This is a genomic window from Aeromonas sp. R9-2 (assembly GCF_040908025.1).
Taxonomy (GTDB): Bacteria; Pseudomonadota; Gammaproteobacteria; order Enterobacterales; family Aeromonadaceae; genus Aeromonas; species Aeromonas veronii.
This window is the reverse complement of record NZ_JBFOCX010000030.1, coordinates 1-55,678: the sequence shown is the minus strand read 5'-3', so window position 1 is coordinate 55,678 and position 55,678 is coordinate 1. Positions and strand designations below refer to the sequence as shown.

General features: G+C 58.9%; 54 protein-coding genes and 4 tRNA genes (1 of these 58 cut by a window edge). 38 read left to right on the top strand and 20 right to left on the bottom strand.

Annotated features, from left to right (window positions below):
* The 6 genes from arcB to AB5Y71_RS16945 all read left to right on the top strand — a co-directional run.
* On the top strand, window positions 1–24 hold the end of the coding sequence (gene arcB / locus AB5Y71_RS16970) for an aerobic respiration two-component sensor histidine kinase ArcB (RefSeq protein WP_005339096.1). 2,289 nt of this gene lie to the left of the window's left edge; only the last 24 of its 2,313 coding nucleotides appear in the window; the start codon falls outside the window, past its left edge; it ends in the stop codon at window positions 22–24.
* A gap of 51 nt (window positions 25–75) precedes the next feature.
* Window positions 76–1,440: a dGTPase gene (gene dgt, locus AB5Y71_RS16965; protein WP_167565965.1), complete on the top strand. Its 1,365-nt coding sequence runs from the start codon at window positions 76–78 to the stop codon at window positions 1,438–1,440.
* A 315-nt stretch (window positions 1,441–1,755) separates the two neighbouring features.
* Window positions 1,756–1,959: a hypothetical protein gene (locus AB5Y71_RS16960; RefSeq protein WP_005349248.1), complete on the top strand. Its 204-nt coding sequence runs from the start codon at window positions 1,756–1,758 to the stop codon at window positions 1,957–1,959.
* A 223-nt stretch (window positions 1,960–2,182) separates the two neighbouring features.
* Complete coding sequence (locus tag AB5Y71_RS16955; RefSeq protein WP_368172057.1) at window positions 2,183–6,424, top strand: transporter substrate-binding domain-containing protein; 4,242 nt, start codon at window positions 2,183–2,185, stop codon at window positions 6,422–6,424.
* Window positions 6,405–7,616, top strand: a complete 1,212-nt coding sequence (locus AB5Y71_RS16950; protein ID WP_368172056.1) for an EAL domain-containing protein — start codon at window positions 6,405–6,407, stop codon at window positions 7,614–7,616. The genes AB5Y71_RS16955 and AB5Y71_RS16950 overlap by 20 nt, the downstream gene beginning before the upstream one ends.
* Before the next feature lie 39 nt (window positions 7,617–7,655).
* Window positions 7,656–9,632 (top strand): methyl-accepting chemotaxis protein, encoded by a 1,977-nt coding sequence (locus AB5Y71_RS16945; RefSeq protein WP_368172055.1) that lies wholly within the window; start codon window positions 7,656–7,658, stop codon window positions 9,630–9,632.
* A 59-nt stretch (window positions 9,633–9,691) separates the two neighbouring features.
* On the opposite strand, the gene rfaH is transcribed toward AB5Y71_RS16945, so the two are convergent.
* The 4 genes from rfaH to metN form a co-directional block, all read right to left on the bottom strand.
* A complete protein-coding gene (gene rfaH / locus AB5Y71_RS16940; protein WP_005339074.1) occupies window positions 9,692–10,192 on the bottom strand; it encodes a transcription/translation regulatory transformer protein RfaH in 501 nt (166 codons plus the stop codon).
* Between the two features lie 96 nt (window positions 10,193–10,288).
* Entirely contained in the window at window positions 10,289–11,089 is an 801-nt protein-coding gene (gene metQ, locus AB5Y71_RS16935; RefSeq protein ID WP_005339072.1) for a methionine ABC transporter substrate-binding lipoprotein MetQ, read from the bottom strand.
* A gap of 25 nt (window positions 11,090–11,114) precedes the next feature.
* On the bottom strand, window positions 11,115–11,768 hold the full coding sequence (locus AB5Y71_RS16930; RefSeq protein ID WP_005339070.1) for a methionine ABC transporter permease: 654 nt from the start codon (window positions 11,766–11,768) through the stop codon (window positions 11,115–11,117).
* Entirely contained in the window at window positions 11,749–12,792 is a 1,044-nt protein-coding gene (gene metN / locus AB5Y71_RS16925) for a methionine ABC transporter ATP-binding protein MetN (protein ID WP_005341087.1), read from the bottom strand. Before metN ends, AB5Y71_RS16930 begins: the two co-directional genes overlap by 20 nt.
* Window positions 12,793–13,297: 505 nt before the next feature.
* On the opposite strand from metN, the gene AB5Y71_RS16920 reads away from it, so the two are divergent.
* Window positions 13,298–13,753 carry a hypothetical protein gene (locus AB5Y71_RS16920; protein WP_139747899.1) on the top strand — a complete coding sequence of 152 codons (456 nt, stop codon included), beginning with the start codon at window positions 13,298–13,300 and terminating at the stop codon, window positions 13,751–13,753.
* A gap of 104 nt (window positions 13,754–13,857) precedes the next feature.
* Here the strand turns inward: AB5Y71_RS16920 and ppgK are convergent, their stop codons facing one another.
* Both ppgK and queG read right to left on the bottom strand, forming a co-directional pair.
* Complete coding sequence (ppgK, locus tag AB5Y71_RS16915; protein ID WP_005339062.1) at window positions 13,858–14,598, bottom strand: polyphosphate--glucose phosphotransferase; 741 nt, start codon at window positions 14,596–14,598, stop codon at window positions 13,858–13,860.
* Window positions 14,599–14,709: 111 nt separating this feature from the next.
* On the bottom strand, window positions 14,710–15,864 hold the full coding sequence (gene queG / locus AB5Y71_RS16910; RefSeq protein ID WP_368172054.1) for a tRNA epoxyqueuosine(34) reductase QueG: 1,155 nt from the start codon (window positions 15,862–15,864) through the stop codon (window positions 14,710–14,712).
* A gap of 60 nt (window positions 15,865–15,924) precedes the next feature.
* Here queG and AB5Y71_RS16905 point away from each other — a divergent pair, with 60 nt between their 5' ends.
* The 11 genes from AB5Y71_RS16905 (at window position 15,925) to AB5Y71_RS16855 (ending at window position 26,733) form a co-directional block, all read left to right on the top strand.
* Complete coding sequence (locus AB5Y71_RS16905; protein ID WP_368172053.1) at window positions 15,925–17,436, top strand: NAD(P)H-hydrate dehydratase; 1,512 nt, start codon at window positions 15,925–15,927, stop codon at window positions 17,434–17,436.
* Window positions 17,437–17,446: 10 nt separating this feature from the next.
* Window positions 17,447–17,920, top strand: coding sequence for a tRNA (adenosine(37)-N6)-threonylcarbamoyltransferase complex ATPase subunit type 1 TsaE (tsaE, locus tag AB5Y71_RS16900; protein WP_005339056.1), 474 nt, complete (start codon window positions 17,447–17,449; stop codon window positions 17,918–17,920).
* 23 nt (window positions 17,921–17,943) lie between these two features.
* Entirely contained in the window at window positions 17,944–19,632 is a 1,689-nt protein-coding gene (locus AB5Y71_RS16895) for an N-acetylmuramoyl-L-alanine amidase (protein WP_236397065.1), read from the top strand.
* Window positions 19,633–19,648: 16 nt separating this feature from the next.
* The gene (locus AB5Y71_RS16890) at window positions 19,649–19,828 is read left to right on the top strand and encodes a hypothetical protein (RefSeq protein WP_115571730.1); all 180 of its coding nucleotides are present in this window, start codon (window positions 19,649–19,651) and stop codon (window positions 19,826–19,828) included.
* 3 nt (window positions 19,829–19,831) lie between these two features.
* On the top strand, window positions 19,832–21,703 hold the full coding sequence (gene mutL, locus AB5Y71_RS16885) for a DNA mismatch repair endonuclease MutL (RefSeq protein WP_005358304.1): 1,872 nt from the start codon (window positions 19,832–19,834) through the stop codon (window positions 21,701–21,703).
* The gene (gene miaA / locus AB5Y71_RS16880; RefSeq protein WP_167570505.1) at window positions 21,693–22,622 is read left to right on the top strand and encodes a tRNA (adenosine(37)-N6)-dimethylallyltransferase MiaA; all 930 of its coding nucleotides are present in this window, start codon (window positions 21,693–21,695) and stop codon (window positions 22,620–22,622) included. The genes mutL and miaA overlap by 11 nt, the downstream gene beginning before the upstream one ends.
* 72 nt (window positions 22,623–22,694) lie before the next feature.
* A complete protein-coding gene (gene hfq, locus AB5Y71_RS16875; RefSeq protein ID WP_005339045.1) occupies window positions 22,695–22,958 on the top strand; it encodes an RNA chaperone Hfq in 264 nt (87 codons plus the stop codon).
* Window positions 22,959–23,021: 63 nt separating this feature from the next.
* Window positions 23,022–24,308 (top strand): ribosome rescue GTPase HflX, encoded by a 1,287-nt coding sequence (gene hflX / locus AB5Y71_RS16870; protein ID WP_005339043.1) that lies wholly within the window; start codon window positions 23,022–23,024, stop codon window positions 24,306–24,308.
* Between the two features lie 91 nt (window positions 24,309–24,399).
* Window positions 24,400–25,551 (top strand): FtsH protease activity modulator HflK, encoded by a 1,152-nt coding sequence (gene hflK / locus AB5Y71_RS16865; RefSeq protein WP_005339041.1) that lies wholly within the window; start codon window positions 24,400–24,402, stop codon window positions 25,549–25,551.
* Between the two features lie 3 nt (window positions 25,552–25,554).
* Complete coding sequence (gene hflC, locus AB5Y71_RS16860) at window positions 25,555–26,439, top strand: protease modulator HflC (protein ID WP_368172052.1); 885 nt, start codon at window positions 25,555–25,557, stop codon at window positions 26,437–26,439.
* 105 nt (window positions 26,440–26,544) lie between these two features.
* Window positions 26,545–26,733, top strand: a complete 189-nt coding sequence (locus AB5Y71_RS16855) for a DUF2065 family protein (RefSeq protein ID WP_127007877.1) — start codon at window positions 26,545–26,547, stop codon at window positions 26,731–26,733.
* Window positions 26,734–26,813: 80 nt separating this feature from the next.
* Here AB5Y71_RS16855 and ispB read toward each other — a convergent pair whose 3' ends face one another.
* Window positions 26,814–27,785 carry an octaprenyl diphosphate synthase gene (ispB, locus tag AB5Y71_RS16850; protein ID WP_058059475.1) on the bottom strand — a complete coding sequence of 324 codons (972 nt, stop codon included), beginning with the start codon at window positions 27,783–27,785 and terminating at the stop codon, window positions 26,814–26,816.
* A gap of 242 nt (window positions 27,786–28,027) precedes the next feature.
* Here ispB and rplU point away from each other — a divergent pair, with 242 nt between their 5' ends.
* From rplU to AB5Y71_RS16830, 4 genes are all read left to right on the top strand, one after another.
* Window positions 28,028–28,339, top strand: coding sequence for a 50S ribosomal protein L21 (rplU, locus tag AB5Y71_RS16845; RefSeq protein ID WP_005304210.1), 312 nt, complete (start codon window positions 28,028–28,030; stop codon window positions 28,337–28,339).
* 17 nt (window positions 28,340–28,356) lie between these two features.
* Complete coding sequence (rpmA, locus tag AB5Y71_RS16840; protein WP_005339028.1) at window positions 28,357–28,614, top strand: 50S ribosomal protein L27; 258 nt, start codon at window positions 28,357–28,359, stop codon at window positions 28,612–28,614.
* 200 nt (window positions 28,615–28,814) lie between these two features.
* Complete coding sequence (gene cgtA, locus AB5Y71_RS16835; protein ID WP_368172051.1) at window positions 28,815–30,017, top strand: Obg family GTPase CgtA; 1,203 nt, start codon at window positions 28,815–28,817, stop codon at window positions 30,015–30,017.
* Between the two features lie 366 nt (window positions 30,018–30,383).
* Complete coding sequence (locus AB5Y71_RS16830; protein ID WP_368172050.1) at window positions 30,384–31,754, top strand: YjiH family protein; 1,371 nt, start codon at window positions 30,384–30,386, stop codon at window positions 31,752–31,754.
* 84 nt (window positions 31,755–31,838) lie between these two features.
* On the opposite strand, the gene AB5Y71_RS16825 is transcribed toward AB5Y71_RS16830, so the two are convergent.
* Window positions 31,839–32,177: a hypothetical protein gene (locus AB5Y71_RS16825; protein WP_100646709.1), complete on the bottom strand. Its 339-nt coding sequence runs from the start codon at window positions 32,175–32,177 to the stop codon at window positions 31,839–31,841.
* Window positions 32,178–32,482: 305 nt separating this feature from the next.
* On the opposite strand from AB5Y71_RS16825, the gene AB5Y71_RS16820 reads away from it, so the two are divergent.
* From AB5Y71_RS16820 to AB5Y71_RS16810, 3 genes are all read left to right on the top strand, one after another.
* Window positions 32,483–33,472, top strand: a complete 990-nt coding sequence (locus AB5Y71_RS16820) for a luciferase-like monooxygenase (protein ID WP_227273084.1) — start codon at window positions 32,483–32,485, stop codon at window positions 33,470–33,472.
* A 3-nt stretch (window positions 33,473–33,475) separates the two neighbouring features.
* The gene (locus tag AB5Y71_RS16815; protein WP_193557492.1) at window positions 33,476–33,922 is read left to right on the top strand and encodes a VOC family protein; all 447 of its coding nucleotides are present in this window, start codon (window positions 33,476–33,478) and stop codon (window positions 33,920–33,922) included.
* A 123-nt stretch (window positions 33,923–34,045) separates the two neighbouring features.
* Window positions 34,046–34,546 (top strand): 2TM domain-containing protein, encoded by a 501-nt coding sequence (locus tag AB5Y71_RS16810; protein ID WP_021231934.1) that lies wholly within the window; start codon window positions 34,046–34,048, stop codon window positions 34,544–34,546.
* A 119-nt stretch (window positions 34,547–34,665) separates the two neighbouring features.
* Here AB5Y71_RS16810 and AB5Y71_RS16805 read toward each other — a convergent pair whose 3' ends face one another.
* From AB5Y71_RS16805 to lptD, 6 genes are read right to left on the bottom strand one after another with little or no spacing between them, the layout of a single operon-like run.
* Complete coding sequence (locus tag AB5Y71_RS16805; protein WP_368172049.1) at window positions 34,666–35,487, bottom strand: symmetrical bis(5'-nucleosyl)-tetraphosphatase; 822 nt, start codon at window positions 35,485–35,487, stop codon at window positions 34,666–34,668.
* Between the two features lie 6 nt (window positions 35,488–35,493).
* Window positions 35,494–35,856 (bottom strand): Co2+/Mg2+ efflux protein ApaG, encoded by a 363-nt coding sequence (apaG, locus tag AB5Y71_RS16800; RefSeq protein ID WP_031227971.1) that lies wholly within the window; start codon window positions 35,854–35,856, stop codon window positions 35,494–35,496.
* Window positions 35,857–35,860: 4 nt separating this feature from the next.
* Window positions 35,861–36,673 (bottom strand): 16S rRNA (adenine(1518)-N(6)/adenine(1519)-N(6))-dimethyltransferase RsmA, encoded by an 813-nt coding sequence (gene rsmA / locus AB5Y71_RS16795; protein ID WP_005339016.1) that lies wholly within the window; start codon window positions 36,671–36,673, stop codon window positions 35,861–35,863.
* Window positions 36,663–37,658, bottom strand: a complete 996-nt coding sequence (pdxA, locus tag AB5Y71_RS16790; RefSeq protein WP_368172048.1) for a 4-hydroxythreonine-4-phosphate dehydrogenase PdxA — start codon at window positions 37,656–37,658, stop codon at window positions 36,663–36,665. Before pdxA ends, rsmA begins: the two co-directional genes overlap by 11 nt.
* The gene (gene surA, locus AB5Y71_RS16785) at window positions 37,658–38,956 is read right to left on the bottom strand and encodes a peptidylprolyl isomerase SurA (RefSeq protein WP_005349338.1); all 1,299 of its coding nucleotides are present in this window, start codon (window positions 38,954–38,956) and stop codon (window positions 37,658–37,660) included. Before surA ends, pdxA begins: the two co-directional genes overlap by 1 nt.
* 26 nt (window positions 38,957–38,982) lie before the next feature.
* Complete coding sequence (gene lptD, locus AB5Y71_RS16780; RefSeq protein ID WP_120414849.1) at window positions 38,983–41,427, bottom strand: LPS assembly protein LptD; 2,445 nt, start codon at window positions 41,425–41,427, stop codon at window positions 38,983–38,985.
* Window positions 41,428–41,601: 174 nt separating this feature from the next.
* On the opposite strand from lptD, the gene AB5Y71_RS16775 reads away from it, so the two are divergent.
* Genes AB5Y71_RS16775 through djlA form a run of 3 tightly spaced genes read left to right on the top strand, consistent with a single transcriptional unit; the run spans window position 41,602 to window position 44,130 of the window.
* Window positions 41,602–42,612, top strand: a complete 1,011-nt coding sequence (locus AB5Y71_RS16775) for an aminoglycoside phosphotransferase family protein (protein ID WP_368172047.1) — start codon at window positions 41,602–41,604, stop codon at window positions 42,610–42,612.
* Window positions 42,609–43,277 carry an N-acetylmuramate alpha-1-phosphate uridylyltransferase MurU gene (murU, locus tag AB5Y71_RS16770; protein WP_368172046.1) on the top strand — a complete coding sequence of 223 codons (669 nt, stop codon included), beginning with the start codon at window positions 42,609–42,611 and terminating at the stop codon, window positions 43,275–43,277. Before AB5Y71_RS16775 ends, murU begins: the two co-directional genes overlap by 4 nt.
* Before the next feature lie 19 nt (window positions 43,278–43,296).
* The gene (djlA, locus tag AB5Y71_RS16765; RefSeq protein WP_201911586.1) at window positions 43,297–44,130 is read left to right on the top strand and encodes a co-chaperone DjlA; all 834 of its coding nucleotides are present in this window, start codon (window positions 43,297–43,299) and stop codon (window positions 44,128–44,130) included.
* Window positions 44,131–44,211: 81 nt separating this feature from the next.
* On the opposite strand, the gene AB5Y71_RS16760 is transcribed toward djlA, so the two are convergent.
* Window positions 44,212–45,663 (bottom strand): aminoacyl-histidine dipeptidase, encoded by a 1,452-nt coding sequence (locus AB5Y71_RS16760; protein ID WP_368172045.1) that lies wholly within the window; start codon window positions 45,661–45,663, stop codon window positions 44,212–44,214.
* A 947-nt stretch (window positions 45,664–46,610) separates the two neighbouring features.
* On the opposite strand from AB5Y71_RS16760, the gene gpt reads away from it, so the two are divergent.
* From gpt to AB5Y71_RS16735, 5 genes are all read left to right on the top strand, one after another.
* The gene (gene gpt / locus AB5Y71_RS16755; RefSeq protein WP_005339007.1) at window positions 46,611–47,078 is read left to right on the top strand and encodes a xanthine phosphoribosyltransferase; all 468 of its coding nucleotides are present in this window, start codon (window positions 46,611–46,613) and stop codon (window positions 47,076–47,078) included.
* A 172-nt stretch (window positions 47,079–47,250) separates the two neighbouring features.
* The gene (gene frsA / locus AB5Y71_RS16750) at window positions 47,251–48,519 is read left to right on the top strand and encodes an esterase FrsA (protein ID WP_005349360.1); all 1,269 of its coding nucleotides are present in this window, start codon (window positions 47,251–47,253) and stop codon (window positions 48,517–48,519) included.
* A gap of 62 nt (window positions 48,520–48,581) precedes the next feature.
* On the top strand, window positions 48,582–48,974 hold the full coding sequence (gene crl / locus AB5Y71_RS16745) for a sigma factor-binding protein Crl (RefSeq protein WP_005339003.1): 393 nt from the start codon (window positions 48,582–48,584) through the stop codon (window positions 48,972–48,974).
* A gap of 179 nt (window positions 48,975–49,153) precedes the next feature.
* A complete protein-coding gene (proB, locus tag AB5Y71_RS16740; protein ID WP_005358365.1) occupies window positions 49,154–50,257 on the top strand; it encodes a glutamate 5-kinase in 1,104 nt (367 codons plus the stop codon).
* 34 nt (window positions 50,258–50,291) lie between these two features.
* A complete protein-coding gene (locus AB5Y71_RS16735; protein ID WP_368172044.1) occupies window positions 50,292–51,545 on the top strand; it encodes a glutamate-5-semialdehyde dehydrogenase in 1,254 nt (417 codons plus the stop codon).
* Between the two features lie 85 nt (window positions 51,546–51,630).
* On the opposite strand, the gene AB5Y71_RS16730 is transcribed toward AB5Y71_RS16735, so the two are convergent.
* Genes AB5Y71_RS16730 through rsgA form a run of 5 tightly spaced genes read right to left on the bottom strand, consistent with a single transcriptional unit; the run spans window position 51,631 to window position 54,465 of the window.
* A complete protein-coding gene (locus AB5Y71_RS16730; protein ID WP_368172043.1) occupies window positions 51,631–52,020 on the bottom strand; it encodes a hypothetical protein in 390 nt (129 codons plus the stop codon).
* 2 nt (window positions 52,021–52,022) lie between these two features.
* Entirely contained in the window at window positions 52,023–52,274 is a 252-nt protein-coding gene (locus tag AB5Y71_RS16725; protein ID WP_005338984.1) for a DUF2960 domain-containing protein, read from the bottom strand.
* Complete coding sequence (locus AB5Y71_RS16720) at window positions 52,264–52,533, bottom strand: VF530 family DNA-binding protein (protein WP_005338981.1); 270 nt, start codon at window positions 52,531–52,533, stop codon at window positions 52,264–52,266. The genes AB5Y71_RS16725 and AB5Y71_RS16720 overlap by 11 nt, the downstream gene beginning before the upstream one ends.
* On the bottom strand, window positions 52,530–53,402 hold the full coding sequence (gene asd / locus AB5Y71_RS16715; RefSeq protein ID WP_026034874.1) for an archaetidylserine decarboxylase: 873 nt from the start codon (window positions 53,400–53,402) through the stop codon (window positions 52,530–52,532). The genes AB5Y71_RS16720 and asd overlap by 4 nt, the downstream gene beginning before the upstream one ends.
* Before the next feature lie 28 nt (window positions 53,403–53,430).
* Window positions 53,431–54,465, bottom strand: coding sequence for a small ribosomal subunit biogenesis GTPase RsgA (gene rsgA, locus AB5Y71_RS16710; protein ID WP_368172042.1), 1,035 nt, complete (start codon window positions 54,463–54,465; stop codon window positions 53,431–53,433).
* 91 nt (window positions 54,466–54,556) lie between these two features.
* On the opposite strand from rsgA, the gene orn reads away from it, so the two are divergent.
* From orn to AB5Y71_RS16685, 5 genes are all read left to right on the top strand, one after another.
* Window positions 54,557–55,102 (top strand): oligoribonuclease, encoded by a 546-nt coding sequence (gene orn, locus AB5Y71_RS16705; RefSeq protein ID WP_042080584.1) that lies wholly within the window; start codon window positions 54,557–54,559, stop codon window positions 55,100–55,102.
* A 176-nt stretch (window positions 55,103–55,278) separates the two neighbouring features.
* Window positions 55,279–55,354: transfer RNA gene (locus AB5Y71_RS16700), tRNA-Gly, on the top strand.
* A 37-nt stretch (window positions 55,355–55,391) separates the two neighbouring features.
* Window positions 55,392–55,467: transfer RNA gene (locus AB5Y71_RS16695), tRNA-Gly, on the top strand.
* 33 nt (window positions 55,468–55,500) lie between these two features.
* Window positions 55,501–55,576 (top strand) — tRNA-Gly (locus tag AB5Y71_RS16690).
* Between the two features lie 25 nt (window positions 55,577–55,601).
* A tRNA-Gly gene (locus AB5Y71_RS16685) sits at window positions 55,602–55,677 on the top strand.
* Window position 55,678 lies beyond the last annotated feature (1 nt).

The window sequence follows — 55,678 nt, the reverse complement described above, 5'->3', positions numbered from 1 at the left end:
CTGCGGCGCTGGTTGCTGTCTTGAGGCTGGAGGTTGTCTTGAGTCTGATGGAAGTTGCTGGCAAGGAGCTGCGAGATGTATAGCCGTTTGATTACCCCCGCGCGCATCCACTCCTGGGGGGATGAGGAGCTGCTGGAGGCGACCGAGCAGGATCGCGCCCGTATCGTGCAGGCCGCGCCGGTGCGCCGGTTGCAGCAGAAGACCCAGGTCTTTCCGCTCGATGTGAAGGCCTCGGTGCGCAGTCGCCTCACCCACTCGCTGGAGGTGCAGGAGACCGGTCGCCAGATCAGCCGTCGTATTCTGGCCGCCTTGCCAGCCGGGATGGTCTGCGAAGGGGCCTTTATCAATCTGGTGGAGATGTCCTGCCTGCTTCATGACGTGGGCAACCCGCCGTTTGGCCACTTTGGCGAGCAGGTGATGAGCCAGTGGCTCGGCGAGATGCTCGATCCCCTCTATCAGCAGGCGCTGGCGCAGCCACCTTCGGCCCAGTGGGCTGAATTGCGTCAGGATCTGCAACTGTTTGATGGCAACGCCCAGAGTCTGCGGCTGGTGCACAGCCTGCACGAGCTCAACCTGACACTTGGACAACTGGCAGCGCTCTGTAAATATCCGCAGCAGCCGCAACCCGGCGTGAGCTATGGTCAGCATCATGGCTGGAGCAGCAAGCGGGGCATCTTCTTTAGCGAGCAGCCGCTCTACCGGGCCCTCGGTCAGAGCCTGGGATTGGCCCCCGGCTGCCGTCATCCGCTGGTTTACATCATGGAGGCGGCCGATGACATCTCCTACTGCATCGCCGATCTGGAAGATGCGGTAGACCGGCGGATCCTGACTCAGGGTGAACTGCTGGCGGCGCTGCGAGCTGCTGACCAGAGTGACTACATGGGCACCTTGCTGGATGAGGCGCTGGCCTCTGGTCGGGGCTTTTTCCCCCATTTTCGCCAGCTGTTGACCCGGGATCTGGTGGCGTTGGCGGCGCAGAGCTATGTCAGCGAACATCAGGCCATTTTGCAGGGATCCTATCCGCAAGCGCTGCTGCACGGTCAGGCGCCGGCGGCGCGGGTGCTCGATATCCTCAAGCAGGTGGCCCGCGAGCTGGTCTTTATGCGTCCCGAGGTGGAAGCGCTTGAGCTGGAGGGGTATGCGGCGCTGCGCGGGGTGCTCACCAGTTATGCCTGCCTGTTGGCGCTGCCAGCGCCACAGTTTGCCCGTCTGCTGGCCGGGGAGGGGAGTCAGGCGCTTTTCTTTGCGCGCCGCCTCTATCACCGCCTCTCGGCTCGTCACCTCAAGGCCTATCGATTGGCGATCGCCACCCCGGATCCACGTTTTGCCTGTAAGCATGAGCAAGAGTGGTATTACCGGGTGCGGTTGCTGCTCGATTATGTCAGCGGCATGACGGATACCTACGTGCTGGAGGAGTACCGGCTACTCTCGGGGATCTGATGTCCCAAGCTCCCTGTCGGGCAGCATAAAATGCCGTAAAAACGTTTAAAAAGGAGTCGCAAGAGGCTTGTTTTAAATTCGGATATTTTTTAGACTTCTGCAACCTGTTCAACTTTTATCCGGTAAGGAGACGAATATGCAACATCTGATGCTCAATATTGCATTCTCTCGCGGCACTGCGTGCGGCGTGAAATCTCGTGCTCTTTTACCGCGTGGCGTAAACAGGTAACCCCTGTCTTTTTATCACCCGCGGTTCGTCCCGCAGGGTGATATCCACTTTCTCCGGGAGAACCGCATGTTCAACTGGAGAATGTCATGTCTATCGAACTGGTTTTACTGCGCAGTGTTGAATCCCTGGTCCAGAGAAGGATTGCCCGGGTCGAGCGTCGTCTCGTGCAGGTCAATTTGTCACCCGCCCTGCTCAGGGATATCGGGCTGGAAGGATATCAGGGTCAAATCGCCCTCGTTCGCGAGCGGGAGTATCAAACCGGCTTCCGCCTCGGGAATCGAATAACCTGATCGCGAAGGGGAGAATAAGATCCCCCTCGCTAGTGAAATGGCAGGCTGCATGCCTGCCATTTTTCCATCTTGCGGTTGATTCCAGGTTCACATGTTGGTGACTCAGTATTATCCTCTCCGCCCTCTTTGTAACAGCTGCGATTGTTTTCTCGCCTTGCGTCGTCAGGATCTGCAAGATTAGAGGTGGCAGCCCTATCTGTTTTACTCATCAGGACAAGACCTTATGCCACTCCTTCGTCAGCTTTTTCTTCCCATTTTGCTGTTGTTTTCGGGCATGTTGGCTGTTGCGGCTCCCCAACCGCAAGATGAGAGCACAAGTAACGAAATCTCCGCACAAAAGGAGCTGCTGGTCGGGGTTCCCCGTGGTGGTTATCCCCCTTTCATCTATCAACTCCCCAACCAGCGTTATGCCGGTCCGCTCAAGGAGTTGGCCTCGCGCATTGCAGCCGAAATGGGCGTGTCCCTGCGCTATATATCCTACAACTCCTACGTAGATGCCCAGATTGCTCTCCAAGGCGGCCAGATCGATGCATTAATCGGGGTCGAACGTAATGCTCTTGAATTGAAGGGGATAAACCCTATTGGCAGTATCGGTTCTTATGCTCGCTCCATTTTAATGCATACCCCGGATCAGCAATTGACCCTGGAGCAGGCGCGCAAGTTACGCTGGGTCTGTATTCGTGGTTTTGGCAGTTGTAATGAATTGGCTCGTTTGGGGATCTCTGATGTAACTGAGCTGGAGAGCCGTACTGAGGCGACCTATATGGTCAAGCTGGGCGCTGTCGATGCATATCTTGATTTGGAACCCATTGTTTCCCTCAAGATGGAGAGAATGCCTGCATCAATGGGGGTTGTCGCTCCTGGGTGGCTTTCTGGCAGCACGCTGACGATGGCGACCAGCTCCCGCCAGCCAGAGCTGAGCGAGAAGCTTTGGCATGCATATCAACGGATACCCGTTGCAGACTCACGATTACGGTTGCATCAGAAAGATGAACGCGCCAACGCTGGTCTGTTGCTGGAACCTGATGAGGCTAGTTGGCTGAAGCAGAGAAACAAGGTGATCAAGTTCGCCGTTGCCCCCGGATTTGCCGGCATCAGCGAAATCGATGACGAAGGTGAATTGCATGGCTATACGGCAGACCTGATGAAGTTATTGAGTCTGCGCTCCGGGATCCGCTTTGAGCTGGCGTCGACAAATACCTGGCAGGAGTCACTAAAACTGCTGAAAGAGCACAAAGTGGACCTTATTCCCTTGATGACACCGCTCAAGGATCGTCAGTCCTTTGCCTCTTTTACCTCCTCCTATCTGAAGTTCGACAGCTATGTCGTAGCCAGACACGGTGCTCGCCCGCTGAAGTCGTTGGTCGAGCTGAAAGGGCGTCTGATTGGTGGTGTGACGGGCTCTTACGAAGCCTCTCTCATTCACGCGCTGGGCGCCAATATTATCGAAGTAGGCAAAGATGCCGATTTACTGACCTTGCTTGATACTGGGCGAGCCGAATATGTGCTGTTGACCATGACCAATCTGGGACAGCAGGCGATGAAGGGTTTCAATGATAAGTATCAGGTAGTGCTGAGCTCCCCCGAATTTTCCGTACCTATCAGTATGGCCGTCGATAATGCTCAGCCCGAGTTGCTCCGCATCATGGACAAGTTGCTGCTGACCATCACGGATGAGGAGTGGCAACTGCTGGAACGACGCTGGCTCAATGTGTCGGTCAATATCGAGTCTGATTACACCCTGATTTACAAATGGTTGGCCATAGGGGGGGGCGCCTTGCTCGTCAGCGGTTTGCTGGTGATGTTCTGGGCTCGCAGTTTGCGTCGCCAGATTGCGCAGCGCAAAATCGCAGAGGACAAGCTGAACGAACAGTTGCTGTTTGTGCAGACCTTGCTCAACTCACTGCCAACCATGGTGGCGCTACGTGATAGCGAGCAGCGGATCACTTTGTGCAATCAGGCCTACCGCGATGCTTTCCTTGGTGCTGGCAGTAGCAGTGAGGAGCTGCAAAACATGCCAGAGACTCTCAAAAACAGTGTGTTGGAAGAAGAGCGTTTGGTGTGGCAGACCGGACAGGATCTGGAGGGGGCAGGCAGTAACCTGCGAGCTGATGGTACGCCCTGCCATGTTATCTATGCCAAACGCCCTTATCGCGATCCCGATGGCAATATGCTGGGGGTGTTGACAGTATTGACCGATGTCAGCCGGATCAAGGAGGCGGAGGAGCGCGCCCGTCAGGCTGAAAATCGCCTTACCCAGATTACCGACAGCATGCCTGGGGTGGTCTATCAGTATTTGTGGCAAGGACCCGGCAAGGGGCGGTTTTTGTATGCCTCTCAGGGTGCCAGCGAGATCCTCGGGGCTTCCCGGCAGGATCTGTTCAATGCCGAATCGGGTGGTGAGGTGTTCGGCTTTACCGAAGAGGCGCTGCAGGATTTTGTCAGCAAGGTGGCCAATCATGCCGAGACTCTGGCGCCCCTCGATCTGGAGGTCAAGGTAGAGCGACCTGATGGAGATCGCTATCTGCAAGTGCGTGGCAACTTTGTCAGACAGGAGCAGCAGGCACTGATCCTTAACGGGGTAATTCAGGACATTACGGCCCTCAAGCAACAGGAATACGAGCTGCGCGAAGCTCGCGCCTATGCCGAGCAGGCGATGCAGGCTCGCAGCCGCTTTTTGGCAACCATGAGCCATGAACTACGAACACCCATTTCAGGCATGCATGGCATGCTCGAATTGCTGCAAATGAGCGAGCTCAACGACGACCAGCGTTTTATGGTGCGCAATGTGGTTACCTCGACCAACAACCTGCTCTATCTGGTCAATGACATCCTCGATTTCTCCAAGATAGAAGCGGGTCAGTTGCAGTTGAATTACCAGAGCAGCCGGTTGCAAACGGTGATCTGCGATGCCATTCGTGGCCACGCGGCACTGGCTCATAACAAGGGGCTCAACGTGCTGCTGGAGTGGGAGCATCATGTGCCGGATTGGGCTGACATCGATGGGGTGCGTATCGGTCAGGTCATCTCCAACCTGCTCAATAATGCGGTGAAGTTTACCGAACAAGGGGGGATTACTATCCAGGTCAGCTACCTGAGCGAGCAACTGACCATCAGTGTCAGTGACACCGGTATCGGGATCGCCGAAGAGAAGCAGGCGCTGCTGTTCACGCCTTTTGAGCAGGTGGAGTCAGATATCAACCGTCGTTTTGGTGGCACCGGCCTGGGGTTGGCAATCTGTGAGCAGCTGGTGTGCAAAATGGGGGGAGCACTGACACTGACCAGCAAGGCAGGAGAGGGCTCCAGCTTCCGCTTTACCGTACCGCTTACCAATCCGCAGTGGGATCCCCCAGCTCTGGCTGACACAGAATGGTGGTTTTTCAGCGATGACACCAACCTCGAAGCGGCCATGGTACGGCAGGGGGCCAAGCTCAGGTACTTGGGGGCCAATGAGCTCAGTCGTTCACTGGAAGGGTTGCTGTTGGCCGATCAACGGTGGCTTGAGCAAGCGCTTGGGGGGGAATGGCAAAGCTGGCTGCAACACTCTGCGCTGAAGGGGATCATAGCATCACCCGATGAGGCGTTACGGGGTCGGATTGGTGAACAGAAATGGTGGCGCCTGGGTCTATCTCCTCTCTATCCGGATCTTCTGCTGGAGAGCTGCCACGAATTGCTACAGGAGCGGGTCACACCAATCCTCCCTGCGCTTGCAGAGAAGCTGGGTGGCAAAGTATTGGTGGCCGATGATCATCCGGTCAATCGTGCCTTGCTGGCACGGCAGTTGGCCATTCTTGGTATCGAGGCTCAGGTTGTGGAAGATGGCGAGAAGGCTCTGCGGGCCTGGCAGGGACAGCAATTCTCTCTGCTGCTGACTGATTGCCATATGCCGGTGATGGATGGTTATGCCCTGACCAAGGCGCTGCGGGCTGCGGGAGTGACGGCCCCCATCATAGGGGTAACGGCAGATACGTCGGAAGAGGCGAGTGCTCGTATGGTAGAGGCAGGCATGAGTGACATGTTACTGAAGCCCTACCCGCTGGATATCTTGCGCCAGATGCTGGCCCATTGGCTGGCAGAGAAGACGCCAACCAGAAGCGCGGTTGCGCCCGTTGATGGGGCTACAGGCATGCAGGCTGAACGCTGGTTGGCGTTGTTTGGTGACGAGCTGACCGCGCGAGCCATGGCGGTGGAGTATCTCGATTCCAACCGGCAGGATGGCGAGGCCATGATGGCAGCACTGATTTGTCATGATGCCAGCGCTTTGGCAGAGAGCGCCCACCGGATCAAGGGGGCTGCCCGAATGGTCGGGTTGGAGGAGCTTGCCAGCCAGGCCGCCATGCTGGAATCGGCGGCGCGATTGAAGCGGCTCGACGAGCTCGACGATCTGGTCAGCACAGTGCAGAGGTTGATGACGGCGATTGCCCACGACATTGGATTATGGCTCGATGAAAAAAGCACAACATGAGTTGGTCATCATGGTCGTGGAAGACCATGGATTTCAGCGCAAGGCGCTGCTGCACCAGATCCGCAGCCTGGGTTACCAGAATCTGCTGGAAGCGGTTGATGGTATCGAGGCGTTGGCGCTTAGCCAGCAACACAACGTCGATATCCTGTTTTGCGATCTGCGAATGCCCGGAATGGATGGCATGGCGCTGTTGCGCCGCCTGTCGCTGGGTGGTTTTCAGGGCGGCATTATCCTCTCCAGCGCGCTTGAGGGGGATGTGGTCGAAGCCGTATTGCGTATGAGTACCGCTTATGGCCTGCAGGTGCTCGGTCGCATAGAGAAACCCTCAACGCCGCAGCAGCTCCAGCGGCTTATCCAGGCTTGGTCACCCCGGCAGGAACCCCTCAGGGAGGAAGAGGGGCACAGAATAGGACTCGATGAGTTGCGTCGGGCGATCGAACAAGATCAACTGCTGCCCTGGTATCAGCCCAAGGTGAGTTTTGCATCCGGCGAGTGGGTCGGGATGGAGGCGTTGGCCCGCTGGCAACACCCCGAGTTTGGCCTGATCCCGCCCGGGCGTTTTATTTCACTGGCGGAGCACAACGGGCTTATCGATCCGTTGACCGAGGTGATCATCAGCAAATCTCTGAGTGATGGCCATTTATGGGAGGAAACCGGGTTGTCACTCAATCTGTCGATGAACCTCTCCACCACCTCACTCATTGAAGGGGACCTCTGCAACTTATTGATTGATCAGTGCAAGCGCTGGGGTATCAATCCTGAGCTCATCACCCTCGAGGTGACCGAGAGCGCATTCGTGCAGGATCTGGGCAAGTCTCTGGAGGTGCTGACCCGGCTAAGGATGCATGGCTTTGGCCTCTCCATCGATGATTTTGGTACCGGCTACTCCTCGATGCAGCAGCTGGCACTGTTGCCGTTCACCGAACTCAAACTGGATCGCTCTTTCGTCGATCGCTGCCATGCCGATCCGTCACGTTTGGCTATCATCGAGTCCAGTATTGAGTTGGCCCGCAAGCTGGGGCTGAAGTCGGTGGCGGAAGGGGTAGAGGATGAGGCGACCTGGCGAGTGCTGGCTCAGCTCGGTTGTGACCTCTGTCAGGGATTTTTCTCTGCCCGCCCGATGCCGCGCAGTGAATTGGCTAATTGGCACCGGACTTGGCAAGATAGATTGCCTACACTGATATCTATCTGATTCTGTTGGCTGGATCCCTCCGTTTGAACAAGGATGTTCATGAAAATCTCAAGCAAGTTGCTGCTCAGCTTCGGTTTTATCAACCTGCTGATCCTGCTCTCCTCCACGCTGGTCTATTACCGGCTGACCCAGATCAATCAGGCCCAACACACCCTGCTGGAGCAGGCGCTGCCCGCCCTGCAGCGGGATGAGGCGAGCCAGAAGGCACTGGTTGCCACCGTTTCTGCCCTGCGTGGCTATCTGATCCTCGGCAAGGATCCGGCTCAGGCTTCCCGCCTCAAGCAGGAGTGGGAGTCGGCCTGGCAGGCCATCGCCCATCAGGCGTTCAGCCCGGCGCTCGCCAAGTCTCTCGAGACCTTCAAAAGCCATCAGGAGAAGGTGTGGACCATCGCCCAGAGCGAAGAGAATCTGCCCGCTCACACCCTGATGTTGCAGGAGGCGGGGCCGTTGGCGGAGGCGGCGCTCGATCAGTTGCAATCCTTTGCCAATGAAGAAGTTGGCACTCCGCAGGATCAACTCTCCGGCGATCGCCGCATGCTGCTCAAACAGGTGGGAGATGCCTATAACAGCCTCGCCAACGCCCTCTCTGCCCTGAGGGATTTTCTTATCTCAGGCGATCCCGAATACCGCAGCAAATATCAGGATTACTACCAGTTTCATCAGCAGCGGGTGGCTGAGGTTAAACAGCAAGCCGCGCTCTTTACCGACACCCAGCAGAGCCTCTGGCAGCTGTTTGAAGAGATGGCGACCCCCTTCTCCGAGCTGGTGGGACAGGTGATCGAGAAGCGCCAGGCACCGGATTGGGATCAGGCAAACTACCTGATGGCCACCGACATCGAGCCGATGCAGTCCAGCCTCAGCGAGCAGCTGGTCCAGCAGGTGGGGAAAACCCGTGCCGAGGTGGATCAGATTTCGGCGCAGATGACCGGAGCCGGGAGGGCCATCAACCAGACACTGCTGTTGGCTACCGGCAGCGCCATCGTGCTTGGCATGCTGGTCGCATGGCTCTTTAGTCGCCGTCTGACCCGTGACATTGCCTGTCTGGTGAGCCGGGCGGGGCAGGTTGCGGATGGCCGGCTGGCGGCCGAGCCCTTGCCAATCACAGGGCAGGATGAGTTGGGAGAATTGACCGGTTCCATCAACAGGATGTCTGCCCAGTTACATCATCTGGTCGGGGAGTTGCAGGGCGCTGTGGGGCAGGTCGAGGTGGCCTGTCTCGATGTGGGCAGCACCACCAGAGCCATAGTGGCGGATCTGACGGAGCAGGATCAGCGGGTCGATGCGGTGGCGGCGGCTATCGACCAGATGTCAGTGAGTGCCCGTGATGTGGCTGGCAACATTGCCGGTGTGGCGGATGGAGCCCATCAGGTGCGGCAGCAGACCCGTCAGGGAGAGGCCGCGCTGGCACGAATGAGCGATACCATGCAGCAGATTGCCGCCATGATTGGACAGGCCAACGAAGCCATGGGGCTGCTGGAGCATCAGAGTGAACAGGTGGGGCAGATCACCGAGGTGATCGCCACCATTGCGGAGCAGACCAACCTGCTGGCCCTCAATGCGGCGATCGAGGCGGCACGGGCAGGTGAGCAGGGGCGCGGTTTTGCGGTGGTGGCCGATGAGGTACGCCAGCTGGCGACCCGCACTCATCAATCAACCGCCGAGATCAGCCAGACTATTGCGGCCATCTCCCAGCAGACTCGCCAGACGGTGAGTACCGTCAGCAGCGGAACCCGGTTGGTAGAGCAAGGGCGGGATGCAGTCGGATTGGTGACCGATACCCTGAGTGCCATGAACGAGCTGGTACAGTCGCTGTCGGGACAGCTGGAGGCCATTTCGGTGGCAACCGAGCAGCAGTCGCGGGTGGCCGCCGAGGTATCCGGGACGGTCGACGACATTGCCGCGCTCAGTCGGCAATCCTGTCTGCGTAGTCAGCAGGGGGAGGAGATCGTAGCCAGACTGGCTGGCGATACCGGCAAGCTGAAGGCGGTCATCGCCCGCTTTGATCTTGATGCGTGAGATGGCGGGAGCATCCCGCCATTGCTATTGCCATTCACTGGGCCGTCTGGCCCGTGGGCTTAGTCCAGACGTCTGAAGGTGTGGTTGTCGAAGCTGCTGGTAGTCTCCCGGTTGAGCAGGCTGACCAGCAAAATCGCCCGTTTCTCTCCATCCGGCTCCATATAGATGGCTTCGAAGCCGGCAAGCGGCCCCTCTTCAATCAGCACCTTGTCGCCCGAGCAGGGCAGGCTGGCGTAGCTGGCTCTCGCCTCGTCGCTGTCATCGCGGCTCATCAGCTGATAGACCAGCTTGCTGCTGATGGGGGTCCATTCACTGCCAAAGTGGATGATTCTGCTGATGCCGCGGGTCGATTTCAGGGTGACCGGTGTCACCTCTTCCAGATCGACAAAGATAAACAGATAGTTGGGGAACATGGGTTCCCGTACCGGAACTCGTTTGCCCCGGCGCAGCTTCTCGATCTCCACCATGGGGTAATAGGATTCGATACCCTGGGCATCGAGGTGGGCGCGGGCGCGGGCCTCTTCTTTTGGCTTGCAGTAGGCCAGATACCATTTTTTCATGTTATGAGTATGTTCGTGTTGCCGTGCTCGCGGATATGATAGCGGCGCCAATAAAAAAGGCCACGCATTGCGTGGCCTTTTTTGCCGAGTGAGCAATTACCAACCTTTTACCAGGCCGCCTTTGAACAGCTCGAGACCTTTCTTGTAGACATCATCGGTCTGGAAAGCTTGTACGAACTGTTTGACCTTCTCGTCATCCTTGTTGTTGTCGCGGGCGACGATCAGGTTGACGTACGGGGACTCTTTGTCTTCAACAAACAGGCCGTTCTCGGTTGGGGTCAGACCAATCTGGCCGGCGAAGGTGTTGTTGATGATGGCCAAGTCCACGTCTTCCAGCGAGCGCGGCAGTTGGGCTGCTTCCAGCTCGACAATCTTGAAGTTGCGCGGGTTGCTGGCGATATCCAGCACGGTGGCTTCCAGTCCGGCGCCATCCTTCAGGGTGATCAGGCCCTGTTTGGCCAGCAGGATCAGGGAGCGACCCAGGTTGGTCGGATCGTTCGGTACCGCGATCTGAGCGCCATCTTGCAGCTCGCTCAGCGCCTTGATCTTCTTGGAGTAACCGGCAATCGGGTAGACGAAGGTGTTGCCAACCGGCACCAGCTTGAAGCCGCGATCACGTACTTGCGCATCCAGATAGGGTTTGTGCTGGAAAGCGTTGACGTCGATGCTGCCATCGTTCAGCGCCACGTTCGGGGTGACGTAGTCGGAGAAGTTGACCACCTCGACTGTCAGACCGTATTTCTCTTTGGCTACCTTGGCAGCCACTTCAACCAGTTCGGTCTCCGGGCCGGCAATAGCGCCCACTTTCAGAACCTTGCTCTCTTCTTTTTGACCGCAACCGGCCAGAACCAGACCAGCCAGCAGGGCAGCCGCAACGGATTTGATGCCAAATTTCATAAAACCTCCTGTCAGAAATCGACGATTAACGATGATCACATTTGTTGACCAGGCGCTCACCCGCGCTCTGGATAAGTTGAACCAGTACTACCAGGATAACCACGGTCACCAGCATGACGGTCGGGTCAAAGCGCTGATAACCATAACGAATACCCACATCCCCCAGACCACCGCCACCGATGGCCCCGGCCATGGCCGAGTAGTTCACCAGAGTGACGAGGGTAATGGTGACACTGTTGAGGATGCCGGGCAGGGCCTCGGGCAGCAGCACCTTGGTGATGATTTGCAACGGCTTGGCGCCCATTGCCTTGGCCGCTTCCAGCAGGCCGTCCGGCACTTCCATCAGGGCCCCTTCCACCAGACGGGCAATGAAAGGGATGCAACCGACAGTCAGCGGCACGATGGCAGCGATGGTGCCGATACTGGTGCCGACAATCAGCCGGGTCAGCGGAATGATGGCGACCAGCAGGATGATAAAGGGCACCGAGCGACCCACGTTGACCACCATACCCAGAGTACGGTTGAGCAAGGGGTTGGCCAGGATCTGGCCCGCCTTGGTCACATGCAGTGCCACGCCGAGCGGCAGACCCAGCAGGCAGCCAAACAGGGCGGAGGCAAACACCATGATCAGGGTGTCGCCCAGGGCCGTGATGAGCAGATTAATCATGGCTTCGGACATAACCCATTACCTCCAGCTGAATGTGGTTGTCGATAAGGAACTGCTGGGTCGCCTCGCACTGGGCTTCATCCCCGAACAGCTCGGCCAGCAGGAAACCGAATTTGACGCCACCGGCGTACTCGATGTCTGCGCTCAGAATGCTGATGTCGATATTGAAACGGCGGCTCGCCTCGGAGATCAGCGGCGTATCGACCGTGCTGCCGGTAAAGCCGAGCTTCACCAGCGGGTAGCTGCCCGGCACCCGTTCCGCACTCATCCGATCCTGATACTCCTGCGGTACCTCCAGATGGATGGTGGAGTGGATGAAGTCACGCGCCAGCTGGGTTTTGGCGTTGCTGAAGAACCAGGCCACTTCGCCCTGTTCGATCAGACGGCCGTCGCTGATGATGGCCACTTCGTCACAGATCCCCTTCACCACATCCATCTCGTGGGTGATGAGCAGGATGGTGAGCCCCAGCTTGACGTTAATCTCCTTGAGCAGGGTCAGGATCGAGCGGGTGGTCTGCGGGTCGAGGGCCGAGGTGGCCTCGTCACAGAGCAGTACCTTGGGGGCGGGTGCCAGTGCGCGGGCAATGGCGACGCGCTGTTTCTGACCGCCGGAAAGCTCGGATGGATAGGCCTGGGCACGGGCTTCCAGCCCGACCAGCGCCAGCAGCTCGGCAACCCGTTGCTGGATCTTCTCTTTGCTCCAGCCTGCCAGCTCCAGCGGAAAGGCTATGTTGGCAAACACAGTGCGGGAGGCAAGCAGGTTGAAGTGCTGGAAAATCATCCCGATCTGGCGGCGAGCCTGGGTCAGATCCCGTTCGCTCAGGGCGACCAGATCCTGGCCATCAACGATGACTTGACCCTCTGTCGGGCGCTCCAGCAGGTTGACACAACGAATGAGGGTACTCTTGCCGGCACCGGAGGCACCGATCACCCCGAAAATTTTGCCTTGGGGTACATGCAGACTCACATCACGCAGGGCGTGCACGGCGTCACTGCCTGTACCGTAGACTTTGTTGAGACCGATCAACTTAATCATGGATTCTTCCGTGCTAACAGCCTTAAAGCACAGGGCGCTACAGGCGGGGAAATTGGGCAGAGGTTCCACTGGGTTACTCTGTCATCATGGAGGATGATGCTAAGATGTCTGGATGGCCATGTCAACGCATGTTTTTACGTCTAGACGTCTAAAAAAGTGATAAGGATTTCTGTCAGGCGGATAACAATCAGGATGGTATTGTTGCTCTGCCAGATCCTGTTTCGTCCCTACGGGATATGACCGAATTAAAGATGGTTTATACACGGTAAATGCTGGTTTTATTAGTGTGTCAGCCCGTTTCTGTTCACATCTGCTGTCGAGCTTAATGCTCCTCCATCGTTGCACAAATTGCTGCACAAATCGTTCCCTATTCGTGACAGGCTCACCTGGCGGCCACTTTGTCGGCGTCAACCTTGATGCAGCGCAAGGGGGGCTCGGATAGGGATTGGGTCGGTGGCGCCGTTTTTTTATACTGATGTTGTCGACAAGCATGGAGGGCAGTGCGATGAGATTCCAACAGATCAAAGAGTTGCTGCACTATCTTGAGCAGGTTCATCACCAGCTCGGACTCTGTTACGGGCGTTTGTCCAGTCAGGTGGACAGCGAACGCAGCCGGATGTTGCTGGTCTATCTGCAAGGGCGTGAGGATGCGGCCAGTGCCCATTTGCACGAATATGCCGCTCAGCTGGGAGAGGCGGTCAGGGAGACTTGGCTGAACCAGAGTTTCAGCGAGGATATGCTGCCTGCCATTACCCGCTTCGAGCTGTCGGCATCAGTCCAGACCCAGGATATCGTCACTCAGGTATGCCGCTGGGAAGAGCAGCTGGTGGGTGAGCTGAGCCATCTGGCCCGGGAGTGCCCGACACCGGCCACCACCGCTTTGCTCGAGAATCTGGCCGGGCTGGAGCAGACCCGCCTGACTCGACTGGTGCACGGAGTGCACCGACTCGACGACATGTAACGGGTGATAAGCACCAAACACGCAAGATGACCGCAAAACAAAAGGGCCCGGCAGCAGTGCCGGGCCCTTTCCATTGGTATCTGCTGACTTGCAGTGAGCGTCGGTCAGCCCTGCTGCTCGGCCGCGTAGAGCGCGGCCCCGATAATGCCCGCCTGATTGAGGCTGGCCGCCGGAATAAGCGGCGCCCGGGTCTCGATGCGATCGACAAACTTATCCAGCTTGGCTGCGCTGCCGCCCCCCAGAATGAAGAGGTCGGGGGAGAAGAGAAACTCGAGGCGCGCCAGATATTTGTTGAAGCGTTTGCCCCAGCGGTTCCAGGAGAGATCTTCCCGTTTGCGCGCCGCATCGGAGCAGTAGTGCTCGGCGACCATTCCTTCCAGCATCAGATGGCCCAGCTCGGTGTTGGGCAGCAGATGGCCGTTGACGAAGATGGCGGTGCCGATGCCGGTGCCGACCGTGATGAGGATGATGACCCCCTTGCGATCCTTGCCGGCCCCAAAGCGCATCTCGGCCAGACCGGCGGCATCGGCATCATTCAGCACATAGCAGGGCTTGCCGGTGACATCGGCAAACAGATGCTCGGCATCGGTTTCGATCCAGCTCTTGTCGATGTTGGCGGCACTCTTGGCAACCCCGTTGTGGATAGTGGCGGGAAAGCCGCAGCCCACCGGTCCTTTCCAGTCGAAGTGTTCGACCAGCGCCTTGAGGGTATGGGCGATGGCGGCCGGGGTGGCCGGTTGCGGTGTGGCAATGCGATGGCGCTCGCCAATCAATTCGCCGGTTTTGGTATCGACCAGACAGCCCTTGATCCCTGAGCCTCCAATATCCACTCCCAACATATGCATCTGTGTTGTCCTTGTTGTGTGCCGACCAGTTTGCAGTGACCACGCTGTTATGGGCACTGCAGGTCGGCAGAGCATGAAAAAAGTGCTGCAATCCGGCAAGGGGCAGATCACTTATGCGTGATCCGACAGACCTTTTTCGATGCAGCGGATCAGCAAACGGGTCTTCTTGTTCTCTTCATCCTGACGCCTGGCAAGGGTGGCCAGCGCCCATTCGATATGTTCGGCCACCATGGGATCGGCGGTGGTCAGCCCCAGTTGCAGGGCCGCGAGCACCTCGGGAGTCGCCGGGCCATTGCCAAGGGCGACTGCCAGATTGCGGCGCCAGCGTTGATAGCCGATGCGGCGGATCGGGCTCCCTTCGGTTTGTTTGAGGAAATCGCTCTCGCTCCAGCACCACAGCGCCAGCAGGGGCGGGCGGTGCAGGCTGGGGCGGGGGCTGAAGTCGGGTTCCGGGCTGGCATCGGCATAGCGATTCCAGGGACAGATAAGCTGGCAGTCGTCGCAGCCGTAGATGCGGTTGCCCATCAAGGGCCTGAACTCTTCCGGAATAGGGCCGTCATTCTCGATGGTGAGATAGGAGATGCAGCGGCGGCCATCCACCACATAGGGGGCGACAATGGCGCCGGTCGGGCAGATGTTGATGCAGGCGACGCACTTGCCGCACTGCTCCTTCTCCACTGGCTGGTCGAGCGGCAACGGCAGGTTGAGCAACAGCTCGCCGAGAAAGAAGAAGGAGCCGGCCGATTCGTTGAGCAGCAGTGAGTGTTTGCCAACCCAGCCGAGGCCTGCCTTGGCTGCCAGTGGCCGCTCGAGGATGGGGGCGGAGTCAACGAAGGGGCGCCACTCACCCAAGGCCTCTTCAGTGCCTTGAAACAGCTCGGCGCAGCGCGCTTCGATGCGATCACCCAGCTGTTTGAGACGGTTGCGCAGCACCTTGTGGTAGTCGCGACCGAGAGCATAGCGGCTGATATAGCCCAGAGTCGGATCGCGCAGGGTAGCGGCGAAGCCCGCCTCGAACGGCAGGTAGTTCATCCGCACCGACAACACCCGCACCGTGCCCGGCAGCAGCTCGTGGGCGCGCGCGCGCATCATGCCGTGGCGTGCCATGTAATCCATGCTGCCGTGATAGCCCGCATCCAGCCAGGCCTGCAATCTCGGCTCTTCGATACGCAGATCGGTGTCGGTGATGCCCGCCTGGTCAAATCCTAGCTCCCGTGCCCAGAGCTTGATATCGTGGGCCAGCTGGTGGAAGTCAGGTGCGCTCATGCGGCTTGGCCTGGCCGGAGTTTGCTGGCGTGGGTCGATTGATAAGAGGCGGGAGCCGTCATGGTAGAGATCATCAGGGGCGCGTTGGGCACAAAAGAGGGGGGCAGTTTACCACAGGGGCTGTGGCAGACTGAACAGATCCGCGCACTGGAGCGCAACTGGGCCGCGCGTGAGGGGCAACCTCTCTATGCCCTGATGGAGCGAGCCGGTGCCGCGCTGCGTACTTATGCCACCCTGCATTGGCCCGACAGTCGCTGCTGGTGGATTTTCGTCGGCCCCGGTAATAACGGCGGTGATGGCTATGTGCTGGCCCGCCTTGCCCGCCAGATTGGCATCGAGGTGGTGGTGATTGCCGCCAGAGCACCCGACCAGCTGAAGGGGGATGCCAGACGGGCCGCCGATGAGTGGCTGGCGGCCGGTGGCCGGGTCTGGCTGGCCGAGCAGTTTGATGGGGACCAGCACTCCGCCCCGGATCTGGTGGTCGATGCCCTGCTTGGCACCGGCGTCAACACGCCCCTCTCGCCACTACTGACAAAGATCGTCGCAACAATCAATGGCTTGGCTGTGCCCGTGCTGGCGGTGGATCTCCCCTCCGGCCTCAACGGCGATACCGGCCGTGCCATGGGGGCCGTGGTGCAGGCCACTCGCACCCTCACCTTTATCGGTATCAAGCAGGGGATGCTCACCGGCGACGGGGTGGATTGTGTCGGCCAGCTCGACTGTGATCCCCTTGGCGTCACGCCTGATGACACTATGCTGCCCGCCGCCTGGCGTATCGATTATCCACTGCTCTGCACGCAGCTGACCCCGCGCCCGCGCGCTTCCCACAAGGGCTCTTATGGCAAGGTACTGCTGGTGGGGGGCAATCGCGGCATGCAGGGAGCCATCGTGCTAGCTGCCCGCGCCTGCCTGCGGGCGGGGGCCGGGCTGGTGCGGGTATGTCAGCATCCAGAACATCCGCCGGTCAGCCTCTATCCACCCGAACTGATGAGTCTCACTAACGCAGATGACGAGGGGTGGGCGTCGGTGCGGGTCATTGGCCCCGGGCTCGGTCAGGATGAATGGGGAAGAGCGCAAATCGCTCGTAATCTCACCGATCGGCTGCCACTGGTTTTGGACGCCGATGGATTGAATTGGCTGGCGCAATCTCCCCGCCATCAGGATAATTGGGTGCTCACGCCCCATCCCGGCGAAGCGGCGCGCCTGCTGGGATGCTCCATTGCCGAGATTGAAACCGACCGGTTTGCCGCCGTGCAGGCGCTGCAGCGGCGCTATGGCGGTGTGGTGTTGTTAAAAGGGGCGGGAACACTTATTTATGACGGCGAGCGGGTCGCTCTCTGTTGTGAAGGCAATCCCGGCATGGCAAGTGGCGGGATGGGCGATCTGTTATCTGGTATAATCGCCGCCCTTTTGGCCCAGGGCTGGTCTGCCACCATGGCAAGCTGGCTGGGCGCCGTGATCCACGGCGAGGCTGCAGATCAGGCCGCCGCTGACGGCGAGCGGGGCATGCTGGCGTCAGATCTGCTGCCGCTGATCCGCAAACTGGTTAATCCCGACACCATTACAAGTTAAAAAGAAGAACATGGCAAAACAGTTGATGATGACACTGCCGGACGAGGCAGCAACCGTGGCACTGGGTGGCCGTCTGGCACAGGCTTGCCAGCAGGCGACCACAGTGTTTTTGCATGGCACGCTTGGCGCCGGTAAAACCACCCTGACCCGCGGCTGGGTGCAGGGCCTTGGCCATCAGGGCAAGGTAAAAAGCCCGACTTACACCCTGGTCGAGCCCTATGAGCTCGATGGCTGGCAGGTCTACCATTTCGATCTCTATCGCCTGGCTGATCCGGAAGAGCTGGAATTCATGGGCATTCGGGACTATTTTGCCGCCAACACTCTCTGTCTGGTGGAGTGGTCCGAGAAGGGCGAGGGCTGGTTACCGGCTCCCGACCTGGAAATTACCCTCACTTATGTAGGCGAGCAGCGCGAGGTTCTGATAGAGGCTCGCACTGCTATTGGCGAAGCCATTCTGGAACGGTTGTCATCTACGTGCGCTTGATCCTTGTTATTGCTCTCTCTTTGATGGCGTTACCCTCCTGGGCGAATCAGCTCAAGAGCGTACGAATCTGGCCATCACCTGATAACACCCGGGTGGTGCTCGATATGAGCAGCGCTCCCAATTACAACTACTTCACCCTCACCGGCCCGGATCGGCTGGTGATCGATCTGAAAGGGGCGAGCAACGCCGCCAATCTGGCCCGGATCGAGAACAACAGTGAACTGGTGCGCAAGATCCGCCAGAGCACTCCGCTGGAGAAGGGGGGTCTGCGGCTGGTGATGGATCTCAGCTCCGCCATCAAACCGGTGGTCTTTCCGCTGGCGCCTGCCGGGCCTTATGGCCACCGTCTGGTCATCGATCTGCCTTATGAAGAGAAGCGCTCGGCGGCAGCGGTGCAATCTACGCCTGTCGGTGGCAAGGGCAAGGGAGTGGTGATTGCCATCGACCCGGGCCACGGCGGGGAAGACCCGGGCTCCATCGGCCCGCGCCGTACCTACGAGAAGCGGGTGACGCTGGCGGTCTCCCAGAAGCTGGCGGCACTGATCGACCGCGAGCCGGGGATGCGTGCCGTGATGACCCGTCGTGGCGACTATTTCGTCGACCTCAACAAGCGCTCCGAGATTGCCCGCAAGGCGAAGGCGGATCTGCTGGTCTCTATCCATGCAGACAGTTTTCATAACTCGACCCCGCGCGGTGCCTCGGTCTGGGTCTTGTCGACCAACCGTGCCAACCGCGAGATGGGCAGCTGGCTGGAGAAGCAGGAGAAGCAGGGCGAGCTGCTGGGCGGTGTCGGCAAGGTGTTGGCGGAATCCGATCCCAACCCCTATCTGGCACAGACCTTCCTCGACCTCTCCATGGACAAGTCCCGTGCCGAAGGATATGACGTCAGCCGCCAGATCCTGCGCTCCATGGGCAAGGTTGCCCGACTGCACAAGAAGGCGCCGGAGCATGCCAGTCTGGCGGTGCTGAAGGCGCCGGATATTCCCTCGGTGCTGGTGGAGACCGGTTTTATCTCCAACCATGCGGAAGAGAAGCTGCTGGCCACCGCCAGCTATCAGGACCAGCTCGCCCGCGCCATCTTCGAGGGGATCCGTAACTACTACCGCGCTCACCCGACCAAGGGGGCCATGCTGACCGGCAAGGGGCAGGTGAGCCAACCTGCCGCTACTCGCCCTGCACCGGTAGCCCGGCAGCCGGTGAGCCAGCCCAGGCAGACACAGTCGCAGCCGGTAGTGACCAACAAGATGCCCGCTACTGCCCGCGACAGCGGCACGGCGAGCGGCTCCGGCGCCGGGGTGATCAAGCCATACTCGGCGGCAGCGCAGGAGAGCGGTGCACCGGTCAGCAGTGTGGGGGACTATGACAAATCGCGGATGCTCCGCCATGTGGTCAAACGGGGCGAGAGCCTCTCTCGCCTTGCCGAGAAGCATGGAGTGAGTCAGTCCACTCTGGTGGAGATCAACCAGCTGCGCAGCCGGGATATTCAGATTGGTCAGACTATCTATATCCCTCAGCAGGGGCAGAGCCGCGCTGCTGCCCCCGTTCGCAGTGACGACAAGTCGCAGATGATCCGCCATGTGGTCAAGCGGGGCGAGAGCCTCTCCCGCCTTGCCGAGAAACATGGGGTGAGTCAGGCACGGCTGGTAGAGATCAACAAGCTCAAATCGCGGAATATTCAGGTAGGGCAGGTGCTCTACATTCCGCAAAACTGACGCGCGGGATTGGGCGATGCCGCTCCCGCTGTTAGCGAATGCCATCAGCAAGATTGAAATTCAGGAGCAAGTGATGCCGATCCGTATATTGCCCCCTATCCTGGCCAACCAGATTCCGGTTGGTGGAGAGGTGGTGGAGCGGCCCTCCTGGAGCCTTAAGAGACTGACCATCCGCAAGATAGAAATTCAGGAGTAAATGATGCCGATCCGTATTTTGCCACCCATTCTGGCCAACCAGATTGCAGCCGGAGAGGTGGTGGAGCGGCCCTCTTCTGTGGTGAAAGAGCTGGTGGAGAACAGCCTGGATGCGGGGGCCGACCGGGTCGAGATCGACATCGACAAGGGGGGCGCCAAGCTGATCCGCATCCGTGACAACGGCTGCGGTGTCGCCAAAGATGAGCTGGTACTGGCGCTGTCGCGTCATGCAACCTCCAAGGTTGCCACGCTGGACGATCTGGAAGGGATCAACAGCCTCGGTTTTCGCGGTGAAGCGCTCGCCTCCATCAGCTCGGTTTCCCGTCTCACCTTCACCTCCCGTACCGCCGAGCAGTCCGAAGCCTGGCAAGCCCAGGCGGAAGGGCGGGAGATGAGCGTCACCATCAAGCCGGCGGCCCATCCGGTAGGCACCACGGTGGAGGTGGTGGATCTCTTCTTCAATACCCCCGCGCGGCGCAAGTTCATGCGCAGCGAAAAGACCGAGTTTGCCCATATCGATGAGCTGGTGCGCCGCATCGCGCTCTCCCGCTTCGATGCCACCCTGATCCTGCGCCACAATGGCAAGGTGGTGCGCCAGTACAAGGCCGCCAATACCGTGCCGGAGCAGGAGCGTCGCCTCGCCGCCGTTTGCGGCACCCCCTTCATGCACCATGCGCTGGCGGTGGAGAGCGAACACAGCGACGTGCGGCTGTGGGGCTGGTTGGCGACTCCGGAGGGGGCAAGACCGCAAAACGATCTGCAATACACCTATGTCAACGGCCGGATGATGCGCGACAAGCTCATCAATCACGCCATTCGTCAGGCCTATGACGAGCTATTGCCTCCCGATCGTTTCGCCGCCTATGTGCTCTATATTGAGCTGGATCCCCGTCAGGTAGATGTCAACGTCCACCCGGCCAAGCATGAGGTGCGCTTCCATCAGGCGCGGCTGATCCACGACTTTATCTTTCAGGCGCTGTTTACCGCGCTGCGCCGCGAAGGGGTGAGCACCGCTCATCAGGACACTCCGCTGGCCGAAACTCTGGTCGAGTTGCCGGTCAGTCCGCAGATTGAATATCCCGGTCAGGCGCCACGTCCCGAATGGTACGGTGCCGAGCACAGCTACCGGGCACCTGCACAGGTGCGGGAGGGGGGCAGTGGGGCTAGCCGAGCCAGCAATTATCAACCGCCCGAGCCCCCAAGCCGGGAGGCGATGCACGGCATGGGCGCTCTGCTCACTACGCTGCCTATCGCAACTGCGACTGAGGCTGCTCCCGCACAGTCCACCGACACGGTGCCGTCACCCAAACAGGGGGGATGTCGCGCCCTGACACTGGTGGAGCAGGCCTACCTGTTGATTGAGCGGGATAATCAGCTGGCCCTGCTCTCGCTGGTACGCGCCGAGCGGGTGCTGCTACGCCACTGGTTGCTGGAGACCTGGGGTCAGGGGCTGGCGGCCCAGCCACTGTTGCTGCCGGTCTCCTTCAAATTGCCGAAGAATTTGATCGCGCTGGTGACCGAGCAGGAGCGTTTGCTGAAACGGATGGGACTGGAGTTGAAAAGCGGGGGGCGCGACACCATGATCCTGACTCGGGTACCGGCTCTGCTGCGCCAGACCGATCTGGTGCGTCTGTTACCCGAATTGCTGCAAATTATCGAGGGCGGATCTGACAGTGATGCTGGTCAGCAGGCTGAAGTATTATGCCAATGGCTGGTGGAGCAGGGGATAAGCCGCGAGAAGATATACGATTTTTCAACTGCCAGTCGTCTGCTGACGGAACTTGTGACTGATTTCAGTGACCAACTGGCAGACATTCGCATGGTACGCCCGCTTTCGCTGGCGACCGTGCTGGAGGAGTTTGAACATGGCGAGTGACTTGCCGACCGCAATTTTTCTGATGGGGCCGACGGCCTCCGGCAAGACGGATCTCGCCATTGAACTGTGCCAGGCATTGCCTTGCGACATCATCAGCGTCGATTCTGCGCTGATCTATCGCGGCATGGATATAGGTACGGCCAAGCCCACCGCTGATGAACTGGCGCGGGCTCCGCACCGGCTGATAGACATTCTTGATCCCGCTGTGAGCTATTCGGCAGCCGATTTTTGCAAGGATGCCCTGCGGGAGATGAAAGAGATCGCCGACCGTGGCCGCATTCCGCTGCTGGTGGGCGGTACCATGCTCTATTTCAAGGCGTTGCTGGAGGGATTGTCCCCGCTGCCCTCCGCCGATCCCGCCATTCGTGCCGGGATTGAGGAAGAGGCTGCCCGCCTCGGTTGGCAGGCGCTGCACGACGAGCTGGTGCGCATTGACCCGGTGGCCGGGGCGCGAATTCACCCCAATGACCCGCAGCGACTCTCCCGGGCGCTGGAGGTCTACCGCATCAGCGGCAAGACACTTACCGAGCTGACGCAGGTGCAGGGGGAGGGCTTGCCCTATCGGGTGCTGCAGTTTGCCATCGCCCCGAGCGATCGCGCCGTGCTGCATCAGCGGATCGAACTGCGCTTTGACAAGATGCTGCAAGGCGGCTTTGAACAGGAGGTTCGTGCGCTGATGGCGCGCGGCGATCTGCACCCGGATCTTCCCTCCATTCGCTGTGTGGGTTATCGCCAAATGTGGGACTACCTGTGCGGTGAAGTGGGGTATGATGAGATGCGTTATCGTGGCATTGTTGCCACACGCCAATTGGCAAAACGACAGATGACTTGGTTGCGCGGCTGGCCCGACGTGACCTGGTTGGAATCTGGTGAGTCTGGCAATCTCGACCGCGTGCTTGCTCGCGCTGGTGCGGCTTGACACTCCCTGTATAATCAGGTTGTTATATTGATATTCGGTGTTTAAAAACAACAAACTATAAGGAAAAGAAAAATGGCTAAGGGGCAATCTCTCCAAGACCCGTTTTTGAATGCGCTGCGCCGTGAGCGGATTCCTGTTTCTATCTATTTGGTGAACGGCATCAAACTGCAAGGTCAGATCGAGTCTTTTGACCAGTTTGTTATCCTGCTGAAAAACACCGTGAGCCAGATGGTTTACAAGCACGCCATCTCGACTGTCGTACCGGCCCGTGCCGTCAATCATCACCAGCCCACTCCGGGTGGCGCGGCTGATGAACAGGGTGATGCCGAGGCGTGATATCCCTGGGCGAGTCAACTCGCCAACTCAGATTCATCATGATTCCTGTTAAGGAGCAAGCGCTTGTTTGACCGTTATGAAGCTGGCGAACAGGCCGTTCTGGTGCATGTCAACTTCAGTGATGAGGGTGAGCGGGAGGATCTGGAAGAACTCAAGATGTTGGTGAGCTCGGCCGGAGTCAATGCGCTGGGGGTAATTACCACCAGTCGCAGTGCGCCCAGTGCCAAATTTTTTGTCGGCAGTGGCAAGGCTGAAGAGATCGCGTCCCAAGTCCAGATGCTGGATGCCGACGTCGTCATCTTCAACCATGCCCTGACCCCCGCCCAGGAGCGCAACCTGGAGCGTCTGTTCCAGTGCCGGGTGGTGGACCGAACCGGCCTGATCCTCGATATCTTTGCCCAGCGCGCCCGTACCCACGAAGGTAAACTGCAGGTCGAACTGGCCCAGTTGCGCCATCTTTCCACTCGTCTGGTGCGAGGCTGGACCCACCTTGAGCGTCAAAAGGGCGGGATCGGTCTGCGTGGCCCGGGTGAAACCCAGCTTGAAACTGACCGACGTCTGCTGCGGGAACGCATCAAGGCGATTTTGCGTCGGCTCGACAAGGTGGCCAAGCAGCGGGAGCAGGGACGCCGCGCCCGCAACCGCAACGAAGTGCCGACGGTGTCACTGGTTGGTTATACCAACGCCGGAAAGTCCACTTTGTTCAACCAACTTACAGCTGCCAGCGTGTATGCTGCCGACCAATTGTTCGCAACTCTGGATCCCACCCTGCGTAAACTGGTGATCCGGGATGTGGGTGATGTGATTTTGGCGGATACAGTTGGATTTATTCGACACTTGCCCCATGATCTGGTCGCGGCCTTCAAGGCGACCCTGCAGGAGACCCGTGAAGCGGACCTGCTGCTGCATGTGGTGGACTGTGCCGATGAGCAGATGCAGGAGAATATCGACTCCGTGCAGCAGGTGCTCGCCGAGATCGAAGCCGATGACAGGCCCCAGCTGATGATCTGCAACAAGATCGACAAGCTGGCGGATCGTCCGGCAGGTCTGGAGCGAGATGACGAGGGGCGCCCGTTGCGCGTCTGGTTGTCGGCCCAGACTGGTGAAGGTTGTGAGCATCTGTTTACGGCGCTGACCGAATTGCTGGCTGGCTCCATGGTGCATCACACCCTGCAGTTGCCTCCTTCTGCCGCGAGATTGCGCAGTGCGCTCTATCAGCTGAAAGGGATTGAGCAGGAAGGTTTTAGCGAGGAGGGTGATTTCGTGCTGGAAGTCCGCTTGCAAGTGGCCGACTGGAACCGCCTCGTGAAACAGGAAGGTGAGAGTTTACAACGCTTTATCAGGCATTGATTCGTTGATGAAGGTGAACCCTTAGGGGCTTCTCAACGTATGATGGCCCGATAGAGATGATATCCATCCGCATGTATTAATGGAGACGCTGATGGCTTGGAATGAGCCTGGTAACAACGGCAAAGACCGTGACCCTTGGGGGAATAACGGCAAGAATCAGGGACCCCCTGATCTGGATGAAATGCTGCGCAAAGTGAGTCGCCGTTTCGGTGGCTTGTTTGGTGGCGGCAAATCTGGCGGCGATGTAGGTCGCTTTGGTATCTCCATCGCGCTGGTTGTCGCTGTGGTGGTGTGGGTCGTCAGCGGCTTCTACACCATCCGCGAAGCGGAGCGTGGTGCCGTGCTGCGGTTTGGCAAGTTTTCCCATATTGTCGAGCCGGGCCTGCGCTGGAAGCCGACCTTTATCGATCAGGTGATCCCGGTGGACGTCGAGTCCGTGCGCTCCCTGCCTGCCTCCGGTTTCATGCTGACTCAGGATGAGAACGTGGTACGGGTCGAGATGGACGTGCAGTACCGTGTCGTCAATCCCGAGCAGTATCTGTTCAGCGTGACCAATGCCGACGAGAGTCTGGGTCAGGCCACCGATAGCGCCCTGCGCTACGTGGTGGGTCATACCCGGATGGATGACGTGCTGACCACCGGTCGTGAGAAGGTGCGTCAGGAGACCTGGCAGGTGATCGATGGCATCATCGAGCCCTACCAGATGGGTCTGCAGATCGTCGACGTCAACTTCCTGCCGGCGCGTCCGCCGGAAGAGGTGAAAGACGCGTTTGATGACGCCATCTCCGCTCAGGAAGATGAACAGCGCTTCATTCGTGAAGCAGAAGCCTATGCCCGTGAAGTGGAGCCGAAGGCCCGTGGCCAGGTGAAGCGTCTGGAGCAGGAAGCGGAAGCTTACAAGTCCCAGATCGTGTTGAAAGCCCAGGGTGAAGTTGCTCGCTTCAACGAGCTGCTGCCCCAGTATCTGGCTGCCCCCGAGCTGACCCGTGAGCGTATCTATCTGGAAACGATGGAAGAGCTCTATCAGCAGGCCAACAAGGTGGTGGTCGACATGCCGGCTGGCAACAACAGCATGATCTACCTGCCGCTCGACAAGCTGTCTGGCAAGCCGAAGGCTGCCCAGTCTGATCGTGCCACTGTCGCCCCGGTCACAGAGCAGGTTCCCGTTTCCAACGAGGGTGCCAACTCTACGCCGACAATGCCGCTGCGTAGCGGTGACCGCTTCAGCTCAGGGAGAAACTGATAGATGAAAAAGCTAGCTATTGGTGCAATCGCTGTCGCGGCCATGGTCTGCTTCTCCTCTGTCTTTATCGTTGATGAAGGTCAGAAGGGGATTGTGGTGCAGTTTGGCAAGGTGAAGCGGGTTGACTCCGGTGAGCCCCGCCTCTATGAGCCGGGCCTGCACTTCAAGGTGCCGCTCATCGACCAGGTTCGCAAGATGGATGCCCGCATCCAGACCATTGACAGCCAGGCCGACCGTTTTGTCACCTCCGAGAAGAAAGACCTGATCATCGACTCCTACGTGAAGTGGAAGATCGAGGACTTCTCCAAGTACTACCTGGCAACCGGTGGTGGCAACAAGCTGCAGGCTGAAGATCTGCTCAAACGCAAGATCAATAACGGTCTGCGTTCCGAGATCGGTAACCGCACCATCAAGGACATCGTCTCCGGTGAGCGCAGTACCGTGATGGAAGATGCCCTGAAGAAGATGGCGCGCTCCTCCGAGCTCGGTATCAAGGTGGTGGATGTACGGATCAAGCAGATCAACCTGCCGGTGGAAGTCTCCAACTCCATCTACCAGCGGATGCGCGCCGAGCGTACCGCAGTTGCCCGTGAGCACCGCTCTCAGGGTCGCGAGAAGGCTGAAATCCTGCGTGCCGATATCGACCGCAAGGTGACCGTCATGATCGCCGACGCCGAGAGTAACGCTCGCCAGCTGCGCGGTGAAGGGGATGCGGAAGCCGCCAAGATCTATGCCGACAGCTACAAGAAAGACCCCGAGTTTTTCAGCTTCGTGCGTAGCATGGAGGCCTATCGCAAGAGCTTTGCCGGTGGCAACGACCTGATGGTATTGAAGCCGGACAGCGAGTTCTTCCGTTACCTCAAGTCTCCTGACGGCACCAAGCAGTAATCGCCACGAGGTCACATTCAAAGGGTCTGCATTGTCAGACCCTTTTGTTTTTGGTGCCAACGCCAGCCGTAAACCCAGGGGGCTGGTTGCATTCAAGGAGGTCGGATGCTGACATCCATGCTGATGGGGTTGGGATTGTTGCTGTTGTTCGAGGGGCTCTGCCCGCTGTTGATGCCCAGGGCATGGCAGCAGATGTTACGGCTGCTGAGCGATCAGCCACCGGAGCAGTTGCGCCGTATCGGCGGCTCGCTAGTGGTTGCGGGTAGCGTGATCCTCTGGATGCTGAGTCGCTGAGTCTGGCGCAATGCACTGTCCAGCAGATAGCAGACAATAAAAAAGAGGCCGAAGGCCTCTTTTTATTGCATCCCGTTTACTCAGGCACTGCGCTGCACGGCCATGTGGGCCAGTGTTTCCAGCGCGTGCTTGTGTTGGGAGTCCGGCAGGATGGCGAGGGCGGCAATGGCCTTGTCGGCCTCTTCCCTGGCACGCATGCGGGAGTACTCCAGCGCGCCGGTACGGTCGAGAATCCCGAGGATCTGCTCAAGATGTTCCATACCGTTGCGGTGCTCGATGGCATCGCGCACCAGCTGGCGCTCTTCCGGCGTGCCCACTTCCATGGCGCGCAGCAGCGGCAGGGTCGGTTTGCCTTCGGCCAGATCGTCGCCGACGTTCTTGCCCATCTCTTCGCTCTGGGAGCAGTAGTCCATCACGTCATCGATGATCTGGAACGCGGTGCCCAGATACTTGCCGTAATCGGTCATGGCCTGCTCGACGGGCTCGGGCTGATGAGTCAGCACGGCTGCAAGGCGAGTGGCGGCCTCGAACAGCTTGGCGGTCTTGCAGTAGATGACCGTCATGTAGCTCTCTTCGGTGGTATCCGGGTCGTTGCAGTTCATCAGCTGCAACACTTCCCCTTCGGCGATGGTGTTGGTGGCATCCGAGAGGATCTCCATCACCCGCAGGTTGGAGAGTTCGGCCATCATCTGGAAGGAGCGGCTATAGAGGTAGTCACCGACCAGCACGCTGGCGGCATTGCCAAACATGGCGTTGGCGGTCTCCCTGCCACGGCGCAGGTCGGATTCGTCGACTACGTCGTCATGCAGCAGGGTAGAGGTGTGAATGAATTCGATGATGGCGGCCAGTTTCAGGTGATCCTCACCCTCATAGCCCAGCGCACGCGCAGCCATCACGGTCAGCATGGGGCGCATCCGTTTCCCGCCGGCGCTGACAATGTAGAAACCCAGCTGATTAATCAGACTAACGTCGGACTGGAGTCGGGCCAGGATCAGTTCATTGACCGCCGTCATGTCGGCGGCACAGAGCGCACGGATAGTCTGTTGGTCCATAAGTCTCGTAACGTGACAGCAGCAATAACTGCGATTTTAGTAATGGCAGGGATTCTACACGATTTCACAATGGGTTACAGTTAGGCGTTTATCCACGGTGGCAGATATGCGCACAAAATAAACTTTTTGCTAAATTGGCCTTGCCTGAGCAGATCGATTTGCGTAGAATGCCCGCCCATTGTTATAGGTTTTTGCGCATGTCTAGCCTTGAGCAAAAGACATGCCTTTACGGAGTTAATCAAATGTACGCGGTATTCCAAAGCGGCGGAAAACAACACCGTGTGGCCGAAGGTCAAATCGTTCGTCTGGAAAAGCTGAACGTTGAGACTGGCGCTACCATCGACTTCAACGAAGTTCTGATGGTTGCTGCAGGCGACACTTTTAAAGTAGGTGCTCCTTTCGTTGAAGGTGGCAAGGTTGTAGCTGAAGTTGTGGCTCACGGCCGTGGCGAGAAAGTGACTATCGTCAAGTTCCGTCGTCGTAAGCACCATCGTAAGCAAGCGGGCCACCGTCAGTGGTTCACTGAAGTCAAAATCACTGGCATCAGCGCTTAATTAGAGGAGTCCGATAAATGGCACACAAAAAAGCTGGCGGTTCATCCCGCAACGGTCGCGATTCTGAAGCTAAACGCCTGGGCGTGAAGCGTTTCGGCGGCGAAACAGTTCTGGCTGGCAGCATCATCGTTCGTCAACGTGGTACCAAGTTCCACGCTGGTACCAACGTTGGTCTGGGCAAGGATCACACCCTGTTCGCTACCGCGACTGGTAAAATCCTGTTCGAAGTTAAAGGTCCGCTGAATCGTAAGTACGTTAGCATCGTTGCTGAGTAATTACGGACCGCAAGGATCCGAAGCCCCGCCAACAGGCGGGGCTTTTGTTTTTCTGACGTCTTTCTGATGTCGTTGACGAAAAAACGGAACGCAGCTGACTTTGGCTCTGACGGGCATGATTGGCAAGATGCGTATCGCCCGCAGGGGTCTGTACCACTATAATTGCGTATCGGTTTTTCGAATTAAGGTGACGGTTACCTATGAAGTTTGTTGATGAAGTCCAGATTCGAGTCGATGCCGGTGACGGTGGTAACGGTTGTGTAAGCTTTCGCCGTGAAAAATATATTCCCAACGGTGGTCCGGACGGCGGTGACGGCGGCGACGGTGGCGACGTATATCTGATCGCCGACGAGAACCTCAATACCCTGATCGACTACCGTTTCGAGCGTTTCCATGCTGCCGAGCGCGGTGAGAATGGCCAGAGCGCCAACTGTACCGGTCGCCGCGGCAAGGACAAGATCCTGCGTGTGCCGGTCGGTACCCGTGCGACCGATGAAGATACCGGTGAACTGCTAGGGGATCTGACCCACCACGAGCAGAAGCTGCTGGTTGCCAAAGGTGGTTTCCATGGTCTGGGCAACACCCGCTTCAAGAGCTCCGTCAACCGTGCTCCCCGCCAGAAGAGCAACGGTACTCCGGGTGAAGTGCGTACTCTGAAGCTGGAACTGCTGCTGCTGGCTGATGTCGGCATGCTGGGTCTGCCCAACGCAGGCAAGTCTACCTTTATTCGCGCCGTTTCTGCGGCTCGCCCGAAAGTGGCTGATTACCCCTTCACTACCCTGGTACCGAACCTGGGTGTGGTGCGTGGCGAGAACTCCCGCTCCTTCGTGATCGCCGATATCCCGGGTCTGATCGAAGGCGCTGCCGAAGGCGCAGGCCTGGGTATCCGCTTCCTGAAACACCTCGAGCGTTGCCGCGTGCTGATCCACCTGGTGGATATCTGCCCGGTTGATGGCTCCGATCCTGCTGAAAATGCCGTGACCATCGTCAAGGAGCTGGAGAAGTACAGCCCGGAACTGGTTGGCAAGCCGCGCTGGTTGGTGTTCAACAAGATGGACCTGATCTTGGAAGAAGAAGCCCAGGAGGTGATGGAGCGCGTCAAGGCGGCCCTGAACCATGAAGGTCCGGTCTATGCCATCACTGCCATCAGCAAGGAAGGTACCAAGAAGGTCTGCTACGACATTCTGGATCTGCTGGATACCATGCCCCGTCAGCTGGCGGAAGATGCCAAAGACGCCATCGAGAAGGTGGAGTTCAAGTGGGACGACTACCACAAGAACCAGTTGGCCAAGGCTGAAGCGGAAGCACTGGCTGCCTCTCTTGCCTTCGATGAAGGGCTTGATGATGACGATTGGGATGACGACGAAGATGATGGCGTTGAAGTCATCTACGTCCGTGACTGATCCCCGTCACTCTCATTGAAAACCGGAGCCTGAACAGGCTCCGGTTTTTTTATGTCTATCGAGCAGCAACTCATTAGGTATATTTGTGATGTCACTTATTGCCTGCTACTGATAACCGATTATACTGCCCACCAAAATTAACAATAACGAAACAATAATCTGGCGATGTCGATTGAATCGATATGCACCTCTGTATCTTATTGTTTTAATGGAAGGTTTGCCTGTGGAAATATTTATGCGTAGATTTATGCCTTAAGGGCTTGTTTGTGCATTTTTTTAGAGTATTCTTGCGCCCGTTTTGCCGGTTAATGCATGAATACGCAGGTTGGCCGGGCTAGGGAAAAGTAACATTAGGGCAGTCATATCATGTTGGAAAAGAGTCTCGAAGCACCTGCGGTCAATACTCGCCGTAACTTGTTGATGTTTCTGGTTCCGTCACTTATCGGGATCCTGTTGTTCATGACGCCGGTCGTCTATGACGGTAACGTCACCATCCCGGTGGCCGTGCTGGCCAAGCTGGTGCAGCGTGTTTTTGCCGATTATCTGGTCGCCATGGTCAGTGCGGTGATCACCACCACCATGCTGATGACGGTGATTGCATGGCTGTTCAAGCCGGCGATTCTGGTGCGTCGTCCTTTCCTCAACAGCTTGTTCAATGTCTCCCCTTTCTGGGCCTGCGTGCGGGTATTGGGCGGTATCTTCGTGCTGCTGACCTTCTTCCAGGTGGGGCCAGAGGTGCTTTACTCCGGCGCAACCGGTGGACTGGTGCTTAACGATCTGCTGCCGGTGCTGTTTTCAGTCTTCATTTTTGCCGGCCTGCTGCTGCCGTTGCTGCTCGATTTCGGGCTGCTGGAATTTGTCGGCACCATGATGACCCGCATCATGCGTCCGGTGTTCCGGTTGCCGGGTCGTTCGGCTGTGGACTGCTTTGCCTCCTGGCTTGGCGATGGCAGCGTCGGCATCCTGCTGACCAGCAAGCAGTACGAAGGGAAGTTCTACACCCAGCGTGAAGCCGCGGTGATTGGCACCACCTTCTCTGCGGTCTCAATCACCTTCTGTCTGGTGGTGATCTCCCAGGTGAAGCTGGAGCACATGTTTGTCCCCTTTTACCTGACCGTCTGTCTGGCGGGGGTGGTCGCCGCTATCGTGGTGCCGCGTCTGCCGCCACTTTGCTGGAAGAAGGACATCTATGCCGATGGCACTCCCCTGTGCCGCAAGCAGGAAGCAGTGCCGCAGAAGCACAGCGTAATGAGCTATGGTTTCGAGCGTGCCCTGACCAAGGCTGACAGCATGACTGATCTCGGCGCCGTCGCGCGGGAAGGGGTGAAGAATGCACTGGATATGGTGTTTGGCGTGCTGCCGGTGGTGATGGCGATCGGTACCTGTGCCCTGATGCTGGCCGAGCACACCCCTATCTTCAACTGGCTTGGCGCCCCGTTTGTCCCCTTGCTGGAGCTGCTGCAACTGCCGGAGGCGGAAGCTGCTTCCAAGACCATCATGGTCGGTTTTGCCGACATGTTCATTCCGGCGGTGCTGGCCTCGACCATCGAGAGCGACATGACCCGCTTCGTGATTGCCGCCATGTCGGTGACCCAGCTGATCTATATGTCGGAAGTGGGGGCCCTGCTGCTGGGCAGCAAGATCCCGGTCAAGCTGTGGGAGCTGTTCATCATCTTCCTGCTGCGTACTCTGGTCACCTTGCCGGTTATCGCCGGGGTGGCACACCTGCTGTTCTAAGGACGCAACGCTGTGAAAAACGGTCAACCTCGGTTGACCGTTTTCTTTTTCGCAGTAACGGGAGAGAGTACCCCTTCGGTTGGCTCAGCCTGTAGTGACGGGACACTGGATGGTCAGCGAGTGGATTGTGTTGGCGATGCGATAGGGCTTGGCTGCCTTGTAGACCTTCTTCTCGTCGTCATAGCTTCCCCCCAGATACTGGGTGCTGTAGAGCGTCTGCTGACGACGATCGGTCTCCTTGTAACCTTGCGGACAGGTCTGGTTGGCCTGCTGGAAGCAGGCTTTCATGCTGCTGCACTCGATGTAGAAGCCGCGCTGGCTGGTATCGGCAAGGTGCACCGGGGTGACGGTGGGGGCGGGGGGAGACAACAGGGCGCAGCCGGAGAGCGTCAGCGCGCCCAGCAGAACGAGATGTTTTGACATAGATAACCTGAACAGTGTGGTGTGACAAAGAGTGAGGGGGAGTCTGTTGCTCCCCCTTCGCTATAGGGGCACCGTTATAACCAGCCCGGGGCGCTCAGGCCAGCCCGCAAATGTAAGAAAATATGATCCACCCCCAAGCTTGCGCGGCCAGCAGGATGAGCGTTCAAACAATACTTGCCTGAGATTTGTTCCGTTCGATTGCTGCCGCTTGGCAGGCAGAGTGTGGCAGGAGATAGTGATTCATTCAGGTATCCCGTGCTACATTGCCCCACTTGTTACTGGTCTGTAAATCAATGGAGTGACCCATGTCTGCCATCCCCTATTCCGTGCTCGATCTGGTGCCTGTTGCCGAAGGTTCCGTGCCTGCCGAGTCGTTTCGCCGTTCACGGGATCTTGCCCGCCATGCCGAGGGTTGGGGTTACCTGCGCTACTGGCTGGCCGAACATCACAACATGCCGGGCATTGCCAGTGCAGCTACCTCGGTGCTGATCGGCCATCTGGCTGAAGCCACCACCACTCTGCGGATCGGCGCGGGTGGCATCATGCTGCCGAACCACTCGCCGCTTGTGATTGCCGAACAGTTTGGCACCTTGGCTTCGCTCTATCCCGACCGCATCGACCTTGGCCTTGGCCGTGCCCCCGGTACCGATCAGCGCACCATGCGGGCGCTGCGGCGTATGCGCAGTGGCGAGGTGGATGATTTTCCGGCCGATGTGCGCGAGCTGATGAGCTACTTTGGCGACGAGATTGGCGCGGTGCAGGCGGTGCCCGGCCAGGGGCTGCATCTGCCCATCTGGCTGCTGGGCTCCAGCCTCTACAGCGCGCAACTGGCAGCGGCGATGGGCTTGCCGTTCGGTTTTGCCTCCCATTTCGCCCCAGCCATGTTGCTGCAGGCGCTGGAGCTCTACCGCAGCCAGTATCGTCCCTCTGCTCGCTGGCCCAAGCCCCATGCGGTGGTCTGCATCAACATGATCGCCGCCGACAGCGAGCGGGAGGCCCGCTTCCAGTTCACTACCGTGCAGCAGCAGTTCTTGCGCCTCCATCGCGGTGATGCGGGCAAGCTGCCCGCGCCGGTCGTCCAGCTTGGCGACGAGTGGGCGCCCCGTGAGCTGATGGCGATGGAGCAGACCCTAGCCCGCTCTCTGGTGGGCAACCCGGAGCAGGTTCGTCACGGCCTCAAGGCCCTGCTGGCGGAAACCCGTGCCGATGAGCTGATGTTCAATGGCCCCATCGTCGATCATCAGGCCCGACTGCGTTCTTTCGAGATTGCCGCCGAGCTGATGCAGAGCCTGTAAGCCATGACGAACCCTACTGTCGCGGTGGATGAAGTGTATTGGAATCCCATGGTACCGGAGCTGTCGGTTACCGATCTGGCTCGAGCTCTGGTTTTCTATACCGGTTTGTTGGGCTTCTCGATCCGCTATCGGCGCGATGACCCTCCTTTTGCTTATCTTGAGCAGCAACAGGTACAACTGATGCTGGAGCAGGTACATCCGGCGGGTTGGCAGGTCGGGGCGCTGGAGCCACCGTTCGGTCGGGGAATCAATCTGCAGATGGAGCTGACCGAGATCCAGCCGCTACTCGACCGCTTGCAGGCTGCCGGGATTGCACTTTTCCGGCAGCCCACTGAGGTCTGGTATCCAGTGGGCGAGATGCTGGCCGGGCAGCGCGAATTTTTGCTGCAGGATCCCGATGGTTATCTGTTACGGTTTGTGCAATATCTGGGGGAACGAGCGGCTGACTGACAAGATCAAAATCTTAACCATCTGATTTTAAAGGACTGTCAGATGTATGTCGGCCATCTGTCGTGTCACCTTTCGTGGCGCAAGCCCTATGCTGGCCCTGTCAATTACCACAAGGAGTTCGAGATGATCGTCAGGAAGTTGAGATTGCAACGGGGTTGGTCTCAGGATCAGTTGGCAACGTTAACTGGTTTGAGTGTCCGCACTATCCAGCGGATCGAGCAGGGGCAGCAACCCGGACTGGAATCTCTCAAGGCCCTGGCCGCCGTCTTTGAACTCGATGTGGCTCAACTGGATGGATCAGAGCAACAGGAGCGCGAGATGAGAGGAAGTGACACTATGGGTCAGGATGCGGTGCAGGTATCGGCAGAGGAGCGGGCGGCAATGCGCTATGTGGAGGAGCTCAAGGGCTTCTATCACCATGTCGCCAGCTACGTGGTGGTGATCTGCGGGCTGTTTGTCATCAACTACCTGAGCAATCCGGAGTACATCTGGGCCTGGTGGCCAACCTTGGGATGGGGGCTGGGACTTGCCTCCCATGCTGTTCGGGTGTTTCAGCCCTTCAAGCTGTTTGGCCCCGAGTGGGAGCGGCGCCAGATCGAGAAGCGGCTGGGGCGCAAGTTGTAACTTCATTCGCCGGAAAACAGGAAGCCTAAAACAGCAAGCCCGGCAGATTGCCGGGCTTTGTGATTGGAGCGGGTTGTGGCCATTCGTGCGGCAGCGACCGCCAGATTGCTGCGTCCCCCCTAGCTGGCGTGAACCGGGCAGGGGGTGGCGATCAGGGCATCATCCTCGTAGCGCCACAGGGTGAGGCTGTTGCCCCAGACACAGCCGGTATCGAGCGCCTTGATATCGCTCTTGCCAGTGTTGCCCATCAGGGCTGCCCAGTGGCCGAACACCAGAATGGGGTCGTCCACATGGTGTTCACGCTGTTCGAACCAGGGACGCAGCCCCGGGGTCGACTCCTTGGGCCCCTTCTTGCATTTGAAGTCGAGACGACCGTCGAAATAGCAGAAGCGCATTCGGGTGAAGGTGTTGATGATGTAGCGGTAGCGGTCGATACCGACCAGATCATCTTTCCAGCCATCGGGCTGGTCGCCGTACATGTTGTGCAGCAGCCAGCTGTACTGGTCACCGCGTAGCAGGCTCTCTACCTCGCGGGCGCAGTTGCGCGCGGTGCGGACATCCCATGCGGGGGAAATCCCGGCATGCACCATCATGATGGGCAGATCCGGATGTTCGGCCAGTAGCGGGCGGTGGCGCAGCCACTCCAGCAGTTCATCCCGATCCGGGGCATCCATCAGGCTTTGCAGCTTGTCTTTCTTCTTGAGCGGTGCAACGCCAGCGGCGACGGCCAGCAGGTGCAGGTCGTGGTTGCCGAGCACGGTGACGGCGCGGTTGCCCAGCCCTTTGACAAAACGCAGGGTATTGAGGGAGTCCGGGCCGCGGGCGACCAGATCGCCGCAGAGCCAGAGCACGTCATTTTCGGGATCGAACGCGGCAAGATCCAGCAGACGGCGCAAGTCGTCGTAACAGCCCTGGATGTCACCGACAAAACAGTTCGCCATGAAACCTCAGTTGATAATATTGGGGATAGCCAGCGTGAAGGGGGCGATGGGCGCCTCAAACTGCTGACCAGAGCCATCTTGCAGGGTATAGCTCCCTTCCATCACCCCAAGCGGGGTCGCCAGCGGCACGCCGCTCTGGTAGCGGTAGGTCTCACCTTCGGCAATGACGGGTTGTTCCCCGACCACGCCCGGGCCTGCCACTTCCAGCATCTTGCCATTGGCATCGGTGATGAGCCAGCGCCGATGCAGCAGTTGCACCGGGCCGGGCCCCAGATTCTCAATCTCGATCAGATAGTGAAACTGGTAAGGGTCTTTGGAACCCGCCACATACACGGGGTATGGGCGGATCTCGATGTGCGGGAGTGCCACAGGATCAGGCCTGTTGCTGATCTGCCAGCCAGTTGGCGATCATGACAAACTGCTCGAGGGAGAGATTCTCCGGGCGCAGGTTGCCATCGATACCAAGCTCGGTCAGCTGGGCGTCGGTGATGAAGTTGGAGAAGCTGTTGCGGATGGTCTTGCGACGCTGGCCAAAGCCCTCGGTACAGACGCGATTCAGACAACGAATGTCTTTCGCGACTATGGTCGGATTCTTGTGCGGGATCAGGCGAACTACGGCAGAGTCCACCTTTGGCGCCGGTTTGAAGGCACCCGGGCCCACTTCCAGCACAGGCACCACCTGGCAGTAGTACTGGGTCATCACGCTCAGACGGCCATAAGCCTTGCTGCCCGGACCGGCGGCCAGACGCAACACCACTTCTTTTTGCAGCATGAAGTGCATGTCTTCTACCCGATCAGCGAACTCGCACAGGTGGAAGATGAGCGGGGTGGAGATGTTGTAGGGCAGGTTGCCGAAGATCCGCAGCGGCCCCTTGCCTTCACCCATCAGGGTGCCGAAGTCGAAACGCATGGCGTCCGCTTCGATGACGGTCAGCTTGTCTTTGAGAGTCGGGTGCTCGCGCAGGCGCGCAGCCAGGTCCCGGTCAAGCTCGACCACGGTCATTTTGTCCATCTGGGCGGCGACCGGCTCGGTCAGCGCGGCCAGACCCGGACCGATCTCCACCAGATTCTGACCCGGCTGCGGGTTGATGGCGGCGACGATTTGATCGATCACATACCGGTCGTGCAAGAAGTTCTGACCGAAACGCTTACGGGCCGTGTGGCCCATGTGCACCTTACTGCTCATATCTTTTTTTCTCTACCATCTTGATGGCGTGGTTAATCGCGGTGACAAGGCTGCCCGAATCCGCCAGGCCCTTGCCTGCCAGATCCAGCGCGGTGCCGTGATCCACCGAAGTGCGGATGAAGGGAAGCCCCAGGGTGATATTGACCGAACTGCCGAAGCCCTTGTATTTGAGCACAGGCAGCCCCTGGTCGTGGTACATGGCGAGTACCGCATCCGCATCCTTGAGGTATTTCTCCTGGAACAGGGTGTCGGCCGGCAACGGGCCGACCAGATCGATCCCCTCTTGGCGTAGGGTGGCCAGGGCGGGTTCGATCACGTCAATTTCTTCACGTCCGAGATGGCCACCTTCCCCTGCATGGGGGTTGAGGCCGCAGACGTAAATACGGGGTTTGGCGATGCCAAACTTGGTGGAGAGATCCTCGTTGAGGATCCGGATCACCTTGCCGAGGCGATCCTCGGTGATGGCCATCGCTACATAGGCCAGCGGAATATGGGTAGTCGCCAGTGCGACCCGCAGCCCCTCGGTTGCCAGCATCATCACCACATCGGCGGTGTTGGATTGCTGGGCAAAGAACTCGGTGTGGCCGCTGAATGAGACCCCGGCCTGGTTGATGATCCCCTTGTGCACCGGTCCGGTCACCACGGCGGCAAATTCGCCGCTCATGTTACCATCACAGGCGCGCTGCAGGGTTGCCAGCACATAGGCGCCATTGCCTTCGTTCAGCTCGCCCGGCACCACGGGGGCGCCGAGGGTGACCGGACAGACGGTCAGGGTGCCCGCCCGCTGGGGGCGGGCAGGGGCGGAGGCATCGTAGGGCTCAAGCTCGATGGGCAGCCCAAGCAGGGTTGCCCGCTCGCGCAGCAGCGCCGGATCGGCGATCACCACCAACTGGTGGGGCCAATCCTGCCGGGCAATCTGCAGCACCAGATCCGGGCCGATCCCGGCCGGTTCGCCCGGGGTAACGACAAGGCGACGGCAGCTCATCAGCTACCGGCTCCTTCGATCTGGATGTAGGCCTCGTCACGCAGCTCATCCAGCCACGCCTGGGACTCTTCCACGAAGCGACGATTGTAGATCAGCTGGTAGGCGCGCTGCTCCTGAGCCTTGTCGGTCGCATCCTGGCTGCGGCGATCTTCCACCTGCACTATGTGCCAGCCGTGGCTGGTACGGAACGGGGCACTGATCTGGCCCGGTTGCAGACGGTTGACCATGTCGCGGAACTCGGGGACATAGACGTTGGGATCAGACCAGCCCAGTTCGCCACCCTGCACCGCAGAGCCCGGATCTTCGGAGTACTTCTCCGCCATGCTGGCGAAGCTGGCCTTGCCGCTCTTGATGTCGTGCAGAATGCCATCCAGCATCCCCTTGGCTTTCTCTTCGCTCAGGATGATGGAGGGCTTGATCAGGATATGACGGGCCTTCACCTCGGTCTGCATCACTTGCTGCTGACCCTTGGTGTCGAACACCTTGACGATGTGCAGGCCGGCACCGGAGCGCAGCGGGCCGACGATGTCGCCCTTCTTGGCACCCTGTACCGCTTCCGCCATCAGGGTCGGCATCTCTTGCGGGCTCATCCAGCCCCAGTCACCCCCTTCCAGCGCCTTGGGACCATTACTCTCGGCAATGGCCAGTTTGCGGAAGTCGGCACCCTGCTTGAGGGCGGCCAGAATGCGCTCGATCTTGCTCTTGGCGGCATCCAGCTGGGCGGCAGTGGGGTTGTCCGGCAGGGCAATCTGGATATGGCCTACGTGGTATTCGTTCTGCTGTTGACCCTGTTTCTTCAGGATCTCCACTACCTGCTTCACTTCCTGCTCGGAGATGTTGATACGGCGGCGCACCTGGTTGCGGCGCACCTCGTTCATCAGGATCTCGCGGCGAACCTCTTCCCGATACTGGGCATAGGTCATCCCTTCACGGGCGAGCTGGGCGCGCAGCTGATCCAGGGTCATCTTGTTGTCGGCAGCGATGCCCTGAATAGCCTGTTCCAGCTGGGTGTCGCTGATCTTCAGCCCCTGGCGCTCCGCCAGTTGCAACTGCAGGCTCTCCTGGATCAGCCGATCCAGCGCCTGTTTGCGCAGGGTGGCATCGTCAGGCAGGGACTGGCCGCTCTCCTGGGCGGAGAGTTTTACCTTGTTGACCAGTGCGTCCTGTTGGCTGGACAGCACCACGTCCTTGTTGACCACGGCCAGCACCTTGTCCATCAGCTCGGGCGCAGCCAGTGCGGCCTGGCTCATGGCACCGAACATTCCCGCGGTCAGCAGGGCAATCAGGGTCTTTTTCATATCCATCTCTCAAGGCTGGGCCAGCATCATTGCTGGCCTTTCAGATTAAACGGGCGAACATAGGGCAACAGCTCGGTATCCAGGGTGACGCTGCGGCCACCGGTACCCACGCTGCCAAGTCCCTTCATTTCAAACTGCAGACCAATGACTTTTTCCGAAGTGGGCTTCAGGGTGACGTTGTCCGGCTGATTGTGCCACTCCAGGCTCATGTTGATGCTCCAGCAGCAGGAGTCGTATTTGACACCGATCTTGCGGTCAATGTTCACATCCTGCTTGATGTCACGGTAGTAACCGCCATACATCTGCCACTGATCGGCGATCGGCGCCATCATCACCAGACCCGCCTGGCTCAGATCTTCTGCCAGCGCCGTGTTGGTCGGATAGCGATAGTCCAGGTTGCCATCCTTGATGTAGCGGTAGTTGACCTGAGTGGTCAGCTTGCCGGTCCGGTACTCGACTGCACCGTTGCCAGCCGTAAATTCACCCTCGGAGGTATCGTACTGGGTCCCCGCATGGGCAAACCACTCATCGGTGATTCGGGCATCCCCCTCGAACGAGAGCAGGGAGCGGGCGTTGGTGCTTTCCGGATTTGAAGGGTAGAGGCGCACCTTGGGTGGCGTCATCTCAAAGGCCTGGGCTACCGCCAGACGCAACCGTTCATCACCCACATTGTCATAGACCCGGCTGGTCAGGCCAACGGTGACCCGGTTGGCATCGCTGATGCGGTCGAGACCGGCAAAGCGGCGATCACTGAACAGGCTGTAGTAGTCCTGACGGGTGGTGGTGGAGTCGTAGATCCCGATCTCGTCCTGATTTTTGTAAGGGATATAGAGGTACTGGAACTCGGGTTCCAGGGTCTGGGTGCCCTTGCCATCATACCAGTCGAGCGGCCGATCGAAGTTGACGCCCCCCTTGAGGCGGAAGGAGGGCAGAGTACGGGTAATGGTGCCATCTTTCAGGGTCAGCTGTTTGCTGTCTGCATCGGTGAAGCGGCTGCGGTCCTGGCTAACCAGATTATCGGGTACCTCCTGGTTATAGGAGGTAAACATCAGCTTGTACTGACTGGTCAGGTAGTAACCCGGTACATCCACCAAGGGCACGGTCAGGGTTGGCGCCAGATGCAGGCGGGTGGCGGTATAGCGCTCACCTGCTTGCAGAGTGGCGGCACTGCTACTGTCATAGCCAAACTTGGTCAGTTCACTGTTCCAGGCCAGATCGAACCACTTGCCTTGCTGATAGTAGTTGTAGTCGATACGCGGCAGCATCTCGTGGGGCAGTAGCGCATATGGGCTCAGGATCTGGTAGCGGCGCACCTCGGAGGTGAGGTTCCAGTTAGGCTGGTAATAGCCGGCAGTAAAGGATTGCTGCAACTGGCTGTCGACCTGGGTGCCCACTTGCGGGCTGAAGTCGTTGAAATAGTTGTAGTCCTTGTCGCGCACCTGGGTGTAGTCGATGCCAAAACGCAGGCTGCCATCCATCAGGGCGGAGCCGTGACGGACGTTCATCAGGTAGCGATGGCCATCGGACAGACCCGCCAGACTCGGGTTGCTCGGGCTGTACTGCTTGTCATCTGCCAGATTTTCAAAATAGAGGGTGCCGGTGTGGGCGGGGTCCGGCATGTAGCGGAACTCCACCTGTTCCATCAGGCCGCGTTTATCCATAAAACGGGAGGTGATGGTGGCATCATAGTTGGGGGCAATGTTCCAGTAGAAGGGCTGGGTGATATCCATGCCGTTGCTGGAGCTTTGCTTGTAACCTGGGTAGAGCAGACCGGTCTTCCGCTCATCCTTGATGGGGAAGTTGATATAGGGGAAGTAGAACACCGGATAGTCGTAAAGCCAGAGGCTGGCATTCCAGGCTTCGCCGAACACCTCTTTCTGGTCGATGTCGATGCTGCCCGCCTTGAGGGTCCACACTTCCTGACCGGGGGGGCAGGTGGTGTACTGGGCCCCCTCCATTGTGATGTTCTGGTTGTTGTTGGTCATCACCACGCGCTTGGCAAAGCCGCGCACCGGTGAGCCATGCACCTGATACTTGCCCTCTTCCAGTTCGGAGTTCTTGGTATCCAGGTTGGATTTGAGGGTCTTGTCGCTGGTGACGGTCACCTGACCGTCGTTGTAATAGATGTTGCCGATGGCGATGACATCCCGGCTCTTCTGGTCGAGCTGGGCATAGTCGGAGTCAAACTTGCGAACACCCTGACGAACCTTGACGTCGCCTTCATAGACGGCGGTGCCGCCCTGTTTGGCCTCGAGACGGTCAGCATCAACCTCGACCGGCTGTGCGTTGGCATCCTGATCCGATGCAGGCTTCTCTATCTTGGGAACATAGTCATAGCAGAGACTATCGAGAATGCCGGTGGCTGGCGGCGCTTCGAACGGAGCCGCCTGCACCATCATAGGGGTGAGTGCGGGGGCCAGGCTGATAGTCAGGGCGATGGGATAGCGGTACCCCAGTGTCCATTTTGTCATGTGAAAGACTCGTGCAATCCGTGATAGATACGGTTGATCCAAGGCATGCATTTTACGACAGGTTTCATCGAGTTGACATTGCATGTCATTGCTTTATGTTAGCCGGCAATGATAAAGCATTATTGCGGCCAGGGCTAACAGCCAAGTGCTGCTTTCCACCTTGGTCCTCTACTTATGCACGATCGCGATTCCCTGCTATTGCAGTGGGCACGCCGTATTTCCGGTGATGCCAATCTTCAGTTGACCCTCATTTCCGGTGATGCCAGCTTCCGCCGCTACTCTCGTGGTGGTGGTCTTGTGTGGGTGGATGCCAATCCGAAAACCGAAAAAAATCATGAGTTTGTTCGTAACGCGGCCGCCTTGCAGGCGCGTCAGCTGTTGGCGCCAGAGGTGAAGGCGGTGGACTACGAACAGGGTCTGCTGGCGGTCAGCGACCTGGGTGATAACCAGCTGATCAGCTGCCTGAACGAGCACAACGTGCTGGCCTGGTATGGCAAGGCGATTGATTTGCTGCCCCGCCTGGGGGCGGTTGAACTGGCGCTTGAACCCTTCGATGCGGCATTTATGGCGCGGGAGAACAGCATTTTCCCCGAGTGGCTGCTTGGCCATCATCTGCAACTGACTCTGAGCCATGAAGAGCAGCAACTGCTGGACGCGACCTTTGCTTGTCTCACCGCCTGCAATCTGGCCCAGCCGCAGGGGGTGATGCATAGAGATTTTCACAGTCGCAACCTGATGGTGTGTGGCGGGGATACCCCCGAGAGCAGCCGGCTGGCCATCATCGATTTTCAGGACATGGTCATCGGGCCGCTTACCTATGACCTGGTCTCTCTGCTGAAAGATTGCTACGTGCGCTGGCCGGACGAGGTGATCGATGAAGGGATGCGCCACGGCTTTGCCACCCTGCAACAGGCGGGGCTGCTTGGCGAGCTCGATTATGCCAGTTTCCGTCGTGATGCCGACCTGACCGGCATGCAGCGCCACCTCAAAGCTGCCGGAATCTTTACCCGGCTCTATCATCGCGACGGCAAGTCCGGCTATCTCAAGGATATTCCCCGTACCCTCGGCTATGTGGTGGATGTCTGTCGCACTCACGGTAGCGCCTATCCGGTACTGGCCCGTTTTGGTCAGTGGCTGGAGCAGGTGGTGTTGCCGGGGATCGCCAACGCTGGAGTTAAATCATGAAGGCGATGATCCTGGCCGCTGGCCGTGGCGAGCGAATGCGCCCGCTGACTGACCTGCTGCCCAAGCCGCTGCTGGCGGTGGGGGGCAAGCCGCTCATCGTTCATCACATCGAAAAACTCAAAGCCGCTGGCGTGACCGAGTTGGTCATCAACCACGCCTGGCTTGGCCACAAGCTGGTCGATAGCCTTGGTGATGGCAGTGCGCTTGGCGTGACCATCCACTGGTCAGCCGAGGAGAGTGCGCTGGAGACCGCGGGCGGCATTGTGCAGGCGCTGCCGCTGCTGGGCTCTGAAGCCTTTTTGGTGATCAACGGCGATACTTGGCTCGATCTCGATTATCACACTCTGGTCAGCCAGCCCCTTGGCGATGATTTGGCCCACCTCTGGCTGGTGCCCAATCCGCCCCAGCACCCGAACGGGGACTTTGCCCTGCAAGGGGGGCGAGTCATGGATACGCCAGCGTTTACCTTCAGCGGGGTCGGACTATATGATCCGGCGGCCTTTGCCGGTCTCGCGGGCGGTGCCCGCAAGCTGGCGCCCCTGCTCCGTGACTGGATGGCGCAAGGGCGGGTGGGCGGCAGCCTGCTCGCTGGCGAGTGGCGTGATATCGGCACGGTCGATCGACTGCGCGAGCTGGATGACCAGCTCCAGGCCCGCACTCATTAACTTCAAGAGGTCTTGAACCATGCGTATTTGGGGTAAGGTGCTGGGCGCCTTCTTCGGTTTTCTGCTCGGCAATATCATCGGCGCCCTGATTGGCCTCTGGATCGGCCACCGTTTCGACCGTGGCATGGGGCTGCAGGGGGCGTTTCGTCGCGGTCCGAGTCAGGAGCAGCAAGCCGTCTTCTTCCATGCCACCTTCTCGGTGATGGGCCATATCGCCAAGTCAAGCGGCCAGGTGACCGAGCAGGAGATCCGGGTTGCCTCCAACCTGATGGATCGGATGCGGCTGGCGGGCGAACAGCGTGCCCGGGCGCAGGAGTCGTTTCGTCTCGGTAAGGAGGCCGACTTCCCGCTGCGCGAGACCCTGGCCGAGTTCCGCCGTGCCAGTCTGGGGCAGCGCGATATCCTGCGCTTCTTCCTCGAAGTGCAGTTGCAGGCGGCCTTTGCCGACGGGCAGGTGGAGGAGGGCGAGCGCGCCATTCTGCATACCATTGCCGACGAGCTGGGTTTCAGCCGCATCGAGTTGGCCCGCATTCTGGCAATGGCCGAGGCGCAGATGAACTTCTTCAATCAGGCCCATGGCCAGTATCAGGGGGGCCATTCCGGTGGTCAGCAGTATCGGCAGGCGGCACCCTCTGCGGATCGCCTCAAGAATGCCTACCAGTTGCTGGGGGTGAGCGAGAGCGACAGCGATCAGGATATCAAGCGCGCCTACCGCAAGGAGATGAGCAAGCATCACCCGGACAAGCTGGCCGCCAAAGGGCTGCCGCCGGAGATGATGGAGATGGCCAAGGAGAAGACCCAGGAGATCCAGCAAGCCTGGGAGTGGATCCGCGAGGCCCGCGGCATCCGTTAAGCGCCAAAATCTGGCTGTAACAGACAATAAAAAGCCCCGCAGCAGTGCGGGGCTTTGTTTTGCCGTGTGGCGCAGGCCGGGTTATTTGGCCGGAATCGCTTCCAGTACGTGCACCAGCAGTTGCCAGAAACGTTCGACCGCCGGGATATGTACCTTCTCGTCAGGGGAGTGGGCACCGCGGATGGTCGGGCCGAAGGAGACCATGTCCCACTCCGGATAGGCGCTCTTGAACAGACCGCACTCGAGACCAGCGTGGATCACCATCACGTTGGGCATGGTGCCAAACAGGGTCTGGTAGCTGTTGCGTACCAGCGCCATGACGGGGGAGTCCACGTTCGGCGCCCAACCCGGGTAGGCACCGGTGAATTCGCAGCTGGCGCCTGCCAAGGTGAACAGGGAGCGGGTCATCTGCTCGATGCTCTCGCGGCCGGAGTCAATCAGGGAGCGGATCAGGCACTGGACGTACACTTCGCCATCCTGAGTCTTGATGACCCCCAGGTTGGTAGAGGTTTCGGTCACGCCGGGCATAGCATCGCTCATGCGCATCACGCCGTTCGGGCAGGCCATCAGGGCATCCAGCAGGCGCTGCTGCAGGGAGACGCTCATCAACTTGGCCGGTTTGGCGGCGCTGTTAACCAGCACGGTCAGGTTCGGCTCGGTGGCGGCCAGTTCGGTCTGGTAGATCCCGGTGTAGCGGTCAACCAGCGCCTTGAACTCGTTCACGCTGGCAGCGGGCACCTGCAGGGTGGCACGGGCTTCGCGCGGGATGGCGTTGCGCAGAGTGCCGCCGTGGATCTCGGCCAGACGAACACCCAGCAGCTCGGCTGCTTTGAGCAGACGCACCAGCAGCTTGTTGGCATTGCCACGACCGCGATGGATATCGCAACCGGAGTGACCGCCACGCAGCCCTTTTACGGCCAGTTCGAACGCTTCACCTTCAGCAGCATCAACCAGCTCGAGCGGGAAGCGGATATTGGCATCCACACCGCCAGCGCAGCCCATATAGACTTCGCCATCCTCTTCGGAGTCGGTGTTGAGCAGAATTTCGCCCTCCAGCCAGCCCGCTTCCAGACCGAAGGCGCCGGTCATACCGGTCTCTTCGTCTGTGGTCAGCAGCACTTCCAGCGGACCGTGCTTGATGGTCTTGTCAGCCAACACAGCCAGGCAACCGGCCATACCGATGCCGTTGTCGGCACCCAGGGTGGTGCCGCGGGCAGTGACCCACTCGCCATCGACATAGGCATCGATGGGATCGGTCGCGAAGTCGTGTTTGGTGTCGGCGTTGGCCTGCGGCACCATGTCGATGTGGGCTTGCAGTACCACGGCTTTGCGGTTTTCCATCCCCGGGGTGGCCGGTTTCTTGATGATGATGTTGCCGACCTTGTCCTGCTTGACCGCCAGACCTTCCCCTTGAGCCCATTGGATGATCCAGGCGCTCAGTTTGGCTTCATGTTTGGAAGGGTGGGGGATGGAGCAGATCTGTTCGAAGAAATGCCAAATCAGTTTGGGAGAGAGAGAGCTAAGCTGTGCCACGTCGGGACTCCTTACCAGCACGGAATTAACAGGGCCCCATCAGCGGGCCGGGGAAGAGGATAACGATAATACAGTCAATCACACAAAAATGTGAGCAATCAGCGCAAATCGCAGGCAGCTTGTGCTGGCTGATGGCAACCAGGCAGTACGATCGTCAGGTTCGGACGACGCAGACCGATAGAAAAGAAAATATGTGACCTATCTCACAAAAATATTGAATTTAACGCACCGACTGGTAAATTAGTTCTCGTGGTTCGCCACCCGTCAGGATGACGATGAAAGCCTCCAGGGAACCGAAGCAAAGCAAGTGCGCCTCCATGGAACCGAGTGTTCGTTCAAGGATTTGAGCCCGCATTAAAGGTACGTAACTTGTTAAGCAATCAGGAGTTTCAATATGCCAGGCAGCAACTCAACCTATTGGTTTGCCCCTTCTTTGTATACCCAGGGTTTCAGCTACCCTAACCCCTTCGTCACTCGTCGCTAAGACGAGCTGCCCAACTAGGCAGAGGCGAGAAAGCAGCAGGTGCGTGAGGTAAATCCTCCCCCTGCTATTTTTTTATCTGCGATTTGCCGCACGGCCCATCTGGACTCGGCAGCAGGGACGGCAGGTTAGTCGTTTGGCGCTCGAGATGTGCCGAATGGAGAGGGGGATGCCGATTTTTCCTGTTTTTGGCATACGTTTGCCAGGCATTTTCTCTGCAAACGGTGCTATCATATCGGCCCAACAGCCTGTCCGCGGTTTGGACACATCATCTAACCGATCGCCGGATAAGCCCATCTTGCTTCCATTGTTATCAGATTTGCTGCCGAGGCTTAGCCCTGAGGCAGCCGAAGTGCAATCTGAATTCAGTCGGGCAAGGGCCGCCATTTACTGGCATCCGCAGGGAGAATCGCGGGTGTTTTTATTTTAAGTGATTGTTTTTAAATAACTATTCGAGATCGATAACATGCCGAAAAAGTTCTATGTGTCGTGGGACAACCTGCAACGTGAAGCTCGCCGTCTGGCCCGTCGTCAGCTGCCTGTCAGCCAGTGGAAAGGTATCATCGCGGTCAGCCGTGGTGGTCTGGTGCCCGCAGCCCTGATGGCCCGTGAACTTGGCATTCGTAATGTGGAAACCCTCTGCATCTCCAGCTATGACCATGACAGCCAGCGCGAGCTGGTGGTCGTGAAGGCTGCCACCACCGCCGGTGACGGCGAAGGCTGGTTGGTGGTGGAAGATCTGGTGGATACCGGCACTACCGCCAAGGCGATCCGCGAGCTCTACCCGAAAGCCAAGTTCATCGCGATTTTCGCCAAGCCGATGGGCGAAGCGCTGCTGGACGATTTCGAAGTGGCGATCCCGCAGGATACCTGGATCGAACAGCCGTGGGATATGGCACTGGAGTTCGCCACACCGATCTGCGACGAAAAGTAACGGGATCGGGATGTGACGCTCACTGCGTCCATTGGTCGCAACCGGCAATAATGGTTTCACAGGGCTCCAATTTGGAGCCCTGTTTTTTTGTGTATCAATCTGTTGCAGGGTGGCTGATGGGCAGTAAAAGTGGTTAAGATGAGCTATTGCCTGATATGAATGGGATACTATCTTGGACTTGAACGAAGACCTAAACCTGACCGAACAGCTCTTTACCCGCGTCAAGAAGGTATTGGAAACATCCGAGATCTCCAACTCCAGTGCGGCTGATCTGGCGCAAGCCGAGTCAGACGAGATGTTTATCGACGGATCCATGTCAAAGAGCTGGTATCGCCTGCTGCGCCGCCCCTCCTGGACTTGGCAGGGGGCTGATCCCATCGAAGTGGAGCAGACCCTGGCCCGTATCGCCATGGCGACCGGCGAGCGCACCCACGATTGCTATCTCGATACCATCAAGGGCTATGTGCCCGGCAACTGGATCTACGAGTGGAGCCAGGTGGCTGGCAACTATTTCAAGCAGGGCCGTGAACTGCGCGAGAAGGGTGATCCTTCTGGCGCCTTGAAACAGCTGCTCAAGGCGGTGCGCTACTACTCCATCGCCAGCTATCCCCATCTCAAGGATGACGAGCTGGCGGATCAGGCCCAGCTGCTCGGCAACATGGCCTATCGCGAGGCGGGTCGCCTGTTCAAGGTGCCGCTCAAAGAGATCCAGGTGCCTTTTCGCGGCAAGCATATTCAGGGTTATCTCCACCTGCCGACGACCGAAAAACCGGTGCCGTTGGTGATCATCAGCGGCGGGATCGACTCCCTGCAGCTCGATTTCCTCAACTTCTATCTCAAACGGCTCGAGCCCAACGGTATCGGCATGCTCTCCCTCGATATGCCCGGGGTCGGCTATGCCGAGCATTGGCCGCTGGTGCAGGATACCAGCCGCCTTCATCAGGCGGTGCTCCATTACCTTTCCGAAGTGGCCTGGGTCGACCATCAGCGTATCGCCATGGTGGGGATGCGTCTGGCGGGCAATATCGCAGCCAGACTGGCCTTTATCGAACCGTTTAAGCTGCGGACCGTGGTTTGTGTCGGCGCCGGGGTCAATCAGGTGTTTACCAATCAGGAGCTGTTTGCCAAGTGTCCGCGCATGATGCGGGACAGTCTGGCCAACCGGTTGGGGGCGGATGCGGCGCAGTGGGACGGCATGCGTACCAAGTGCCAGGTTTTTTCACTTAAAACACAAGGATTACTGGGGACTCGCACCTCTGTGCCGATATTGAGTATTGGACACAAGCGAGATTTTATTTGTCCCGAGCAGGATGTACGGGCATTGGCGGCGGCCAGTCGTAACGGCAAGGCCATCGTATTCGACAAACAGCCTTTGCTGGAGGTGTATGACAAGGCGCTGGACGAAATCGTCGAGTGGCTGAAACAGCATTTGTGTACCTGACATTGCGCTAAAGAACTGACGCCATCCCGAGGTGGCGCGGCTTGTTTAACAGGGAGGTTAACATGTCTGAAAGAGTGACCTACAAGCGACTGCTGAGGCAGTTTGCTGCCATTGGCCCCTATTTGCGCGAAGATCTCTGCGAAGAGGGGCGTTATCGTTTCGACTGCCTGTCGGTCTGTGTCAGCGCCAAGCCGGCGCCGGACAAACGGGAGTTCTGGGGCTGGTGGCTGGTGCTGGAGCAGGACGATCACCATTTCCGTTACCATTATCAGCTCGGTTTCTACAATGCTGATGGTGAGTGGCTGGACAAGCCGATCCCCAAGAAGCACCAGGTAGAAGTGGAGCGGACCCTCAACCGTTTCTACAAGCTCATCAGCGACAAACTGACGGCTCTGGAGTGTCAGTTAGCGCCAGCTGATCAGGTCACCAATGAGTTGACCGTGACCGCCGCTTGATCCCTGATGCCCGGCGAGCAGCATCCCGCTGTTTGCCGGGCTATCAGTCAGCCATCTCCCCTTCCGCCCGCAATCATCCGGGCCTTTGCTTCATCTCCTCACCCCGGCGTTAATTGCCTTGCAGGGCTCCATGGCCGTGGGTATAAAGATATTCCTTACTTTTTAGCCTTTATGCTCCCATGGAAAACAGAACCATAGTCGTCAAGTTGGGCACCAGCGTGCTCACAGGGGGGTCTTCCCAGCTCAATCGTGCCCATATGGTCGAGCTGGTCAGACAGTGTGCGGCCTTGCACCGTCACGGCCATCGGGTCGTGGTCGTCACATCAGGGGCTATCGCCGCCGGGCGTGAACATCTGGGTCACCCGCCACTGGCGCCAACCCTGCCCAACAAGCAGATGCTGGCGGCGGTTGGTCAGACCCAGCTGATTCGGGTATGGCAGGATCTGTTCAACCTCTACGGTCTGCATATCGGCCAGATGCTGCTGACCCGCGCCGATCTGGAAGATCGGGAGCGCTACCTCAATGCCCGCGACACCATGCGCACCCTGCTTGATCACCGCATTATTCCGGTCATCAACGAAAACGATGCGGTGGCGACCGCCGAGATCAAGGTCGGCGACAACGACAACCTCTCCGCACGGGCCGCCATTCTGGCGGATGCGGATCTGCTGATCCTGCTGACTGACCAGAAGGGGCTCTTTACCGCCGATCCGCGCACCAATCCCGACGCCCAGCTCATTGAAGAGGTACAGACCATCGACGATACCCTGCGCTCGCTGGCGGGTGACAGTGTCAGCGGCCTCGGCACCGGCGGCATGGCTACCAAGCTGCAGGCCGCCGATGTGGCGCGCCGCGCTGGTGTCAACGTGGTGATCGCGACCGGCCAGATGCCGGAGGTGATTGGCCGTCTTGCCAAGGGCGAGCGGATTGGCACCCTGTTCCCGGCGCTGGCCTCCCCGCTGGAAGGGCGCAAGAGCTGGATCCTGGCAGGCCCGCCCCCTCACGGCGAAGTGCATGTGGATCAGGGCGCTGTCGCCGCCATGAAGGAGAAAGGCTCCAGCCTGCTGCCCAAGGGGATTGTGGCGGTCAAGGGCGACTTTATTCGAGGCGATGTGGTGCGCATTCTTGATCCCAAAGGTGCCGAGTTGGCGCGCGGTATCTGCCGTTACGACCATCTGGAGCTGGAGAAGTTGCGTGGCGTCCACTCGGATCAGATTGAGCAGGTACTGGGCTATGGATATGGTTCAGTAGCCATCCATCGAGACGATATGGTGCTGCTCTAATCAGGGCGGCACGGCATGAACAAAGGGAAATGAGATGAGTCTGGAGAAAATGGGGCAGGCGGCCCGAGAAGCCGCCTATCAGCTGGCCACCATCAGCACGGCGCAGAAGAACCGGGCGCTGGCCGCCATCGCCGACGAGCTGGAGGCACGCAGCGAGCAGATCCTGGCAGCCAATGCGAAAGATATCGCCGCCGGCCGTGAGGCAGGCTTGTCAGAAGCCATGCTGGATCGCCTGCTACTCAATCCGGCCCGGCTGGCCGGTATCGTGGCGGATGTGCGCAAGGTAATTACTCTGGATGATCCGGTCGGCGCCGAAATGGATAGCCGGGTGCTGGAAAATGGCCTGCGGCTCTCTCGTCGTCGGGTGCCCATCGGGGTTATCGGCGTCATCTACGAGGCGCGCCCCAACGTCACCATCGATATCGCCAGCCTTTGCCTCAAGACTGGCAACGCCAGCATATTGCGTGGCGGGCGCGAGACCTTCCACTCCAATCTGGAGCTGGTGCGGGTGATCCAGCATGCCTTGGCGGCCTCCGGTCTGCCCGAGGCGGCGGTGCAGTACATCGACAACCCGGATCGGGCGCTGGTCGGCGAGTTGCTGCGCCTAGACCGCTATGTGGACATGATCATCCCCCGTGGCGGTGCCGGCCTGCACAAGATGTGCAAGGAGAACAGCTCCATCCCGGTCATCATCGGCGGGTTCGGCATCAGCCACATCTTCGTCGACGAGAGCGCCGATGTGGTGCGCTCTCTGGCGGTCATCGACAACGCCAAGGTGCAACGCCCCTCCGCCTGCAATGCCCTCGATACCCTGCTGGTGCACGAGAAGGTGGCAGCCACCTTCCTGCCGCAACTGGTGACGCTGATGAACGAGCGCAAGGTGACGCTGGTGGCCGCGCCCAACGCCATAGCGCTGCTGGCGGGTGCCGACAACCTGTGCGAGGCTGGGCCGGAGGATTTCGATACCGAGTGGCTCGGGCTGACCCTGGGGGTCAAGTTGGTGGCAGGCGTCAACGAAGCGCTGGCCCATATGCGCGAGCACAACGCCGGCCACTCCGATGCCATCCTGACCAACGATCTGGCCAACGCCGAGCGTTTCGTCAATGGCGCCGGTTCGGCGGCTGTCTATGTCAACGCCTCCACCCGTTTCACTGATGGTGGCCAGTTTGGTCTGGGCGCTGAAGTGGCGGTGTCGACCCAGATGCTGCATGCCCGTGGCCCCATGGGGTTGACCGAGCTCACCAGCTACAAGTGGGTAGGGCAGGCCGATTACCTCAGCCGCGCCTGATAACCGGTTGTGTCAGATACAAAAATGCCGACTCTTGGGTCGGCATTTTATTTGGTGGATATCGGGAAGATATCAGGCGCTCGGGTTATTCCCCGTGATAGAGCGCCTTGTCACCGTGCTTGAGCACATAACCCTTCCAGATAAAGAGGGTGTAGCCGCCGCCCTGCCACGACCAGTTGCCCTCCGCACCTTGACGGGTCAGCGCAAGCAGCTCGCCGCTTGGTAGATGCAGTTCGGCCTGCGTCTGATCGGCATTGAACAGCACGAAGGCGCTGCTGGTCTGGCTGGCATCGGTTGGATTGAGCCGGATACCCTCTTCAAACAGGCGCACACATTTGCCAGTCAGCGCTGACCACTGATAGCCCGCACTGCCGATACAGCCGTGGCTGTCGCGATCGCCGCCCACCAGATGTTGTTCCGGTGTACTGCATGCCGCCAGCAACAGAGAGGCGGCCATCAGGGTCAAGGTGCGCATGGTTACTCCTGCAGATCCCGTTCGATGACGATGTTGGAGAATCCCAACTCTTTGAAGTAGTTCTCCTGATAATCCTTCACGCTTTTCTTGTCACGGCGACAAACCTGAGCCAGCTGGGCCTCCATGGCGTGAAAACTGGTGAGGTCCAGCCCTTCGGCAGCGGCGATGGCGTCGTAGATGCTGCGGAACTTGTCGTTCGCGTAGCCGATCTCTTTGGCCTGTTTTTTATAGGTGTAGGTAATCTTAAAGGCCATCTTGCCCTTCCTTCTTCGATTTGGCTTGCTTGCGCTGGACGTAGAGGTAGAGGCTTTCGACCTTCTCCCGGGCCCAGGGGGTCTTGCGCAAGAACTTCAGGCTGGACTTGATGCTGGGATTATCGGTGAAGCAGCGGATATTGATCTGCTGCCCCAGCTCTTCCCAGCCGTAGTATTCGACCAGCGCGGTGACGATGGCTTCCAGCGTCAGCCCGTGCAGCGGGTTGTTCTTCTGCGAGGCGTTCGGTTGTTCGCTCATGCCTGCTCCGCCAGCTTGGCAAAGGGCTGACCCATGCGGGTGGTGACCCCGTTGGCCAAGTGAGGTTCGAAACCGGCCAGCATGCCCGGGCCAAACAGGCAGACGACAGTACTGCCCAGTTTGAACAGACCCATCTCGGCACCTTTTTGCAATGTAATGGCCTCGTCTCCGGTGTAGTCCCAGCGCACCACCTTCTTCTCTTTGGTCGGCGCAATGTTGCCGGCCCAGATGGTCTCGATGCTGGCCACGATAGTGGCACCAACCAGTACCAGCGCCATCGGGCCGTGCGGGGTGCGGAAGGTGGCTACCACCCGCTCGTTGCGGGCAAACAGGTTCGGCACGTTCTCGGCGGTGAGCGGGTTGACGGAGAAGAGATCCCCCGGCACGAACACCATGCTCTCCAGCACACCGTCCAGCGGCATATGGATGCGGTGATAATCCTTGGGCGCCAGATAGATGGTGGCGAAGTCGCCATCCTTGAACGGCGCCACCAGATCCTCATAGCCACCCAGCAGTTCGCGGGCGCTGTAGTCGTGGCCCTTGGCTTGGATGATGCGACCTTGCTGGATGGGGCCGAGCTGGCTGACGGTGCCATCCACCGGCAGCGCCAGGGTCATGGCATCTTCTACCACCGGGCGGATACCGGGCTTGAGTTCGCGGGTGAAGAACTCGTTGAAGCTCTTGTAGTGGGCCGGGCTCTCGTGCAGCGCCTCGCTCATGTCGACCTGATACTGCTTGATAAAGGCCTCGATCACTTTGGTGGTGATGTTGCCCGCTTCGGCGGCGGCAAACTTGCCGATCAGACGGGAGAGGGCGTGCTTGGGCAGACAGTATTGACCGGCAATTTTCAGGTTGTCAGTAATGCTCATGTTCATCATCAACGTAGGTTTATTAGGGTCACAGGCGCGCTTGCTGGCGACCGTGACGGGCTTCCTGCATGGTTTCCAGGATGCGGTGATAGTTGTGGAAGCGATCGGCGCTGATGGCGCACGCGTCGACCGCGGCGCGCAGGGCACAGCCGGGATCGTCCTTGTGGGTACAGTCGCGGAACTTGCAGCCCCCCAGATAGTCGCGAAACTCGACGAAGCACCAGGTGATGCGGTCGGCTTCCAGATGCCAGAGGGCGAACTCGCGGATCCCGGGGGAGTCGATGAGATCGCCACCGCTCGGGAAGTGGTAGAGTCGCGCCGTGGTGGTGGTGTGCTGGCCGAGCCCCGAGTTTTCGGAGATCTCGCCGGTCAGTACATCCAGCCCCGGCATCAGGGCGTTGGTGAGCGAGGATTTGCCCACCCCGGACTGGCCAACGAAGATGCTGATCTTGTCGGTCAGTGCGGCTTTAAGCTCATCCAGCCCTTCGCCGCTCTTGCAGCTCACCAGCAGCACCTCGTAATTGAGTTTGCGATAGGTTTCGAGCTGGCTTTCGATGCGCGCTCTGGCGGCATCATCGAGCATATCGACCTTGTTCAGCACGATGAGGGGGCGGATCTCCACATCCTCGGCAGCCACCAGATAGCGGTCGACGATGTTGGTGGAGAACTCGGGCATCACCGCCGAGACGATGATGATCTGGTCGATATTGGCGGCGATGGGTTTGACCCCGTCGTAGAAGTCCGGCCGGGTCAGTACCGAGTGGCGTGGATGCACCGCCTCGATGACGCCCGCTGTCGCGGCATTGAGGCCGGGACGCCACACCACCTTGTCGCCACAGACCAGACTGCTGATGCTGCTGCGCCGCAGGTTGCTGCGGTGGATGGTGCCATCGACCGCTTCCACGTCTGCGTGCTGACCAAAACGACTGATCACCACCCCTTCGATGGCGGGGCCAAACAGGGTGTCATCCACCACTGTGGTGTGATCTTTTTGCAGTCGCCGTTCGCGGTTGGCCTGGACGCGCCTTTGTTGACCCAGATTGAGTTTTGCTTTCTTTGCCACTCGATTCGCCAGTTTATGAACAGATCCAAAGCCAGTATGATACATGCAAATTGGCAAAATTCCGCCATTCCTCCCAATAGAGAGAGCAATCATGACAGTCAGCGCGCAGAACCTGGTATGGATCGACATGGAGATGACGGGTCTCGACCCCGAAGAGAACGTGGTACTGGAGATTGCCACCATCGTCACCGACAAGGATCTGAACGTACTGGCCGAAGGGCCGGTCATCGCCATTCATCAGAGTGATGAAGAGCTGGCCAAGATGGACGACTGGAACGTCAACACCCATACCAAGAGCGGTCTGGTGGCCCGGGTCAAGGCGAGTCAGCACGATGAGGCGAAAGCCATTGCCGAGACCCTCGAGTTCATTCGCCAGTGGGTGCCGGAGCGCACCAGCCCGCTGTGCGGCAACAGCATCGGTCAGGATCGCCGCTTCATGGTCAAGCACATGGCCGAGCTGGAAGCCTTCTTCCACTACCGCAACGTTGACGTCAGTACCATCAAGGAGTTGGTACGCCGCTGGCAGCCGGAACTGCTGGATCAGTTCAAGAAGAGCGGCACCCACCAGGCGCTGGATGACATTCGCGAATCCATCGCCGAGCTGCAGTTCTATCGCAGCCACGTCTTCAAGATCTGATTCCCGGCAAGGGTTTGTCATACGCTGGCTGCTAAAATCGACAGTTCGGCCAGCTTTTGAGCGAACGCGCGCAACCAGACAAAAAGCCCTTGCAATTGGAATGACTGCTCTTATAATTCGGCTCCCGTACAGTAGCGCAAGCAACCAAATGCTGTACGGCCTGTTTTAAGGTAGTTGCGGGAATAGCTCAGTTGGTAGAGCACGACCTTGCCAAGGTCGGGGTCGCGAGTTCGAGTCTCGTTTCCCGCTCCAAAAATCTGATGATGACACTGGTGCAAACCAGCCCGATGCGGGAATAGCTCAGTTGGTAGAGCACGACCTTGCCAAGGTCGGGGTCGCGAGTTCGAGTCTCGTTTCCCGCTCCAATCATCAGCCAGCCTCAAGACAACCAAATTGTTGCGGGAATAGCTCAGTTGGTAGAGCACGACCTTGCCAAGGTCGGGGTCGCGAGTTCGAGTCTCGTTTCCCGCTCCAAAAAATTTGTAAGTGATATTCCGATGCGGGAATAGCTCAGTTGGTAGAGCACGACCTTGCCAAGGTCGGGGTCGCGAGTTCGAGTCTCGTTTCCCGCTCCAA

Excerpts from the sequence above, each read along its gene's own strand:
- dgt (WP_167565965.1), top strand. The coding sequence starts at position 76 with ATGTATAGCCGTTTGATTACCCCCGCGCGCATCCACTCCTGGGGGGAT.
- AB5Y71_RS16960 (WP_005349248.1), top strand. The coding sequence starts at position 1,756 with ATGTCTATCGAACTGGTTTTACTGCGCAGTGTTGAATCCCTGGTCCAG.
- AB5Y71_RS16955 (WP_368172057.1), top strand. The coding sequence starts at position 2,183 with ATGCCACTCCTTCGTCAGCTTTTTCTTCCCATTTTGCTGTTGTTTTCG.
- AB5Y71_RS16950 (WP_368172056.1), top strand. The coding sequence starts at position 6,405 with ATGAAAAAAGCACAACATGAGTTGGTCATCATGGTCGTGGAAGACCAT.
- AB5Y71_RS16945 (WP_368172055.1), top strand. The coding sequence starts at position 7,656 with ATGAAAATCTCAAGCAAGTTGCTGCTCAGCTTCGGTTTTATCAACCTG.
- rfaH (WP_005339074.1), bottom strand. The coding sequence starts at position 10,192 with ATGAAAAAATGGTATCTGGCCTACTGCAAGCCAAAAGAAGAGGCCCGC.
- metQ (WP_005339072.1), bottom strand. The coding sequence starts at position 11,089 with ATGAAATTTGGCATCAAATCCGTTGCGGCTGCCCTGCTGGCTGGTCTG.
- AB5Y71_RS16930 (WP_005339070.1), bottom strand. The coding sequence starts at position 11,768 with ATGTCCGAAGCCATGATTAATCTGCTCATCACGGCCCTGGGCGACACC.
- metN (WP_005341087.1), bottom strand. The coding sequence starts at position 12,792 with ATGATTAAGTTGATCGGTCTCAACAAAGTCTACGGTACAGGCAGTGAC.
- AB5Y71_RS16920 (WP_139747899.1), top strand. The coding sequence starts at position 13,298 with ATGAGATTCCAACAGATCAAAGAGTTGCTGCACTATCTTGAGCAGGTT.
- ppgK (WP_005339062.1), bottom strand. The coding sequence starts at position 14,598 with ATGCATATGTTGGGAGTGGATATTGGAGGCTCAGGGATCAAGGGCTGT.
- queG (WP_368172054.1), bottom strand. The coding sequence starts at position 15,864 with ATGAGCGCACCTGACTTCCACCAGCTGGCCCACGATATCAAGCTCTGG.
- AB5Y71_RS16905 (WP_368172053.1), top strand. The coding sequence starts at position 15,925 with ATGGTAGAGATCATCAGGGGCGCGTTGGGCACAAAAGAGGGGGGCAGT.
- tsaE (WP_005339056.1), top strand. The coding sequence starts at position 17,447 with ATGGCAAAACAGTTGATGATGACACTGCCGGACGAGGCAGCAACCGTG.
- AB5Y71_RS16895 (WP_236397065.1), top strand. The coding sequence starts at position 17,944 with ATGGCGTTACCCTCCTGGGCGAATCAGCTCAAGAGCGTACGAATCTGG.
- AB5Y71_RS16890 (WP_115571730.1), top strand. The coding sequence starts at position 19,649 with ATGCCGCTCCCGCTGTTAGCGAATGCCATCAGCAAGATTGAAATTCAG.
- mutL (WP_005358304.1), top strand. The coding sequence starts at position 19,832 with ATGCCGATCCGTATTTTGCCACCCATTCTGGCCAACCAGATTGCAGCC.
- miaA (WP_167570505.1), top strand. The coding sequence starts at position 21,693 with ATGGCGAGTGACTTGCCGACCGCAATTTTTCTGATGGGGCCGACGGCC.
- hfq (WP_005339045.1), top strand. The coding sequence starts at position 22,695 with ATGGCTAAGGGGCAATCTCTCCAAGACCCGTTTTTGAATGCGCTGCGC.
- hflK (WP_005339041.1), top strand. The coding sequence starts at position 24,400 with ATGGCTTGGAATGAGCCTGGTAACAACGGCAAAGACCGTGACCCTTGG.
- hflC (WP_368172052.1), top strand. The coding sequence starts at position 25,555 with ATGAAAAAGCTAGCTATTGGTGCAATCGCTGTCGCGGCCATGGTCTGC.
- AB5Y71_RS16855 (WP_127007877.1), top strand. The coding sequence starts at position 26,545 with ATGCTGACATCCATGCTGATGGGGTTGGGATTGTTGCTGTTGTTCGAG.
- ispB (WP_058059475.1), bottom strand. The coding sequence starts at position 27,785 with ATGGACCAACAGACTATCCGTGCGCTCTGTGCCGCCGACATGACGGCG.
- rplU (WP_005304210.1), top strand. The coding sequence starts at position 28,028 with ATGTACGCGGTATTCCAAAGCGGCGGAAAACAACACCGTGTGGCCGAA.
- rpmA (WP_005339028.1), top strand. The coding sequence starts at position 28,357 with ATGGCACACAAAAAAGCTGGCGGTTCATCCCGCAACGGTCGCGATTCT.
- cgtA (WP_368172051.1), top strand. The coding sequence starts at position 28,815 with ATGAAGTTTGTTGATGAAGTCCAGATTCGAGTCGATGCCGGTGACGGT.
- AB5Y71_RS16830 (WP_368172050.1), top strand. The coding sequence starts at position 30,384 with ATGTTGGAAAAGAGTCTCGAAGCACCTGCGGTCAATACTCGCCGTAAC.
- AB5Y71_RS16825 (WP_100646709.1), bottom strand. The coding sequence starts at position 32,177 with ATGTCAAAACATCTCGTTCTGCTGGGCGCGCTGACGCTCTCCGGCTGC.
- AB5Y71_RS16820 (WP_227273084.1), top strand. The coding sequence starts at position 32,483 with ATGTCTGCCATCCCCTATTCCGTGCTCGATCTGGTGCCTGTTGCCGAA.
- AB5Y71_RS16815 (WP_193557492.1), top strand. The coding sequence starts at position 33,476 with ATGACGAACCCTACTGTCGCGGTGGATGAAGTGTATTGGAATCCCATG.
- AB5Y71_RS16810 (WP_021231934.1), top strand. The coding sequence starts at position 34,046 with ATGATCGTCAGGAAGTTGAGATTGCAACGGGGTTGGTCTCAGGATCAG.
- AB5Y71_RS16805 (WP_368172049.1), bottom strand. The coding sequence starts at position 35,487 with ATGGCGAACTGTTTTGTCGGTGACATCCAGGGCTGTTACGACGACTTG.
- rsmA (WP_005339016.1), bottom strand. The coding sequence starts at position 36,673 with ATGAGCAGTAAGGTGCACATGGGCCACACGGCCCGTAAGCGTTTCGGT.
- pdxA (WP_368172048.1), bottom strand. The coding sequence starts at position 37,658 with ATGAGCTGCCGTCGCCTTGTCGTTACCCCGGGCGAACCGGCCGGGATC.
- surA (WP_005349338.1), bottom strand. The coding sequence starts at position 38,956 with ATGAAAAAGACCCTGATTGCCCTGCTGACCGCGGGAATGTTCGGTGCC.
- lptD (WP_120414849.1), bottom strand. The coding sequence starts at position 41,427 with ATGACAAAATGGACACTGGGGTACCGCTATCCCATCGCCCTGACTATC.
- AB5Y71_RS16775 (WP_368172047.1), top strand. The coding sequence starts at position 41,602 with ATGCACGATCGCGATTCCCTGCTATTGCAGTGGGCACGCCGTATTTCC.
- murU (WP_368172046.1), top strand. The coding sequence starts at position 42,609 with ATGAAGGCGATGATCCTGGCCGCTGGCCGTGGCGAGCGAATGCGCCCG.
- djlA (WP_201911586.1), top strand. The coding sequence starts at position 43,297 with ATGCGTATTTGGGGTAAGGTGCTGGGCGCCTTCTTCGGTTTTCTGCTC.
- gpt (WP_005339007.1), top strand. The coding sequence starts at position 46,611 with ATGCCGAAAAAGTTCTATGTGTCGTGGGACAACCTGCAACGTGAAGCT.
- crl (WP_005339003.1), top strand. The coding sequence starts at position 48,582 with ATGTCTGAAAGAGTGACCTACAAGCGACTGCTGAGGCAGTTTGCTGCC.
- proB (WP_005358365.1), top strand. The coding sequence starts at position 49,154 with ATGGAAAACAGAACCATAGTCGTCAAGTTGGGCACCAGCGTGCTCACA.
- AB5Y71_RS16735 (WP_368172044.1), top strand. The coding sequence starts at position 50,292 with ATGAGTCTGGAGAAAATGGGGCAGGCGGCCCGAGAAGCCGCCTATCAG.
- AB5Y71_RS16730 (WP_368172043.1), bottom strand. The coding sequence starts at position 52,020 with ATGCGCACCTTGACCCTGATGGCCGCCTCTCTGTTGCTGGCGGCATGC.
- AB5Y71_RS16725 (WP_005338984.1), bottom strand. The coding sequence starts at position 52,274 with ATGGCCTTTAAGATTACCTACACCTATAAAAAACAGGCCAAAGAGATC.
- AB5Y71_RS16720 (WP_005338981.1), bottom strand. The coding sequence starts at position 52,533 with ATGAGCGAACAACCGAACGCCTCGCAGAAGAACAACCCGCTGCACGGG.
- asd (WP_026034874.1), bottom strand. The coding sequence starts at position 53,402 with ATGAGCATTACTGACAACCTGAAAATTGCCGGTCAATACTGTCTGCCC.
- orn (WP_042080584.1), top strand. The coding sequence starts at position 54,557 with ATGACAGTCAGCGCGCAGAACCTGGTATGGATCGACATGGAGATGACG.